55 protein-coding genes (1 of these 55 only partly in view) are annotated in these 56,037 nt (G+C 72.4%); 24 read left to right on the top strand and 31 right to left on the bottom strand.

Translation table 11 applies throughout. The features are described 5' to 3' along the window. Positions 1–1,262, bottom strand: the 5' portion of a protein-coding gene (locus IO30_RS0118400; protein WP_031144382.1) for a class II fumarate hydratase. Its footprint begins 142 nt before the window's first position; 1,262 of the gene's 1,404 nt are visible here — the first part of the coding sequence; the start codon lies at positions 1,260–1,262; its stop codon lies beyond the left edge, outside the window. A gap of 108 nt (positions 1,263–1,370) precedes the next feature. Between IO30_RS0118400 and IO30_RS0118395 the strand changes: the two genes are divergently transcribed. After that, positions 1,371–2,897, top strand: coding sequence for a ricin-type beta-trefoil lectin domain protein (locus tag IO30_RS0118395; RefSeq protein ID WP_031144380.1), 1,527 nt, complete (start codon positions 1,371–1,373; stop codon positions 2,895–2,897). A gap of 52 nt (positions 2,898–2,949) precedes the next feature. Here the strand turns inward: IO30_RS0118395 and IO30_RS0118390 are convergent, their stop codons facing one another. Beyond that, positions 2,950–3,723: a glycerophosphodiester phosphodiesterase gene (locus IO30_RS0118390; RefSeq protein WP_031144378.1), complete on the bottom strand. Its 774-nt coding sequence runs from the start codon at positions 3,721–3,723 to the stop codon at positions 2,950–2,952. A 100-nt stretch (positions 3,724–3,823) separates the two neighbouring features. Here IO30_RS0118390 and IO30_RS0118385 point away from each other — a divergent pair, with 100 nt between their 5' ends. Then, positions 3,824–4,219 carry a hypothetical protein gene (locus tag IO30_RS0118385; RefSeq protein WP_031144376.1) on the top strand — a complete coding sequence of 132 codons (396 nt, stop codon included), beginning with the start codon at positions 3,824–3,826 and terminating at the stop codon, positions 4,217–4,219. On the opposite strand, the gene IO30_RS0118380 is transcribed toward IO30_RS0118385, so the two are convergent. Both IO30_RS0118380 and IO30_RS0118375 read right to left on the bottom strand, forming a co-directional pair. After that, complete coding sequence (locus IO30_RS0118380; protein ID WP_031144375.1) at positions 4,185–4,793, bottom strand: hypothetical protein; 609 nt, start codon at positions 4,791–4,793, stop codon at positions 4,185–4,187. The genes IO30_RS0118385 and IO30_RS0118380 overlap by 35 nt on opposite strands. Before the next feature lie 161 nt (positions 4,794–4,954). After that, complete coding sequence (locus IO30_RS0118375; protein WP_031144374.1) at positions 4,955–6,619, bottom strand: fumarate hydratase; 1,665 nt, start codon at positions 6,617–6,619, stop codon at positions 4,955–4,957. A 149-nt stretch (positions 6,620–6,768) separates the two neighbouring features. On the opposite strand from IO30_RS0118375, the gene IO30_RS0118370 reads away from it, so the two are divergent. Both IO30_RS0118370 and IO30_RS0118365 read left to right on the top strand, forming a co-directional pair. Next, positions 6,769–7,422: a DUF1707 SHOCT-like domain-containing protein gene (locus tag IO30_RS0118370; RefSeq protein ID WP_031144372.1), complete on the top strand. Its 654-nt coding sequence runs from the start codon at positions 6,769–6,771 to the stop codon at positions 7,420–7,422. Between the two features lie 160 nt (positions 7,423–7,582). Beyond that, complete coding sequence (locus IO30_RS0118365) at positions 7,583–7,990, top strand: WhiB family transcriptional regulator (protein ID WP_031144370.1); 408 nt, start codon at positions 7,583–7,585, stop codon at positions 7,988–7,990. A gap of 182 nt (positions 7,991–8,172) precedes the next feature. Here the strand turns inward: IO30_RS0118365 and glpX are convergent, their stop codons facing one another. Next, positions 8,173–9,204, bottom strand: coding sequence for a class II fructose-bisphosphatase (gene glpX / locus IO30_RS0118360; RefSeq protein ID WP_031144369.1), 1,032 nt, complete (start codon positions 9,202–9,204; stop codon positions 8,173–8,175). Positions 9,205–9,415: 211 nt separating this feature from the next. Between glpX and IO30_RS0118355 the strand changes: the two genes are divergently transcribed. Further along, positions 9,416–9,934 carry a DUF4245 domain-containing protein gene (locus tag IO30_RS0118355; protein WP_234321513.1) on the top strand — a complete coding sequence of 173 codons (519 nt, stop codon included), beginning with the start codon at positions 9,416–9,418 and terminating at the stop codon, positions 9,932–9,934. A gap of 103 nt (positions 9,935–10,037) precedes the next feature. Here the strand turns inward: IO30_RS0118355 and IO30_RS0118350 are convergent, their stop codons facing one another. The 5 genes from IO30_RS0118350 to IO30_RS0118330 form a co-directional block, all read right to left on the bottom strand. After that, the gene (locus IO30_RS0118350; RefSeq protein WP_031144365.1) at positions 10,038–10,628 is read right to left on the bottom strand and encodes a malonic semialdehyde reductase; all 591 of its coding nucleotides are present in this window, start codon (positions 10,626–10,628) and stop codon (positions 10,038–10,040) included. A 99-nt stretch (positions 10,629–10,727) separates the two neighbouring features. Beyond that, complete coding sequence (locus IO30_RS0118345) at positions 10,728–10,955, bottom strand: exodeoxyribonuclease VII small subunit (RefSeq protein ID WP_031144364.1); 228 nt, start codon at positions 10,953–10,955, stop codon at positions 10,728–10,730. A gap of 55 nt (positions 10,956–11,010) precedes the next feature. After that, positions 11,011–12,231: an exodeoxyribonuclease VII large subunit gene (gene xseA, locus IO30_RS0118340; RefSeq protein WP_031144363.1), complete on the bottom strand. Its 1,221-nt coding sequence runs from the start codon at positions 12,229–12,231 to the stop codon at positions 11,011–11,013. A 33-nt stretch (positions 12,232–12,264) separates the two neighbouring features. Then, positions 12,265–12,411: a hypothetical protein gene (locus tag IO30_RS45495; protein WP_157853336.1), complete on the bottom strand. Its 147-nt coding sequence runs from the start codon at positions 12,409–12,411 to the stop codon at positions 12,265–12,267. Further along, positions 12,408–13,832 (bottom strand): APC family permease, encoded by a 1,425-nt coding sequence (locus IO30_RS0118330; protein ID WP_031144360.1) that lies wholly within the window; start codon positions 13,830–13,832, stop codon positions 12,408–12,410. The genes IO30_RS45495 and IO30_RS0118330 overlap by 4 nt, the downstream gene beginning before the upstream one ends. Before the next feature lie 96 nt (positions 13,833–13,928). Here IO30_RS0118330 and IO30_RS0118325 point away from each other — a divergent pair, with 96 nt between their 5' ends. Continuing rightward, a complete protein-coding gene (locus IO30_RS0118325; RefSeq protein WP_031144358.1) occupies positions 13,929–14,933 on the top strand; it encodes a 4-hydroxy-3-methylbut-2-enyl diphosphate reductase in 1,005 nt (334 codons plus the stop codon). 21 nt (positions 14,934–14,954) lie between these two features. After that, entirely contained in the window at positions 14,955–15,701 is a 747-nt protein-coding gene (gene ppgK, locus IO30_RS0118320; RefSeq protein WP_031144356.1) for a polyphosphate--glucose phosphotransferase, read from the top strand. A 28-nt stretch (positions 15,702–15,729) separates the two neighbouring features. On the opposite strand, the gene IO30_RS40660 is transcribed toward ppgK, so the two are convergent. Further along, a complete protein-coding gene (locus IO30_RS40660) occupies positions 15,730–16,179 on the bottom strand; it encodes a DUF6542 domain-containing protein (RefSeq protein WP_237403418.1) in 450 nt (149 codons plus the stop codon). Positions 16,180–16,392: 213 nt separating this feature from the next. Between IO30_RS40660 and ychF the strand changes: the two genes are divergently transcribed. Further along, positions 16,393–17,481 (top strand): redox-regulated ATPase YchF, encoded by a 1,089-nt coding sequence (ychF, locus tag IO30_RS0118310; protein ID WP_031144352.1) that lies wholly within the window; start codon positions 16,393–16,395, stop codon positions 17,479–17,481. 146 nt (positions 17,482–17,627) lie between these two features. On the opposite strand, the gene IO30_RS0118305 is transcribed toward ychF, so the two are convergent. Continuing rightward, the gene (locus tag IO30_RS0118305) at positions 17,628–18,047 is read right to left on the bottom strand and encodes a PIN domain nuclease (RefSeq protein WP_031144350.1); all 420 of its coding nucleotides are present in this window, start codon (positions 18,045–18,047) and stop codon (positions 17,628–17,630) included. Beyond that, entirely contained in the window at positions 18,047–18,289 is a 243-nt protein-coding gene (locus IO30_RS0118300; protein ID WP_031144348.1) for a type II toxin-antitoxin system VapB family antitoxin, read from the bottom strand. The genes IO30_RS0118305 and IO30_RS0118300 overlap by 1 nt, the downstream gene beginning before the upstream one ends. Before the next feature lie 627 nt (positions 18,290–18,916). Between IO30_RS0118300 and IO30_RS0118295 the strand changes: the two genes are divergently transcribed. Further along, positions 18,917–20,428 carry a type III PLP-dependent enzyme domain-containing protein gene (locus tag IO30_RS0118295; protein ID WP_051902394.1) on the top strand — a complete coding sequence of 504 codons (1,512 nt, stop codon included), beginning with the start codon at positions 18,917–18,919 and terminating at the stop codon, positions 20,426–20,428. Positions 20,429–20,562: 134 nt separating this feature from the next. Further along, positions 20,563–22,134 carry an AMP-binding protein gene (locus IO30_RS45490; RefSeq protein ID WP_031144344.1) on the top strand — a complete coding sequence of 524 codons (1,572 nt, stop codon included), beginning with the start codon at positions 20,563–20,565 and terminating at the stop codon, positions 22,132–22,134. A gap of 13 nt (positions 22,135–22,147) precedes the next feature. Here IO30_RS45490 and IO30_RS0118285 read toward each other — a convergent pair whose 3' ends face one another. The 4 genes from IO30_RS0118285 to IO30_RS0118270 are packed head-to-tail and all read right to left on the bottom strand — an operon-like array spanning position 22,148 to position 26,214. Continuing rightward, on the bottom strand, positions 22,148–23,344 hold the full coding sequence (locus IO30_RS0118285) for a glutamate mutase L (RefSeq protein ID WP_031144342.1): 1,197 nt from the start codon (positions 23,342–23,344) through the stop codon (positions 22,148–22,150). Further along, a complete protein-coding gene (locus IO30_RS0118280; RefSeq protein WP_051858876.1) occupies positions 23,341–24,747 on the bottom strand; it encodes a hypothetical protein in 1,407 nt (468 codons plus the stop codon). The genes IO30_RS0118285 and IO30_RS0118280 overlap by 4 nt, the downstream gene beginning before the upstream one ends. Further along, positions 24,731–25,177, bottom strand: coding sequence for a methylaspartate mutase subunit S (gene glmS / locus IO30_RS45485; protein WP_051858877.1), 447 nt, complete (start codon positions 25,175–25,177; stop codon positions 24,731–24,733). Before glmS ends, IO30_RS0118280 begins: the two co-directional genes overlap by 17 nt. A gap of 59 nt (positions 25,178–25,236) precedes the next feature. Then, entirely contained in the window at positions 25,237–26,214 is a 978-nt protein-coding gene (locus IO30_RS0118270; RefSeq protein WP_158866291.1) for a radical SAM protein, read from the bottom strand. 400 nt (positions 26,215–26,614) lie between these two features. Between IO30_RS0118270 and IO30_RS0118265 the strand changes: the two genes are divergently transcribed. Then, positions 26,615–26,896 carry a hypothetical protein gene (locus IO30_RS0118265; protein WP_031144333.1) on the top strand — a complete coding sequence of 94 codons (282 nt, stop codon included), beginning with the start codon at positions 26,615–26,617 and terminating at the stop codon, positions 26,894–26,896. On the opposite strand, the gene IO30_RS0118260 is transcribed toward IO30_RS0118265, so the two are convergent. The 9 genes from IO30_RS0118260 to IO30_RS0118220 form a co-directional block, all read right to left on the bottom strand. Beyond that, entirely contained in the window at positions 26,883–27,845 is a 963-nt protein-coding gene (locus IO30_RS0118260) for an LLM class flavin-dependent oxidoreductase (RefSeq protein ID WP_157853335.1), read from the bottom strand. The genes IO30_RS0118265 and IO30_RS0118260 overlap by 14 nt on opposite strands. 60 nt (positions 27,846–27,905) lie before the next feature. Beyond that, complete coding sequence (locus IO30_RS0118255) at positions 27,906–29,294, bottom strand: cytochrome P450 (RefSeq protein WP_051902392.1); 1,389 nt, start codon at positions 29,292–29,294, stop codon at positions 27,906–27,908. After that, on the bottom strand, positions 29,291–30,460 hold the full coding sequence (locus IO30_RS0118250) for a serine hydrolase domain-containing protein (RefSeq protein ID WP_031144328.1): 1,170 nt from the start codon (positions 30,458–30,460) through the stop codon (positions 29,291–29,293). Before IO30_RS0118250 ends, IO30_RS0118255 begins: the two co-directional genes overlap by 4 nt. Beyond that, complete coding sequence (locus IO30_RS0118245; RefSeq protein ID WP_031144327.1) at positions 30,457–30,717, bottom strand: hypothetical protein; 261 nt, start codon at positions 30,715–30,717, stop codon at positions 30,457–30,459. The genes IO30_RS0118250 and IO30_RS0118245 overlap by 4 nt, the downstream gene beginning before the upstream one ends. A 106-nt stretch (positions 30,718–30,823) precedes the next feature. Further along, complete coding sequence (locus tag IO30_RS40655; RefSeq protein WP_234321491.1) at positions 30,824–31,120, bottom strand: acyl carrier protein; 297 nt, start codon at positions 31,118–31,120, stop codon at positions 30,824–30,826. A gap of 123 nt (positions 31,121–31,243) precedes the next feature. Next, the gene (locus tag IO30_RS42030; protein WP_031144325.1) at positions 31,244–31,993 is read right to left on the bottom strand and encodes a formylglycine-generating enzyme family protein; all 750 of its coding nucleotides are present in this window, start codon (positions 31,991–31,993) and stop codon (positions 31,244–31,246) included. Beyond that, positions 31,990–32,835, bottom strand: coding sequence for a formylglycine-generating enzyme family protein (locus tag IO30_RS42025; RefSeq protein WP_157853334.1), 846 nt, complete (start codon positions 32,833–32,835; stop codon positions 31,990–31,992). Before IO30_RS42025 ends, IO30_RS42030 begins: the two co-directional genes overlap by 4 nt. 89 nt (positions 32,836–32,924) lie before the next feature. Further along, on the bottom strand, positions 32,925–34,145 hold the full coding sequence (locus tag IO30_RS0118225; protein ID WP_051902388.1) for an MFS transporter: 1,221 nt from the start codon (positions 34,143–34,145) through the stop codon (positions 32,925–32,927). Between the two features lie 203 nt (positions 34,146–34,348). Further along, positions 34,349–35,506 carry a GNAT family N-acetyltransferase gene (locus IO30_RS0118220; RefSeq protein ID WP_031144319.1) on the bottom strand — a complete coding sequence of 386 codons (1,158 nt, stop codon included), beginning with the start codon at positions 35,504–35,506 and terminating at the stop codon, positions 34,349–34,351. 86 nt (positions 35,507–35,592) lie between these two features. On the opposite strand from IO30_RS0118220, the gene IO30_RS0118215 reads away from it, so the two are divergent. Then, a complete protein-coding gene (locus tag IO30_RS0118215) occupies positions 35,593–36,870 on the top strand; it encodes an ATP-grasp domain-containing protein (protein WP_031144317.1) in 1,278 nt (425 codons plus the stop codon). Position 36,871: 1 nt separating this feature from the next. Here the strand turns inward: IO30_RS0118215 and IO30_RS0118210 are convergent, their stop codons facing one another. Further along, positions 36,872–37,921 carry an SMP-30/gluconolactonase/LRE family protein gene (locus IO30_RS0118210; RefSeq protein ID WP_237403416.1) on the bottom strand — a complete coding sequence of 350 codons (1,050 nt, stop codon included), beginning with the start codon at positions 37,919–37,921 and terminating at the stop codon, positions 36,872–36,874. 78 nt (positions 37,922–37,999) lie between these two features. Here IO30_RS0118210 and IO30_RS0118205 point away from each other — a divergent pair, with 78 nt between their 5' ends. The 4 genes from IO30_RS0118205 (at position 38,000) to IO30_RS0118190 (ending at position 41,775) form a co-directional block, all read left to right on the top strand. After that, positions 38,000–38,437, top strand: a complete 438-nt coding sequence (locus IO30_RS0118205) for a MarR family winged helix-turn-helix transcriptional regulator (protein ID WP_199920965.1) — start codon at positions 38,000–38,002, stop codon at positions 38,435–38,437. 164 nt (positions 38,438–38,601) lie between these two features. Next, positions 38,602–39,723, top strand: coding sequence for an alpha/beta hydrolase (locus tag IO30_RS0118200; RefSeq protein ID WP_031144311.1), 1,122 nt, complete (start codon positions 38,602–38,604; stop codon positions 39,721–39,723). A 181-nt stretch (positions 39,724–39,904) separates the two neighbouring features. After that, positions 39,905–40,987, top strand: coding sequence for an alpha/beta hydrolase (locus tag IO30_RS0118195; protein ID WP_031144309.1), 1,083 nt, complete (start codon positions 39,905–39,907; stop codon positions 40,985–40,987). Then, on the top strand, positions 40,984–41,775 hold the full coding sequence (locus IO30_RS0118190) for a trypsin-like serine peptidase (protein WP_031144307.1): 792 nt from the start codon (positions 40,984–40,986) through the stop codon (positions 41,773–41,775). The genes IO30_RS0118195 and IO30_RS0118190 overlap by 4 nt, the downstream gene beginning before the upstream one ends. Positions 41,776–41,795: 20 nt before the next feature. On the opposite strand, the gene IO30_RS0118185 is transcribed toward IO30_RS0118190, so the two are convergent. The 3 genes from IO30_RS0118185 to IO30_RS0118175 form a co-directional block, all read right to left on the bottom strand. Beyond that, complete coding sequence (locus IO30_RS0118185; protein ID WP_031144305.1) at positions 41,796–42,731, bottom strand: EamA family transporter; 936 nt, start codon at positions 42,729–42,731, stop codon at positions 41,796–41,798. A 53-nt stretch (positions 42,732–42,784) separates the two neighbouring features. Beyond that, positions 42,785–43,603, bottom strand: coding sequence for an isocitrate lyase/PEP mutase family protein (locus IO30_RS0118180; RefSeq protein ID WP_031144303.1), 819 nt, complete (start codon positions 43,601–43,603; stop codon positions 42,785–42,787). 356 nt (positions 43,604–43,959) lie between these two features. Beyond that, entirely contained in the window at positions 43,960–45,051 is a 1,092-nt protein-coding gene (locus IO30_RS0118175; RefSeq protein ID WP_031144301.1) for a threonine synthase, read from the bottom strand. A 218-nt stretch (positions 45,052–45,269) separates the two neighbouring features. Here IO30_RS0118175 and IO30_RS0118170 point away from each other — a divergent pair, with 218 nt between their 5' ends. From IO30_RS0118170 to IO30_RS0118135, 8 genes are all read left to right on the top strand, one after another. After that, a complete protein-coding gene (locus tag IO30_RS0118170; protein WP_031144299.1) occupies positions 45,270–46,841 on the top strand; it encodes a S8 family peptidase in 1,572 nt (523 codons plus the stop codon). Between the two features lie 191 nt (positions 46,842–47,032). Then, complete coding sequence (locus tag IO30_RS0118165) at positions 47,033–48,190, top strand: DUF4190 domain-containing protein (RefSeq protein WP_051858883.1); 1,158 nt, start codon at positions 47,033–47,035, stop codon at positions 48,188–48,190. A 137-nt stretch (positions 48,191–48,327) separates the two neighbouring features. Continuing rightward, a complete protein-coding gene (locus tag IO30_RS0118160; RefSeq protein WP_031144295.1) occupies positions 48,328–49,080 on the top strand; it encodes a GntR family transcriptional regulator in 753 nt (250 codons plus the stop codon). Positions 49,081–49,246: 166 nt separating this feature from the next. Next, the gene (locus IO30_RS0118155; protein ID WP_031144293.1) at positions 49,247–50,932 is read left to right on the top strand and encodes a purine-cytosine permease family protein; all 1,686 of its coding nucleotides are present in this window, start codon (positions 49,247–49,249) and stop codon (positions 50,930–50,932) included. A gap of 160 nt (positions 50,933–51,092) precedes the next feature. Further along, positions 51,093–51,278: an SPOR domain-containing protein gene (locus tag IO30_RS0118150; RefSeq protein WP_031144291.1), complete on the top strand. Its 186-nt coding sequence runs from the start codon at positions 51,093–51,095 to the stop codon at positions 51,276–51,278. 28 nt (positions 51,279–51,306) lie between these two features. Then, positions 51,307–51,699: a (deoxy)nucleoside triphosphate pyrophosphohydrolase gene (locus IO30_RS0118145; protein ID WP_031144289.1), complete on the top strand. Its 393-nt coding sequence runs from the start codon at positions 51,307–51,309 to the stop codon at positions 51,697–51,699. 187 nt (positions 51,700–51,886) lie between these two features. Beyond that, positions 51,887–52,315 carry an ATP-binding protein gene (locus tag IO30_RS0118140; protein WP_031144287.1) on the top strand — a complete coding sequence of 143 codons (429 nt, stop codon included), beginning with the start codon at positions 51,887–51,889 and terminating at the stop codon, positions 52,313–52,315. A 185-nt stretch (positions 52,316–52,500) separates the two neighbouring features. Next, on the top strand, positions 52,501–55,110 hold the full coding sequence (locus IO30_RS0118135; RefSeq protein ID WP_234321518.1) for a SpoIIE family protein phosphatase: 2,610 nt from the start codon (positions 52,501–52,503) through the stop codon (positions 55,108–55,110). 76 nt (positions 55,111–55,186) lie between these two features. Here the strand turns inward: IO30_RS0118135 and IO30_RS0118130 are convergent, their stop codons facing one another. Then, positions 55,187–55,906 carry a PspA/IM30 family protein gene (locus IO30_RS0118130; RefSeq protein ID WP_031144285.1) on the bottom strand — a complete coding sequence of 240 codons (720 nt, stop codon included), beginning with the start codon at positions 55,904–55,906 and terminating at the stop codon, positions 55,187–55,189. Positions 55,907–56,037 lie beyond the last annotated feature (131 nt).

Here is a 56,037-nt window from a genome sequence, read left to right as displayed (position 1 = left end):
GCCTCCTCGTAGCCGATCCAGCGGTTCAGCGGGGTCACCACGGAGGGCGAGGACTCCGCGTACTCCCTGGCCCGCGCGACATTGGCGGTGATCCCGTCGACCGTGCGGTCGGCCAGCAGGCGGCTCGCGTTGCCGAGCAGCCGGATCGATTCCAGCAGGTTCCTGGCCATCACGGGGAGCATCACGTTGAGTTCGAAGTTGCCCGACGCGCCCGCCACCGCGACCGTCGTGTCGTTCCCGGTCACCTGGGCGGCGACCATCAGGACGGCCTCCGGGACGACCGGATTGACCTTCCCGGGCATGATCGAGGAGCCCGGCTGGAGATCCGGGAGATTGATTTCGGCCAATCCGGTGCGCGGCCCGGAGGCCATCCACCGGAGGTCGTTGCAGACCTTGGTGAGCGAGACGGCGACCGTACGGAGCATCCCCGAGGTCTCCACCAGTGCGTCCCGCGCCCCCTGGGCCTCGAAGTGGTCCCGGGCCTCGGTCAGCGGCAGCCCGGTGGCGGCGGCCACCTCCGCGATCACGGCGGCGGAGAATCCGGGCGGGGTGTTGATCCCGGTGCCGACCGCGGTGCCGCCGAGCGGGAGCTCGGCGAGGCGGGGCAGGGACGCGCGCAGCCGCTCGACGCCGTAGCGGACCTGCGCCGCGTACCCGCCGAACTCCTGGCCCAGGGTGACCGGGGTGGCGTCCATCAGGTGGGTCCGGCCGGCCTTGACCACCTCGGCGAACTCGGCCGACTTGCGTTCCAGGGCCGCCGCGAGGTGCTCCAGGGCCGGGATCAGCTCGCCGCTGACGGCGGCGGTGGCCGCGATGTGGATGGAGGAGGGGAAGACGTCGTTGGAGCTCTGCGAGGCGTTGACGTGGTCGTTGGGGTGGACGTCGCGGCCCAGGCGCTCGGTGGCCAGGGTGGCGATCACCTCGTTGGCGTTCATGTTGGACGAGGTCCCGGACCCGGTCTGGAAGACGTCCACCGGGAAGTGCTCGTCCCAGCGGCCGTCCGCGACCTCGGCGGCGGCGGATGCGATCGCGTCGGCGACGTCCTGCTCCACCACGCCGAGCCGCGCGTTCACCGCGGCGGCCGCGGCCTTGATGCGGGCGAGGGCCTGGATGTGCGCGCGTTCCAGGCGCTGCCCCGAGACGGGGAAGTTCTCCACCGCGCGCTGGGTCTGGGCCCGCCATTTGGCGTGCGCGGGAACCCGTACGTCGCCCATGGAGTCGTGCTCGGTCCGGAACGCATCGGCCTGCTGATCTTCTGTCATGTTCGTGGCCTCCTCAGAAAGTTGAGCAATTGTCTTGTTCGAAGTGTTCCCATCTCCCTTACCGGCCAGTAAATACCGTGGGTAACACCAGCATTCGGGGAGGCGTTCATGGCACGTGCACAGACGAAACCCAGGCTCAGATGTACCTTCGCCGCGGTCGCGGCGTTCGCGGCCGCCCTCGGGGGCGTCACCGCCGTCACCCCCATGGCCCAGGCGGCGACCCCCGCAGCGGCCGTCACACCGCTCCCGCCCGAGCTGGAGGCGCTCCGCGCGGCCGAGGCCGTCAAGCTCTACGGAGACCCGGCCGTCCGCCCGATGGGCGAGCGCAAGACAGGCCTGATCTCGCTGGGCGACAGCGAGATTTCGGGCGAGGGCGTGGGCAACTACGACCCCGCCACCAACACGCCCGCCAACCAGTGCCACCGCTCGCCCGACGCGGCGATCCACCGCACCGGCATCCCGGCCGACCTCACCTTCAACGTCGCCTGCTCCGGCGGCTACACCGGAAACATCAGGATCGGCGGCAGCAAGCAGTACGCCGACGAGCTGGTGCAGAGCGACAGCCTGGCCGTCAAGGCCCGCAACACGAAGATCAAGATGGTGCTGCTGGTCGCCGGAGCCAACGACGACCTCCAGTTCGGCCCCGTCATGACCGACTGCGTCACCCGCTGGGTGCTCAGCCAGGGCACCTGCGAACCCAAGTACGGCCCCGGCTGGCAGGCGCGGGTCGACGGCCTGAGGCCCAAGGTGGAGTCCACCGTCGCCGACCTCAAGACGGTCATGCGGGGCGCGGGCTACGCCGACACCGACTACAAGCTGGTCGTGATGGGCTACCCCAGCCCCATCGGCCCCGACTTCGGCGACAACCCGAACTTCCCCGGCAAGCTGCCCGGCGGCTGCGCGGGCTACGACTCCGACGCCACCTGGGGCCGCAACTACGCGGTGCCCACCTTCGAGAAGGGCATGCGCGAGGCCGCCCGCAACTCCGGCGCCCTTTACCTGGACAACTCGCGGCTCTTCCACGGCCACGAGGTGTGCATGGAGGACACCTGGGCCCGCGGCCTCTACCTGGACCTCGGGGACCACTTCCCCTGGGACGAGAACACCGCCCGGCAGTCCTTCCACCCCAACTACCGCGGCCACGGCGCCTTCGCGTCCTGCCTGACCCAGCTGTACACCTCCGGCCTGCGCGAGGCCTCCTGCGCCGACCCCGCCAGCACCGGCACCCCCGTCCTCCAGCCCGGGGCCTGGGACGACCTGTACGAGCCCCTGAAGAACGAGGCCACCGGCAACTGCCTGGACACGAACGGCGGCTCCAGCGCCAACGGCACGGCCGTCCTGGGCTGGGACTGCCACGGCGGCCGCAACCAGGGCTGGTGGTACGACGCCGCCCGCAAGTCCGTGCACGTCGAACTGACCCAAGACCGCTGCCTCGACGCCCCCGGCGCGAACTACGCGGGCGGCACCGCCCTGGTCATCTGGAACTGCCACGGCGGCGCGAACCAGCAGTTCCTGCGCGACGGAGCCACTCTGCGCCCCGCGGCCTCCCCGGGCATGTGCCTGACGGTCGCCGCAGCCCACCAGCCCCTGCGCCTGCAGACCTGCAACGGCTCGGCGAACCAGCGCTTCGCATAACCCTTCCCGCCCGCACCCCCCCACACCCGGCCGGCGCATCCCGGCCGGGTGTTCACATGCCGTCGAGCAGCTCGCGCACGTACCCCGGCCGGTTGGTGATGAGCGTGTCCACCCCCAGCCGTACGCACAGCTCCACGTCCTCGGGCTCGTCCACGGTCCACACCCGCACCCGGAGCCCCTTGGCCCGCAGCCGGGCCACCAGCCCCGGGTCCCGCCGCACGAGCTCGATCCCCGGGCCCGCGTGCGTCGCGTACGGGGGCCGCAGCGGCCTGAGCGTGCGCTCGATCAGGAACACCGTCGGCAGACCCGGCGCGAGCCGGTGCATCCGGGTCAGCGCGGCCCGCGAGAAGCTCATCACCTCGACGCGCCCGGCGGAGCCGTCGGCCAGCCCGTACTCCCGGAGCATCCGCACCAGCTCGGCCTCCAGCCGGCCGCCCGCGCGCGTCGGGTGCTTGGTCTCCACGGCCAGCCCGACCGGCCGCGGCGCGGCCAGCGCCTCCCGGAGCAGGTCCTCGAAGAGCAGCACCCCGGCCCCGCGGTGCTCCTCGCCCTTCCAGCCGCCGAAGTCGAGGGCGGCGAGCTCCTCGTAGGTCATCGCGGAGACCGCGCCCCGCCCGTCCGAGGTCCGCTCCACCCGCCGGTCGTGCACGCACACCAGCTTGTGGTCGGCGGTGAGCCGTACGTCGCACTCCAGCGCGTCGGCCCCCTCGGCGATGGCCTGCCGGTAGGCGGCCAGGGTGTGCTCGGGGTGCTGGTGGGAGGCCCCGCGGTGCGCGACCACGCGCGTCGCGCGGGCGGTACGGAGGGAGGAGGTCGTCGGCGCCATACGGAAATCCTTGCAAACCGGGGTGAACACACAGGTGCGGGGTCGTGTCCCCGACGTTAACCCGGTGCAGGCACCCGCCCCGTCAGGGCAGGCTGACGACATGCCCGAGCCGATGATGGTCACCACCCACTGCGCGCCGTGTCCCCGCTGCGTCTTCCACGCCTGGCAGCTGACCGAAGGGGGACGGCTGCAGTGGATGGCCGAGTGGGAGTGCGACACCTGCGGCTTCGGGAGCCCGCAGGCGTGCAACCGCGAGGAGGGCTGGGGGCGGGCCCCCGAGCACGTCCGCGCGGCCGTGGTGGCGGCCGAGGGGACGGTCCTGCTCCGCGTGGGCGGCGCCGGCGGCGCGGGCCTGAAGGTCTTCCGCGACGCGCTCGGCCTGACCATGCCGGAGCTCCTGGCCGCCGTCCGCGACGGGTACCGGGCCACCCCCGTCGAGGCCCGGTACCTGACGGAGCTGCTCAGTGCGGGAGCGGAGGCAGCGGGGCAGGGGTGACCTTGAAACCGCCCTCGGTCACCGTCGTGAAGGGGGCCGGGGCCATGCAGGTGCCCGCCGACGGCTTGGCGACGTCGCCGTTCGGCTCCTGGTTCGGCGGGTCGATGTTGGCGACGCCCCACGAGAACCCCAGACGGTCCGGCGCCCCCCGCTCGCCGTCCTGGACGCTGATCCCGATCCGCTTGCCCACGATGCCGATGTCCGACTTGGTGACCACGGCGGTGACCGTCGCGCTCCTGCCGCCCGTGACCAGGCAGTCCACCTCGGCCTCCGAGGTGCCGGTGACACCGTGCTCGGGGGAGTGGTGGTACACCGTCACCTTGCCGCGGGCGTCGGTCGGCATGCCCTGCTTCCCCTGCGGATCCGGGAACGGCTTGCTCCACGGAACCGCCTCGGCGTCGACGGTGAAGCGGATGTCGTCGCCGGGCGAGTAGGCGTAGAACACCGAGGCTCCCCCGTGCACGGAGGCGACCTTCGGCGCGGCCGGCGCCGCCGGGGCCGGGGCGGCCCCGATCAAGGTGGCGAGCAGGGCGGCGGATCCGGCGAAGGCCAGGGCGCGCGTACGGTTCCTCATGGTGAACTCCCGCTGTCAGTGGGCCGTTTGGCTACGTGAACAGCCTCGCCGGGAGCCTGCCGCTGATCCATCTGCCGATCGGCGGAAACGGCCGAGGGGCCCTCCGCCGATCGGCAGAGGACCCCTCGTCGCAGCGCGTGCGGACCGGGCCAGGGCCAGGGCTACAGGCCCGGACCGCGGACCGGGATGTGCGTGAACGTCGGCTCCGGGGCCGGGTTCTGGAAGAAGTCGTTGCCCTTGTCGTCCACGACGATGAAGGCCGGGAAGTCCTCGACCTCGATCTTCCAGACCGCCTCCATGCCGAGCTCCTCGTACTCCAGGACCTCGACCTTCTTGATGCAGTCCTGGGCGAGGCGCGCCGCCGGGCCGCCGATCGAGCCGAGGTAGAAGCCGCCGTGCGTGCCGCAGGCGTCCGTCACCTGCTGGGAGCGGTTGCCCTTGGCCAGCATGACCTTGGAGCCGCCCGCCGCCTGGAACTGCTCCACGTAGGAGTCCATGCGGCCGGCCGTGGTCGGGCCGAAGGAGCCGGAGGCGTAGCCCTCGGGGGTCTTCGCGGGACCGGCGTAGTAGACCGGGTGGTCCTTCAGGTACTGCGGCATCGGCGCGCCCGAGTCCAGCAGCTCCTTGATCTTGGCGTGCGCGATGTCGCGCGCCACGACCAGCGGGCCGGTCAGCGAGAGCCGGGTCTTGACCGGGTGCTTGGTCAGGGTCGCCAGGATGTCGTCCATCGGCTGGTTCAGGTCGATGGAGACCACGTCCGCCGACTCGGCCAGGTGCTCGTCGGTGGTGTCCGGCAGGAAGCGCGCCGGGTCCCGCTCCAGCTGCTCCAGGAACACGCCCTCCGCGGTGATCTTCGCGGTGGCCTGGCGGTCGGCCGAGCAGGACACGGCGATCGCGACGGGCAGGGACGCGCCGTGGCGGGGCAGGCGCACCACGCGGACGTCGTGGCAGAAGTACTTGCCGCCGAACTGCGCGCCGATGCCGATCTTCTGGGTGAGCTCGAAGACCTGCTGCTCCAGGGCCTCGTCGCGGAAGCCGTGGCCCAGCGCCGAGCCCTCGCGGGGCAGCTCGTCCAGGTAGTGCGCGGAGGCGTACTTCGCGGTCTTCAGGGCGTGCTCGGCGGAGGTGCCGCCGACGACGATCGCCAGGTGGTAGGGCGGGCAGGCCGCCGTACCGAGCGAGCGGATCTTCTCCTCCAGGAACTTCATCATGGAGGCCTCGTTGAGGACCGCCTTGGTCTCCTGGTAGAGGAAGGACTTGTTGGCGCTGCCGCCGCCCTTGGCCATGAAGAGGAACTTGTACGCGCCGCCGTCGGTCGCGTACAGCTCGATCTGCGCGGGCAGGTTCGAGCCGGTGTTCTTCTCCTCCCACATGGTGAGGGGGGCCATCTGCGAGTAGCGCAGGTTCAGGCGCGTGTAGGCGTCGTAGATGCCGCGCGAGAGGGCCGCCTCGTCGCCGCCCTCCGTGAGCACGTTCTGGCCGCGCTTGCCCATCACGATCGCCGTGCCCGTGTCCTGGCACATCGGCAGGACGCCCGCCGCCGCGATGTTCGCGTTCTTCAGGAGGTCGAGCGCGACGAACTTGTCGTTCGAGGACGCTTCGGGGTCGTCGATGATGCGGCGCAGCTGCGCGAGGTGCGCGGGGCGCAGGAAGTGCTGGATGTCGTGGATCGCCTCTTCGGCGAGCTTGCGCAGCGCCTCGGGCTCGACCTTGAGGAACGTACGGCCGTCCGCCTCGAAGGTGGACACGCCCTCGGCGGTCACCAGCCGGTACGGGGTGGCGTCCTCGCCCAGGGGCAGCAGGTCGGTGTACGCAAACTCTGGCATGACGGCAGTCATTCCTCACTCGGCAGACAGCACTGACGACCAATTGGCAGCGCAGTCCACCAGCGTAGAACCTCCCGGCGTGCCCGTGTCTGTGAGGTAAGGCTCACTCGGCAGTATCGCGATCTATCGTGTCTCGCTATGCTGGTCGCGTGGACTTGGAAAAGCACCCCGCCGCCCCTGCCCCCGCCGAGCTGCGCGCCTCCGACGCCGACCGGGACCGGATCGCGCAGATCCTCGCCGACGCCCTGGCCGAGGGCCGCCTGGACCCGGAGGAGCACTCCGAGCGCCTGGACTCGCTGTACGCCCTCAAGACGGTCGGTGAGCTGGAGGTGCTGGTACGGGACCTGCCCGCGCCGGGCACGGGCCACACCCCGGCCGCGTACCCGGAGGCCGCATCCGGGCCGGCCGACTACACCGAGACCGTCGTGGCCGTGTGCAGCAGCTCCGCGCGCAAGGGCCGCTGGCGGCCGGGTGCCCACACCCGCGCCGTCTCCGTCATGGGCGACATCAGCATCGACCTGACCGAGGCGGTCTTCGCCCAGCAGGTCACCGAGATCAACGTGGTCTCCGTGCTCGGGAACGTCGAGGTCCTGGTCCCGGAGAACGTCACCCTGCGCGGCTACGGCAGCGGCGTCCTCGGCAATTTCGAGGTCCGCGGCGAGAGCCGTGCGCACACCGACCCGCAGGCGCCGGTGGTGATCGTCCGCGGCTTCTCCCTGCTGGGCAACATCGAGGCGCGGCCCAAGGCCGGCGCCCGCCTGGTCGACCTGGCGCTGAAGATGCGGGGGCGTCTCCAGGGCTGACGCGGGCCGCGAGCGGCGGGCGTCCGGTGAGGGCCTACGGCAGCATCGCGTTTCGGACGAACCTCCGGCGCGCGGTGGCACACGGTGCATAGCGGCTCGCGCAGCGGGTAGGGACAGGTGCATCGTCTCTCGCTCGCGTATCCGTCGTCAGGAGTAGACCGTGCCGCATCCGCCGCATCAGTCCCTGCAGGTCGCCGCCGTGAAGGGCGTTCAGGGTCTCGGGGGGCGTCCTTCCGCCGTGCCGAAGCCGCGGGTGCCGGCCAGGGCGGAGGACGGCCCATGGCATGCGGAGGCGGTGTGCCGCCGCGACGAGGCGGGACTCTTCTTCGCCCCCTCCAAGGAACCGACCGCGGCCCGGCTCTCCCGCGAGGAGGCCGCCAAGCGCGTCTGCGCCCGCTGCCCCGTGATGGTCGCCTGCCGGGAGCACGCGCTGCTCCAGCCGGAGCCGTACGGGGTCTGGGGCGGGCTGACGGCCGCCGAGCGCCGCGTGGTGCTGGCACGGATGCGGCGCAGGGCGGCGGAGCTGCGCCAGGCCCCGGGGACCGGGCCGATCGCCGCCGCGGGCTGAGCCGCGTCCCCTGACGGCAGCACGCCGAGCCCCTCTCGGCCGCCCGCCGAGCCGCGTCCCCTTCGGCCGCGGCTGCCGGCCCCGTAGGACCCGAGCAGTGAAGGTGCGCACGCGCGAGAGGGACGGTCCCCCGCACGGGGCCGCCCCTCTCGCGTACGTCGCCGCCTCGGCGCGAGCCGCTCCTACTGCGCGCGGTCGAAGTCGATCGCGCTGTACGCGCGCAGCTTCGACAGGCGGTGGGTCGAGTCGATCTGCCGGATCGTGCCCGACTTCGAGCGCATGACCAGCGAGGACGTGGTCGCGGTCTCGGAGCGGTAGTGGACGCCGCGCAGCAGCTCGCCGTCCGTGATGCCGGTGGCGACGAAGAAGACGTTCTCGCCGGACACCAGGTCGTTCGTGTGCAGGACGCGGTCCAGGTCGTGGCCCGCGTCGATGGCCTTCTGGCGCTCGGCCTCGTCCTTGGGCCACAGCTTGCCCTGGATGGTGCCGCCGAGGCACTTGATGGCGCAGGCCGAGATGATGCCCTCGGGGGTGCCGCCGATGCCGAGGAGCAGGTCCACGCCGGTGCCCTCGCGCACCGCCATGACCGAGCCCGCGACGTCGCCGTCCGAGATGAACTTGATCCGTGCGCCGGTCTCGCGGATCTCCTTGACGATGCCCTCGTGACGGGGGCGGTCGAGGATGACCACGGTGACGTCTTCGACGGCCATGTTCTTGGCCTTGGCGACCCGGCGGATGTTCACCGAGGCGGGGGCGTTGATGTCGACGAAGTCGGCGGCCTCGGGGCCGGTGACCAGCTTCTCCATGTAGAAGACCGCGGACGGGTCGAACATGGTGCCGCGGTCGGCGGCGGCCAGGACGGCGATGGCGTTCGGCATGCCCTTGGCGTTCAGGGTGGTGCCGTCGATCGGGTCGACGGCGATGTCGACCTCGGCGCCGGTGCCGTCACCGACCCGCTCGCCGTTGAAGAGCATGGGGGCTTCGTCCTTCTCCCCTTCGCCGATGACGACGACGCCGTTCATCGAGACGGTGGAGATCAGGGTCCGCATCGCGTTGACCGCGGCGCCGTCGGCGCCGAGCTTGTCGCCGCGCCCGACCCACCGGCCCGCGGCCATGGCGGCGGCCTCGGTCACCCGGACGAGTTCCAGGGCGAGGTTGCGGTCGGGAGCTTCGGGAGAGACTTCGAGCTGGGGCGGCAGGTTGTGCTCGGTCATCGGAGCGCACCTTTCTGTACGACGACGGCCGGGATGTGAGGGTGCTGGAACTCTATCGGTACGTCGACATATTGAGCAGAGCGGGTCACGTATGAGCGGAATATCGGTCAGTGGATTGGCCTGAGCGGACGTCTTGCCCCGGGCCCGCGCGCCGTGGGGACCCCGGCGGTGATCACTGCGGGCGATGCGGGACGATGGTGCCGTGGCGAATATGAGGGGCAAGCAGACGGTTCAGGACATGATCCGCTCGCTGGCGGTGATCGGCATCGTCGTCGCGGGGATCTATTTGTTCGTCCCGCACGACGAGAAGGCCGACCCGACGCAGACGGTCGACTACCGGGTGGAGACGACCACCGCCCGCCGCGCGGCGCCGTATCCCGTCGCCGCGCCCGTGGGTCTCGCGGCCGAATGGCGGGCGACGTCGGTCTCCTACGACCGCCGGAACGACGACGCCTGGCACCTCGGCTTCCTGGACCCGCAGACGCAGTACGCGGCGGTGGAGCAGTCCAGCGACACCTCGGCCAAGAACATCACCAAGCTCACCCGTAAGGCGGCGGCCACCGGCCAGTCGCAGCAGGTCGGCGAGCTGGCCTGGGAGCGCTGGGAGGGCGAGAAGTACGACGCCCTCGTGCGCCAGGAGCCGGGGCACGTCACGATCGTCACGGGGACGGCCTCGTTCGAGCAGCTCGCCGTGCTGGCGGGCGCGCTGGAGTTCAAGCAGGGCGTGTAGCCGGGCGGGCGGACCGCGGGCAGGTGGCCCGCGGGCGGTCCCGTCCATGCAGAAAGGCCGCGCATCCCGGATCCCGGGGTGCGCGGCCTTCGTGCGTACGGACTCAGACGGTGGTGACGACCTCGTCGAAGGCCAGGCGCGGCGAACGGTCGAACCAGGCGTTCTCGCCCGGCTTGCCGATGTTGACGACCATCAGCGGGGTGTGGTCGGCGTCCAGGAACTCCTTCTGGATGCCGGCGAAGTCGGCGCCGGTCATCGGGCCCGCGGCCAGGCCGGCGGCGCGGATGCCGATGATGAAGTAAGCGGCCTGCAGTGCGGCGTTCAGCAGCGCGGACTGCTCGCGGACCGGGCGCTCGGAGAAGAACGCGTCCTTGGCCTGCGGGAAGTGCGGCAGCAGCTGCGGGAGCTCCTCGTGGAACTCGTTGTCCGCCGAGAGGATCGCGACCAGCGGGGCGGTCGCGGTCTTGGCGTCGTTGCCCTTGGCCATGTGCTTCACGAGGCGCTCACGGGCCTCGGGGGAGCGGACCAGGGTGATGCGCAGCGGGGTCTGGTTGAAGGCGGTGGGGCCGAACTTCACCAGGTCGTAGATCGCCTGAATCTGCTCCTCGGTCACCGGCTCGTCGGAGAACGAGTTGGAGGTGCGGGCCTCGCGGAACAGCAGGTCCTGCGCGGCGGAGTCGAGAACGAGAGACATCGGAAAGCCTTCTTCCATACGTTTTGGTGAAGCGATGTCCCTGACTCTACGGCGAAAGTAGATGAAATTTCAACTAAATCGGTGTGTGCGTGACCGGGCTCACTCCCGGCCGGGCTCCCCCTCGCCGTCCCGGGCGGCCAGCGCCGAATCCAGCCGGGCCCTGGCCCCCTCCAGCCAGTGCCGGCACACCTTCGCCAGCTCCTCGCCGCGCTCCCAGAGCGCCAGCGAGTCCTCCAGGGAGGTGCCGCCCGCCTCCAGCTTGCGGACGACCTCGATGAGTTCGTCCCTGGCCTGCTCGTACCCCAGCGCCGTGTCCGGTTCAGACATTCCCGTTTCCCACCTTAATTTTGCAGTGCAGCGAACGTATTGCGTGCGTGTGTCGTCACTCGGTGTCGCTCCCGGAGACCTCCACCGAGAAGGCGCCCTCTGCCACCCGGGCGTGCAGCACCTGCCCCGCCGAGACCTCCTCCGGCGAGCGCACCACGTGCCCGTCCGCCCGCTGGAGCACCGCGTAGCCCCGCTCCAGCGTCGCCGCGGGGGACAGGGCCACTACCCGGGCCAGGGTGTGCCCGAGCTCCGAATCGGCCCGGTCCAGCAGGTGCCCCAGCGTCCGGCGGCTGCGGTGCAGCAGGGCGTCCAGCTCGTCCTCCCGGGTCTCCACCATCCGCTGGGGATGGACGAAGACGGGCCGGCCGAGGGCGTGCGCGAGGCCCCGCTCCTCCCGGTCCAGCAGCCCCCGGACGGCGCGCAGTCCCCGCTCGCGCAGCTGGCGCACCCGCTCCAGCTCCTCGCCCACGTCCGGGACGACCTTCTTCGCCGCGTCCGTGGGCGTCGAGGCCCGCAGGTCCGCGACCAGGTCCAGCAGCGGGGAGTCCGGCTCGTGGCCGATCGCCGAGACCACCGGCGTACGGGCCGCCGCGACCGCCCGTACGACCTCCTCGTCGGAGAAGGGCAGCAGGTCCTCCACGCTGCCGCCGCCGCGCGCCACGATGATCACGTCGACCTCGTCGAGGGCGTCGAGCTCCTGGACCGCCCGGATCACCTGGGGCACCGCGTGGACCCCCTGTACGGCCACGTTGCGGACCTCGAAGCGGACCGCCGGCCAGCGCCGCCGGGCGTTCTCCAGCACGTCGCGCTCGGCCGCTGAGGCCCGCCCGACCACCAGCCCGACCAGCTGCGGCAGGAAGGGCAGCGGCTTCTTGCGGTCCAGCGCGAACAGCCCCTCGGCGGCCAGGGACCGCTTGAGCCGCTCCAGCCGGGCCAGCAGCTCACCGATGCCGACGGGCCGTATCTCCGTGGCCCGCAGCGACAGCTGCCCGCGCGGGGCGTACCACTCCGGTTTGGCCAGTACGACGACCCGCGCGCCCTCCGAGACGGCGTCCGCGACCTCGTCGTAGACCTGGCGGAAGCAGGTCACGCTGACCGAGATGTCGTGCGAGGGGTCCCGCAGCGTCAGGAAGACCACCCCCGCCCCCGGCCGCCGCGACAGCTGGGTGATCTGCCCCTCCACCCACACCTGGCCGAGTCGCTCGATCCAGCCCCCGATGAGCCGGGACACCTGGCCTACCGGCAGCGGCGCCTCGGCCGACGTATTCAGACCCATGCACGCAGGCTAACGGGCCCGGCTGACAGCGTCTCAGGCACCGGCGGTGGTGTCGGGTCCCGGGAGCCCGGCCGGACGGCCCCGCGAGGGGCTCCCGGGGCCGCCCGCGGGGCCGTCGTCCGGGCCGTCGTGCGGGCCGTCGTCCGGGCCGTCCGCGGGGGCGTCACGCGGGGCCGTCATGCGGGGGCGTCATGCGGGCCGTCGTGCGGGCGTCCGTCCGCGCCTGCGCCCGCGCCGGGGCCGGGGCCCGGGCCGCGACGTCCGCGCTGGGCGAGCAGCACGCCCAGGCCCGCCGCCAGCCACACCCCGCCCACCAGCTGCGCCTCCCACGAGGCCTCGACGATCACCGCGACGGTCACCATCGCGCCCAGCACCGGCACCACCAGGTGCTTCCACCAGACCGGGGCGCCCTCGCGCCGCTTGACCACGAACCAGCCCACCACCGACGCGTGCAGCAGGGTGAAGGCCACCAGCGCCCCGACGTCCACCACAGAGACCAGGTGCCCCAGCCCGTCGTCGCGTCGCGCCGCCCACACCGCCGCGACCAGCGTGATCGAGGCCGCCACCAGCAGGGCGGGCCGAGGGGTCCCGTCCGAGGTCCGGGCCAGCAGGCGCGGCAGCCGCCGCTCCCGGGCCATCGCGAACAGCAGCCGTCCGGCCGCCGCCTGCCCGGCCAGCGCAGCGAAGGCCGCCCCGACCGCCTTGCTCACCGCGACCAGGTCGTGCAGCCAGGTGCCCACCGAGGACTCCACCGCGGTGTAGAAGGCCGGGCCCTGCTGCGCCGGATCCGCGGCCAGCTCCGCCGCCGACACCGGCATCAGCAGCGCCGCCAGGTAGCTCTGCGCCACGAACAGCAGCCCGGCCAGCGCCAGGCAGAACAGCACCGCGCGGGCCACCCGCTCCGAGCCGCCCGTCACCTCCTCCGCGAAGGAGGCGATCGCGTCGAAGCCGAGGTAGGACAGCACCGCGACGGACACCGCCCCCAGCACCGCCGCCACCGAGAAGCCGAGCGAGCCGTCCCCGGTCAGCGGCGAGAGCCAGCCGCGCCGCGGCCCGTCCTGGACCAGGACCGTGACCGCGGCCGCCAGGAACACCAGCAGGACCACGATCTCCATCGCCAGCACCGCGAAGCCCACGCGCGCGGCCGCCCGTACGCCCCACAGGTTCAGCGCCGTGGTCACCAGCACCGCCAGGGCCGTCCAGACCCACCGCGAGACCTCCGGGACCAGGGCGTTCATGGCGATCCCGGAGAACAGGTACGCCACCGCCGGGATCAGCAGGTAGTCGAGCATCGCCATCCACCCGGCGATCAGCCCGGGCCCCTCGCCGAGCCCCTTGCGGGCGTAGGTGAAGACCGAACCGGCCTGCGGGGCGACCCGCACCATCTGCGCATAGGAGAAGGCCGTGAACGCCATCGCCACCGTCGCGGCGAGGTAGACCAGGGCCACGGCCCCGTGCGAGGCGGCGTCCAGGGTGCCGAAGACCCCGACCGGGGCCATGGGGGCGATGAAGAGCAGCCCGTAGACCACCAGGTCCCGGAAGCCCAGGCTCCGCCGTAGCGCGGGGGGCGCCGCCTTGCCGGTGTCCGTAGCGGACGCCATCCGTCCTCCGGGGGATAGGTGGGACAGGCTTTCGGGCCCTTTCGGGCCAGTGTGTGCCGGACGGGGGACGACCGGCCTGCTGGAGTCCCCCGTACGATGGAGCACATGACTGCTTCCGCCCCTGCTGCCGCTTCCCGCCGTGTCCTGCTCGCCGCGCCCCGCGGCTACTGCGCGGGCGTGGACCGTGCCGTGATCGCCGTCGAGAAGGCGCTCGAGCAGTACGGTGCGCCGGTCTACGTACGCCACGAGATCGTGCACAACAAGTACGTCGTCCAGACCCTGGAGAAGAAGGGCGCCATCTTCGTCGAGCGGACGGAAGAGGTGCCCGAGGGCTCCATCGTGATGTTCTCGGCGCACGGCGTGGCGCCCGTGGTCCACGACGAGGCGGCGCGCGGCAAGCTCGCGACGATCGACGCGACCTGCCCGCTGGTCACCAAGGTGCACAAGGAAGCGATCCGCTACGCCAACGAGGACTTCGACATCCTCCTCATCGGCCACGAGGGCCACGAGGAGGTCATCGGCACCTCCGGCGAGGCCCCGGACCACATCACGATCGTCGACGGCCCGGAGGACGTCGCCAAGGTCGAGGTGCGCGACGAGTCGAAGGTCGTCTGGCTGTCGCAGACCACCCTCTCCGTCGACGAGACGATGGAGACGGTCGACGCCCTGAAGACCAAGTTCCCGCTGCTGGTCTCGCCGCCGAGCGACGACATCTGCTACGCCACCTCCAACCGCCAGGCCGCGGTCAAGGTCATGGGCGCCGACTCCGACCTGGTCATCGTCGTCGGCTCGAAGAACTCCTCGAACTCCATCCGCCTCGTCGAGGTCGCCCTCGACGCGGGCGCCCGCGCCGCGCACCTGGTCGACTTCGCCAGCGAGATCGACGAGGCCTGGCTGGACGGCGTCACCACGGTCGGCCTGACCTCGGGCGCCTCCGTGCCGGAGGTCCTGGTCGAGGAAGTGCTGGAGTGGCTGGCCGCGCGCGGCTACGCGGACGTGGAGATCGTCAAGACCGCCGAGGAGTCGATCGTCTTCTCGCTGCCGAAGGAGCTGCGCCGCGACCTGCGCGCCGAGGCTGCGGAACTGGTCGCAGACAAGTAACTCGTTTCGTACGGTATGTCCATGGAGATCTTCGGCGTGGACATCGGCGGATCCGGGATCAAGGGCGCTCCCGTGGACCTGGAGCGAGGCGACCTGGCGCAAGAGCGCCACAAAGTACTGACACCGCAGCCGGCCACCCCCGACGGGGTGGCCGGCTGCGTCGTCGAGGTGGTGGAGCACTTCGGCTGGGACGGCCCGGTCGGCGTCACGTTCCCGGGCGTGGTCACGGGCGGCGTCACGCGTACGGCGGCCAACATGGACAAGGCGTGGATCGGCGTCGACACGGCGTCCCTGCTCTCGGCCCGCCTGGGCGGGCGGCCCGTCACCGTCCTCAACGACGCGGACGCGGCGGGCGTCGCGGAGATGACGTACGGGGCCGGGCGCGGGCGTTCCGGCACGGTCATCCTCCTCACGCTGGGCACGGGCATCGGCAGCGCCCTGTTCACGGACGGGCACCTGGTCCCGAACAGCGAGCTCGGCCACCTCGAGCTGAAGGGCCACGACGCGGAGACGCGGGCCTCGGTGAAGGCCAAGGAGGACGGGGACCTCACCTGGGGCCACTGGGCGCACCGGGTGCAGAAGTACCTGGCCCACGTGGAGATGCTGTTCTCCCCGGACCTCTTCATCATCGGCGGAGGCGTCAGCCGCAAGCCGGAGAAGTTCCTCCCGCTGATCGAGGGCATCCGGGCCGAGATCGTCCCGGCGGAGCTCCAGAACAACGCGGGCATCGTCGGAGCCGCGATGGCGGCCCGCGGCGGCACGCCTTAGGCCGCCAGGGGGTCAGCGGCTCAGCGGCTCAGGGGGTCGGACTGGCCCTGCGGGGGAGCCGCCGCCTGCCGATCAGCACGGCCTTGCGCACGACGACGATCAGCGCGGCGAGCAGCGTGCCCGCGTACAGCCAGCCCGCGTGCAGGGACAGCGCGGAGACCAGGCCCATGAGGTGCCCGCCGAAGCCGCCGGAGCCGCCGGAGATCGGCCACGCTCCGGCGGCGAAGGCGATGGGGGCGCTGATCGGCGCGGTGATCAGGTCGGCGGGCCGCACCCAGAGCGCGGTCGCGGCCGCCACGGGCACGAACAGCAGCCCGTAGACGAAGAGCGAGGAATCGAAGAGCAGCCAGGCGATCCCGCAGATCACGGCCATGGCGGCGCAGGCGAAGAGCCCGCCGCCGAGCCCCGTCAGCCGGGGCCGGGGCAGCCGGCGCGCGAGCGCGGGCCGCGGGCGCGGCCCGCCCCCCTGGACGGGCACGGGCACGGCCGTCCGCCCCCGGCGCTGCGCCGGGGGTCGCTGGGGGTGAGGCGCCGGTCGCGTCCTGTATTGCTCCACCCACCCAAAGTAGGCGGGGGGAGCGCCGGATCCCGCCCCGGACACGCGTACATCCACCCCCACTCATCTGAAAGTAAACTGTCCGACGGCCCACCTCCGGGCCGCCGCCCCCTCCAGCTACGGGAAGTCGCCAACGTGTCGCTCACGATCGGAATCGTCGGCCTGCCGAATGTCGGCAAGTCGACCCTGTTCAACGCCCTGACCAAGAACGACGTGCTGGCGGCCAACTACCCGTTCGCCACCATCGAGCCGAACGTCGGCGTCGTCGGCGTCCCCGACCCGCGCCTCGCCGTCCTCGCGGGCATCTTCGGCTCGCAGAAGGTCCTCCCGGCGACGGTCGACTTCGTCGACATCGCGGGCATCGTCCGCGGCGCCTCGGAGGGCGAGGGCCTGGGCAACAAGTTCCTCGCGAACATCCGCGAGTCGGACGCGATCTGCCAGGTCATCCGTGCCTTCAAGGACGAGAACGTCGTGCACGTCGACGGCAAGGTCTCGCCGAAGGACGACATCGAGACCATCAACACCGAGCTGATCCTCGCCGACCTCCAGTCCATCGAGAAGGCGGAGCCGCGCCTGACGAAGGAGTCCCGCCTCCAGAAGGAGAAGGTCGCCGTCCTGGCGGCCGTCGTCGAGGCGAAGAAGATCCTCGAAGCCGGTGACACGCTCTTCTCGAAGGGCATCACCAAGGGCACGGAGCAGGGCGACCTCCTCCACGAGCTCCACCTGCTGACCACGAAGCCCTTCCTCTACGTCTTCAACGTGGACGAGGACGAGCTGACGGACGACGCCTTCAAGGCGGAGCAGTCGGCGCTGGTGGCCCCCGCCGAGGCGATCTTCCTGAACGCGAAGCTGGAGCAGGACCTCTCCGAGCTGGACGACGAGGAAGCCCTCGAACTCCTCCAGTCGGTCGGCCAGGAAGAGCCGGGCCTCGCCACCCTCGGCCGCGTCGGCTTCGCGACCCTGGGCCTGCAGACCTACCTGACGGCAGGCCCGAAGGAAACCCGCGCCTGGACCATCAAGCAGGGCGCGACGGCCCCCGAGGCGGCCGGCGTCATCCACACCGACTTCCAGCGCGGCTTCATCAAGGCCGAGGTCATCTCCTTCGCAGACCTGGTCGAATGCGGCTCGGTGACGGAGGCCCGCGCGAAGGGCAAGGCGCGCATGGAGGGCAAGGACTACGTCATGCAGGACGGCGACGTGGTGGAATTCCGCTTCAACGTGTAATCGCATACCCATAGGCGGCCTGACCTGCGCGAATGTGGGTCAGGCCGTTGTGCTGTCCGCAACAGTCCGCAGAACGGTTCGACCCTGAGGGGAATGCCACCCCGCGCCGGCCCCCCCTGGCCGGCAACCGTCAGGATGGAATCAGCTCAGTGGTCGGCGCTGCCCGGGGGTGCCACCCATTGGGTCGGCTGCCCGGTGATGGAGGCGATCATGTCGAAGTCGCCGTCGTAGTGGAGGACGGTCAGCCGGTGCAGTTCTGCGGTGGCGGCGATGAGCAGATCGGGGAGGGACAGAGCGCGGTGGAAGCCGGCGTTGAGGGCGTGGCGCTGGGTCTCCAGGGCACGGGCGAAGGTGTCGTCGTCACAGGTGAGGTAGTCGAATGCGTGGAGCCAGGTGCTGATGCGCAGCGCTTCTGCGGTGGTGCGGGCGGAGTGCACCATTTCGTATTCGGTGGGCTGGCACACGGCTAGCAGGTAGCGCTCGTGCAGCGGCTGGAGTGCGTCTTTTACCGGGGGTTTCGACCATCGAGCGAGGGCGGACTTGTCGATGAGGTAGCGGTCTTGCATCAGGCGGCCTGGCCGCCTGTGCGCTTGAGGGAGCCGTCGGCGTTGCGGGGGCCGGTGTTCTCGATGATCTCGCTGAAGTCGAGCTCGCCTGAGTCCATGGCGTCGAAGAACTCTTGGCGCAGGTGACGCTTGACGGCGTCCTCCATGGCCAGTCGCACGGCCTTCGCCTTGGTCTTGGTGCCGAAGATGCGCATAGCCTCGGCGACCATGTCCTCGTCGAGATCGATGACTGTCCGAGCCATGGTTTGCTTCCCTTCTCCGGGAGGTGCACTACGCAAAACGATACCATCTCGATGGCGATAGCGATGTCGTTTTGTGTTCCGGTTGCACCGGGCAGTCTCTGGGTTCGGGATCGCCCGCCACCCTCAACGGTTGCTGGATCCACGCTGGATCGGTCCTGCGCGTGAGCTGTTCCCGCAGGTCATCGCGGAGTTGTCGATATTCCGCTCCAAGGCGGCGGCTCCGCCGGCCTGCTGGTGGTCATGGCGCAACTGTGCGCGAGCGGCCTCGGCGAGGTCCTCGGGCAGGCTCAAGTCCGCAGACAGTCCGCAGGGCACCCGTAAACAGCCGTCGGGGCCCAACGCACACATACGGAGAAATGCCTGGCCAGGGCGGCATATGCGGTTCCGTCGCAGGTCAGGATCGGTCCGCAGACATTCCGCTTCAACGTCTCATCGGATGACGTGACACCACGTCGCTGACGTGGCAAATATGCAGCTGCAGTCTCGGTACAGGTACCTGCGGTGCGCCACGGGTTTACCCGCGGCACCGCCCTCGCGTGCAGGGGTCTCCCGTAACTGCCCTGTTGTTACGATCAGTTGAGGCCGTACGGTCCGGGGCGGCCGTCATCGAGGGGAACGGGCGGGCGCGTGGACGAGCAGGCACTGCACGAGGCGGCGAAGCGGTTCGGCACCCCCCTGTACGTGTACGACCTCGGGGCCGTACGGACCAGGACCGCCGAGCTGCGCGCGGCCCTGCCCGGTTCCGCGGCCCTGCTGTACTCCCTGAAGGCCAATCCGCTGCCCGCGGTCGCCGCCGAGGTCCGGGCCGGGGGCTGCCGCGCGGAGGTCTCCTCGGCCGGGGAGCTGCGCGCGGCCCTGGAGGCCGGATTCCCCGCGGACGGGATCCTCTACACCGGGCCCGGCAAGTCGGCGGCCGAGCTCGCCGAGGCGCTGGAGCGCGGCGTCGGGACGTTCTCCTGCGAGTCGGCCACGGAACTGCGCCGGCTGGGGCACGTCGCCGCCTCGGCCGGGCGGCGGGCCGCCGCGCTGCTGCGCCTCCAGCCCGTCGAGGGGCCCGCCTCCGGGCTGTCCATGGCGGACGGGAGGCAGTTCGGCTTCGACCCCGAGGGCGCGGTCAGGGCCTGTGCGGATCTGCCGGAGGCGGTCATGGTCCGGGGCTGCCACGTCTACCTGGGCTCGCAGATCAGCGGGGTGGGCGCGCTCCTGGAAGGCTTCGCGAGCGCCAAGCGGACCGTCGAGCACGTGTGCCGGGCGGCCGGCCTCGTCCCGGAGGTCGTCGACCTCGGCGGCGGTTTCCCCTGGCCGTACGCGACCCCGGGCACGGGCGGCGGCTTCGAGGGGCTCGCCGAGGGCCTCAAGGAACTGCTGGCCGACTGGGCGACCCCGGGCCCGGCGCCCGAGGTGTGGTTCGAGTCGGGCCGGCGGCCGATCGCGGAGTCGGGATCGCTGCTGACCACGGTCATGGACGTCAAGGTGCGGCCGGACGGGGCCACGACCGTCGTCGTGGACGCCGGGGTCAATGTGCTCGGCGGGATGACCGGCCTCGGCCGGGTGCTGCGGCCGGGCACGGGCTTCGAGAACCTCTCCGCCCGCGGGGACCGTGCGACGCTGACCGCCGCCGTCGTCGGGCCCCTGTGCACGCCGCTGGACCGGCTCGCCGTACGGGCGGAGATCGCCGAACCGCGGGTCGGTGACCTGCTGCGGGTGCCGAACGTCGGCGCGTACGGGCCCAGCGCGAGCCTGGCGGCCTTCCTCAGCCGGCCCCCGGCCGTCGAGGCGGTCTTCGACGGCGCCGACTGCGTCGGGGCGTGGCGGCTCGCCACCGGCCACGTCGCCGCCGACCCCTCGCGTGCCCCGCCTGCGGCTGCACCTCGCGTGCCCCGCCTGCGGCTGCACCTCGCGTGCCCCGCCTGCGGCTGCACCTCGCGTGCCCCGCCCGCGGCTGCACTCCGCGTGCCCCGCCCGTGGTGTCGCCCGAGCAACTGCCCGCGGTGCTGCTGCCTGTGGATCAGCCCGCGCAGCCCATCAGCCCGCGCAGCCCATCAGCTCGCGCAACCGTCCGCGGCGCAGCCCGCCGCGCCGCCCGCGCGGCCGCCCGTGGATCAGCCCGCGCGGCCGCCCGTGGAATACCTTGCGTGAACCGTCCGTGGAGTACCCGCGCAGCAGTCCGCCGACTCGTCCGCCGGAGCGCCCGCGCAGGCGACGGGCGTGGCCTTTCGCGGAAGACCTCGTGAAGCCTCGTGCAGGGCCAACTCGCTTTGTAGCATGCCGGGATGACGACATCGAACCTGTTCACGGCGGCCTCGCTGCTCGATACCGCGGCGGCTCGATTCGGGGCCGCGACCGCCGTGCGTGACGGCGAAGGGGAGCTCTCCTTCGAGGAGTTGCAGGACGCCGCCGCGCGCACGGCGACGGCTCTGCGCGCCGCCGGGGTGGAGCGCGGGGACCGCGTCGGCATCTGCATGGCGAAGAGCGTCGACCAGGCCGTCGCGATCCTCGGCGTGCTGCTGGCCGACGCGATCGTCGTCCCCGTCCTGCCCAAGCTGAAGGCCGAGGGCATCCGGCACATCGTCCACGACGCGGGACTGCGCCTGATGATCACCGATGCCGTACGGGCCGCGGAGATCACCGCCTCCGGCGCCGACGTGCCCCTCGTCCACGGGCGGGAGGGGGCCGACGCAGGGGCCGGGCCGGACCTGCCGACGCTGCGGCGCCTGGCGGAGCCCGCCGCCCCGGGGCGGTCCATCGGCTCCGACGTCGCGGCCGTCATCTACTCCTCCGGCTCGACCGGCCGCCCCAAGGGGATCATGGTCTCCCACCGCAACATCTGGGACGGCGCCCGCATCACCTCCCGCTACCTGGGCACCTCCCGCGGCGACCGCATCGGCAGCCTGCTCTCCCTCAACTTCGACTACGGGCTCAACCAGCTCTGGCAGACGCTCGCCACCGGCGCCTCCCTCCACCTGCACGAACTGGTCTTCCCCGCCGACGCCTTCCGCTTCCTGCACGAGGAGCGGATCACGGTGCTCCCCGTCATGCCGGTGATCATCACCCGGCTCTTCGACCCCCGCCTGCTGCGCCGGCGCCCCGAGCAGGACCTGTCCGCGGTGCGGTACGTGTCCTCCTCGGGCGGCGCGCTGTCCCGGCGCATGACCGACGACCTCGCAGCCACCTTCCCGCAGGCCCGGGTCTTCCAGATGTACGGGCTCACGGAGGCCTTCCGCTCCACCTACCTGGAGCCGGAGCAGCTGGAGAAGCGCCCCGGCTCCATCGGGCGGGCGATCCCGGACGTCGAGATCCTGGTGCTGGACGACGACCTGCGCGAGGTCGGACCGGGGGAGCGGGGCGAACTCGTCCACCGGGGCGGCTGCGTGAGCCTCGGGTACTGGAACGCGCCGGAGGCCACGGCCGCCCGGTTCCGCACCCTGCCGCAGTTCCCGGGGGAGAGGGTCGTCTTCAGCGGGGACGTGGTGACCCGGGACGAGGAGGGCTACCTCTACTTCGTCGGCCGCCGCGACGCGATGATCAAGACCTCCGGCTTCCGGGTCAGCCCGACCGAGGTCGAGGAGATCGCCGCCCGTTTCCCGGGCATCGACGCCTGCGCGGCCCTCGGCGTGCCGAACATCGGGATCGGCGCGGACATCGCGCTGGTCTACTCGGCCGTGGGGCCGGTCGACACGGCGGAGTTCCAGCGCTTCCTCAAGGAGAACCTGCCTTCCCACATGGTCCCGCGCCACCTGTGGGAGGAGCCCGCGCTGCCCTCGACCGGCAACGACGGGAAGATCGACCGGCAGGCCCTCGCCGCCTCGGTGGCGGACCGGGTGGCCGCCGCCGCGCAGGACTGAGGAGCCGGGCGGGTCAGCGTACGGCCGCCGGTGCGGCCAGGCCGCGGGCCCACAGGTCGTGGGCCTCGTCCAGGACGAGCGTCCACGGCCCGTCGCTGCGCCCGCAGGCGGCGCCGACGGTGCGCCGCACCGCCTCCGGGGCCGCGCCGCGGCAGGCCCCGCCCGTGACGGTGAACCCTGCGGCCCCGCGCAGCCCGGCCGCAGCGGGGCCGCAGGCCAGCTCCCGCAGGGCCGTGAACAGGCAGGCGAGGAAGGCGCGCCGGGCGGGCAGTGCGGCCTCGTCGCCGTCGCGCAGCCGCTGGTAGACGGCGCGGCGGTCCTCGGGGGCGACGGCGTCCACCAGCTCGTCCAGGTACGGGGCGCACGCGAGGCGGCCGAGGAGCGTACGCCGGTCGCCCGCGACGCCGAGCCCGGCGAAGACGCGGTGCGCGGCGTCCCCGGCACCCGCGGGCTCGTGCCCCGCCTGCCACAGGTGGACGTCGGTCGTCCCCCCGCCCACGTCCACGGCCGCCCAGGGCGTCCCGGGCCGTCGCCGGCGGGACCGCGCGACCGCCTCGGGGGTTGCCAGGACCGGCGGCTCCGCCAGCGCGGTGACCGGGCGCAGCGCGTCCGGGTCGGTGAGGCCGGACAGGTGCAGGCGGCCCAGGGTTTCGGCCAGCGGGCCGCACCGGGGCCGCAGCGCCCCGTCCAGGACGTTGTCCGTCCGGTGCCCCGCGGCCAGCGGACCGAGGAAGGGGGCCGCGTCCGCCGAGCCCGCCCACACCAGGCTCCGGTGCGGGTACCCGTCCAGGCGGACGCGTTCCAGGGCGGCCCGCAGATGGCGCGGGTCGCCGCCGTCCACGCCCCCGACGGCCACGAGCACGTCGACCTCGGGGCAGGACCGCTGCGGCGGCTCGTCCATGCGGTGGGCGTAGCCGACGACGGCTCCGGCGAGGGTCGCGGCGCGGGCGCCGGCGGGCAGGCTGAAGCCGCCCGTCAGCCCGAGCAGCCCGATCCGCAGCCCGCCCCGGGCCGAACTGCACAGTCGCAGCCGGTCCGTCGCGGGGTCGAAGCCGCGCTGCTCCAGCAGGGCACGCAACTGCTCGCCCGGGGAGGTGCCGGCCCGCCGGGCCAGCCGCAGCACGGCGCCGGGGCGGCCGTCGGGGCCGGTGCGGCACAGCTTGATCTCGGCGCTGCCCGCGTCCGCCAGCCAGGTGCCGCGGGCGCTCACGCCAGGATCCGGATGTCGTGCAGCAGCCGTTCCCACAGCGGCCCCTCCCGCGCGGTCCGGTTGCCGAGCAGCGCGCGCTCGCGCCGCAGCTGCCGGGCGGTCAGGGGGACGGCGCCCGCCTCGCGCACGCGGATGCGCCGGTCCTCGCCCCGGTCGGTGACCAGCAGGCCGAGGTTCTGTTCGTGGGGGGCGAAGGGGACGTCGATGACGCCGGAGACGACGGCGCGGCACACGGACTGCTGGAAGGTGGGCGCCGGATCGTCCCAGATGCGCTCCAGCACGGTGGTGACCTCGCCGTCGACGAGCTCCGCCTCCTCGTCGACGGCTCCGCTCGTGAGGGTCCGCCCGTACGGGAACATGTCGAGGACGTAGCGGACGGCCCGTACCGCGGCCGCGTTGCTCTCCACCGAGGGGATGCCCAGTGCCTCCTCGGGGGTCTTGACGACGACCTTGTCGGCCCCCACCAGGGCGGCGGCCTGCGCGCACACGGCGATCAGCTGCCAGGCGAGGGAGGGCTCGGCGGGGAACGCGCCCATCCACTGGTGGTAGACCAGGCTGACCCGGACGTCCTCGAAGCCGAAGCGGTCCAGCAGTTCACGGGACCTGGCCCGCAGCACCCGGGCGAGGGCGAGGTCCTGCTCCAGGCTTCCGGTGTGGCCGAAGCTGACGGCGAAGGACTCCACGCCCTGTTCGGCGGCCAGCAGCAGTTCGCACAGCTGCACGGCGATCGTGATCACCGGCGGTACGAGGGTGGCCGTGAGCGGGCCGAAGGACTCGCGGTGCACGGGCAGTCCGGGCGGCCCGGTGACCGCGCACAGCCGGTCGACGTACTGCCAGTGGGCCAGCGCCCGGTCCAGCGGGAAGTCCCGCGCGTACGGGAGGCTGTAGGACAGGCCGCCGCCCTCGATCTCGGTGATGCCGGCGGCCAGGGCCGTCTCCACGAGCAGCCGGGCGTCCGGGGTGCCGTGGCGCAGGCTGACCGGCCGGTCGATGCCCTCGTAGAGCTCGCGGGTGCGCAGGTGGCCGTGGCTGACGAGCGGGTAGCCGTTGAGCAGGTCCCGGTCCTCGGCGAGGCCGGTCTTCAGGAGGGCAGCGGCGTTGTCGTAGTCGTTGTGCCGGGTCTGGCTGTCGATGGTCAGCGGGATGAAGTCGGCCCCGGCCGCGTCGAAGGCCTCGGTGAGGGCGCGCTGCTTGGCGAAGCCGGGATAGCCGCCCCGCGGCTGGGTGTAGGGGCGGGTCCGGGGCGCGCGGTAGGCGTACGAGGCGAAGCGGGCGGGCGGCAGCGTGGCGAGGTGGGCGCGCGCCGTCCCGGGGCCGAGACCGGCCGCGCCGCCCGCCGCGAGGACGGCCGCGCGTTCGGCACAGAGGTCCCCCAGGGACTCGGATCTACGGGGCGTGGCCATCGGACAGGTCCTGTCGGAGCGTTCGGAAGACTTCGTGGAATCCGGCCGGCCGGTGGAACACCCGGTGGAAGCCGTAGGACCGGAAGACCCGCACGACCTCCTGCTCCGGGCGGTCCCCGACGACGAGGTTGCCGCCGATGTACAGCAGTACGTCGGCCAGGCCCCGCGCGGCGAAGAGCGGGCCCGTGTTCTCGCAGGCCTTCTCGCCCTCGCCGTTGAGGGAGGACATCAGGACGGCGCGGGCGCCGGTCTCCAGGGCGGCGTCCGCGAAGTCCGAGGCCTGCCGGTTCGTGCCGAGGTTGTAGGGGCGGAAGCCGTTCTCGGCGAGGCCGATGGCCAGGATGCGGTTCGCGACCACGTGGATGTCGTGGCCGATGACTCCGAGGACGACACCGGGGCCGGGCGGCGGGCCCGCGCCCCCTGTGTCCACGCCCCCTGCGTCCGTACCCCCTGCGTCCCCGCCCCCGCCCCCTGCGCCCGCGGCCGTGCTCACGCCTTCGGCGGGACCATCAGCTGGGGGATGGGCAGCAGCGTGACGGAGGACTTGCCCGGCTTGGCGCCCTGGGTGTCCAGGTGGCGGAAGCAGGAGAAGGTCTCGTCCTCGTGCTTGCTCTGCACGAACTCCTTCAGCTTGGGGCTCTCCTCGTACATGGTGAGCAGCGGCATCTCGAAGATGTTGCCGATCACCTCGGGCGCGCCGAGCTCGCAGATCATCACGTCGCCGTTGGAGTGCAGGTGGAGCTGCGCCTTGCCCTCGATGCAGCTGGCGTAGATGACTCCGGGGTCGCGCAGCAGCGGCTGGAGCCGCTTCCACGGTTCGCTGCCGGGCTTGAAGTACGCGGACAGGCAGCTGAAGAAGATCGTGGTCCGCGGGTCGCGGTCGGAGACGAGTCCGACGATGGCGTCGCTGATGGTCTCCGCGGCGAGGGTGTTCTCGTACCCCTGGTGGACCCCGGGGATCTCCATCTGGATCTCGTGCTTGCGCACCCCGAGGCCGGCCGCGAAGCGGTGCACGCGGGCCATGCTGTCGCGCGTCTCGTCGAAGAGGATGGTCTCGACGACGGTGTCGATCGTGGGGGAGGCGACGGACCGGGAGATCGCCTTGACGATCTTCGGGAACATCTTCTCGGTGACCTTGTAGAAGGCCGAGTGACTGGTGGCGTCGACGTGGTTGAGGGAGAAGTGGAGCACTCCCAGTCCGGCCGCTTCGAGGCGGTCGAATTTCTCGTCGGTCAGCACGGTCCCGTTGGAATTGATCTGGGTGTGGATACCCTTTTCGGTGCAGTAGGCGACGATGCTCTCGCAGAGGTCGAACTCCAGGAGCACCTCGCCGCCCGACAGCTTCACGCGCTCCAGGTCCGGGAGGGAGTCGATGGTCGACTTCACCTCGTCGAGCGACAGGATCCGGCGTTCGAGCAGGTCGTAGGCCCCGCAGTACGAACAGCGGAAGTTACACTTCGAAGTCACGCCGATTTCGATGGCGCGCAATCGACCGACACCGGTCTTGCTCATTTCCAGCGACTTGAAAGACAAGACGCACCCCCTCGTTTGATCAACCACAGGACAGGGATCTGGCACGAGTCGGTCGAGCTTATGGGCGACTGCTGAGCCCGCGCAAGGCTCCTCCCAAGGGCCGGACATGAGCTTGTGCCGACGCTCCACGCAGCGTGCACGACACATGGCAGCTCGTCAATTGCCTTTAGCTGTAGGGGTGTTGGTCAAGTAGTGACCAACACCCTTGATTTCATTGGGACTTGTTCGCGGCGGGCGGCCGGTGTTGAATCTGCGACGAGCAGGCGTCGCCCCGCCCCACCGGCGCCGCGGACACGGAACCGCCCCGCCCCCCGAGCGCCCATCGGAGCTGTCCATGACCGAAGACGCCGTGCTCCCCTTCGTGCTGGGCGTGGTCCTTGCCGCCCTCCAGCGCCTGCTGCCGCCCGGTGCGGCCGTCGGCCCCGCCACCGACCTGCTGACGCTGCCCGCCGGCCACGTCCTCGCCCTCGACGAGCTGATCGCGGCCGTCGAGGAGGCCCTCGACGTGGAACTCGCCCCCGACCTCGCCGTCCCGGCGACCTTCGCCAGCCCCACGACGCTCGCCGTCGGCCTCATCCGCAGCGTGGGGCCGGCGCGCCGCGTCAGGTCCTCGTGAACACCTGCCCGGCCCATCGGTACTCGGCCGGGTCGGGCACCAGGTCCACGATGAGGTCGCTCACCCCGAGGTCCCGGCAGGAGCGCAGCCAGGCCGCCACCTGCGCCACGGACCCGACCAGCTTCGGCGCGTCGATCCCGCGCGCGGGGGCCCCGTACCAGAGCCGCTCGTCGTGCACCTCGCCCTCCTCGGCCAGCGCGTAACTGGCGTGGTGCTCGCTGGAGACCACCTGGGACATGAACAGCCGGCCCGCGACCTCCTGGCGCCGGTCCGGCGCGTACAGCGCGGTGGCGGCCTCCCAGGCCTCCTCCTCGGTGTCCCGCACGACCAGGCCGACCAGCATCGTGATCCGCTCGACCCGCTGCTCGGCCCGCACCCGCGCGATGTCCTGCGCCAGGACCGTCCGCGGCCGGGCCATCATCAGCACCCCGTCGGCGGGCACCCGGCCAGGCGTCCCCGACGAGGGGGTGACCACCAGCGGCCTGCCCTCCTCCGGACGGATCCGCCGGTCCAGCTCCGCCCGCACCTGCGCCGCGAAGGCGGCCAGCTCACGGCGGGCCGCGGCCTTGTCGACGAGGTCGCCGGACGAACGGGCGGGACGCGTGGCCCCGGCGACGACGTTGACGTGCGTGGGCCGCCCGAAGCGGTAATGCAGGTCCGCGGCGCGCCGCGCCACCGACTCGGCGCTCTCCTGGTGCGGACGGACCGCGACGACGGGCTCCAGCACCGTGGAGTACGCCAGGACGTCGAAGGCGGCCAGCCACGGATCCATGGCCACCGGGAAGTCGTACACGAACGCGCCCGTCACCCCGGCCCGTTCGGCCGAGGCCAGGTAGGACTCCAGGCGCTCCAGGTAGGACTTCGCAGCCATCCGCCCGCCGAGGCCGAAGCTCTCGGAGTGCGGCGGGACGATGAAGCTCAACGACTGGGGCCAGTCTGCGTCTGCCACCGGCACACGTCCTCCTTGTTCCGGGTCACGGCCGGGCCGTGACGCTCGACGGGCCGGCGGTCAGCCGACGGGCGCGACGGGGGGCCGTACGGCGCGCACGGAGACCGGGACCCCGCCCTTGGGCCACATCGTGGCGATGCCGGTCGGCTGGACCGGCCCCCCGGCGAGGGCGAGGTCGGTGCGCCGCGCGAGCTCCGCGATCAGGGCGCGCAGCTCCAGCTCGGCGAAGGCGTAGCCGATGCAGCGCCGGTAGCCGCCGCCGAAGGGCACGAAGGCGTACGGGACCGGTTCCCGGTAGCCGGGGGCGGAGGCGTCCCAGCGCCCGGGGCGGAACTCCAGCGGCTCGTCCCACAGTTCGGGCATCCGGTGGGTGACGTACTGGGAGTAGAGCACCTTCGCGCCCGCCGGTACGCGGTGCCCGGCGAACTCGAAGCCCTCCATGGACGTCCGCCCGGTCAGCACGCCGGGGGTGTACAGGCGCAGGATCTCGGAGACCGTCCAGCCCACGTACTTCATGGCGCCCAGGTGCTGCGCGGTCAGCGGCTCGTCACCGGCGACCCGGGCCACCTCCTCCCGGATGCGCTCGAACACCTCCGGGTTGCTGAGCAGCGCGTACAGGGCCCAGCCGGCCGCGGAACTGCTGGAGTCGTAGCCGGAGGCGATCAGGCTGATGACCTGGTCGCGCACCTCCAGGTCGGCGAGCTGATCGCCCTCGCCCTCGTGGTCGTACGAGGCCAGCAGCGCGTCCAGGACGTCGCCCCGGTCGTCGGGCTCGGCCCGCCGCTTGTCGATCTCGGCGCGGACGTGCCGGTCCACCCGGGCGCGCGCCGCCATCGCCCGGCGGAAGGCGGTACCCGGCAGATCGTGGTCGAAGCGCAGGAAGGGCGAGCGGTTGATGTAGCGCAGGGCCGTCTCCAGCTCCCGCCCGATCTCGTCGGTGTGCGCCTCCAGCCGGTCCCCGAAGAGGGAACGGATGGCGATCCTGCGGATGCACGAGCGCATGTCGGCGAAGCCGTCGGCGGTGCCGCCCGGGGTCCAGCCGTCGATCATGCGGTGGATCTCCTCCACCATGACCGGTACGTAGCCCTCGATGCGCTTGCGGACGAAGGCGGGCCGCACCAGCGACCGGCGGCGCCGGTGGTCCTCGCCGTCGCTGACGACCATCGCGTTCGCGCCGACGACGGGGATCAGCAGGGTCAGCACGTCCCGGGAGAGGAACCGGGGCCGGGCGGGCGGGTCGGTGAGCAGCAGCTGGTTGGCCTCGGCGCCGAAGAGCAGTACGTACTGCTGGCTGCCGAAGCCGAACCGGCACACCGGCCCGTAGCGGCGCTGCATGTCGAGCAGCGCCTCGTAGGGCCTGCCCAGGAACCCCTTGAGGTAGCGGGCCTGGCCCAGGCCCGTGGGCCCGGGCAGCCGGTTCACCGCGGGGGCGGGCCGTACGCCCGTCACGCCGGGTCCTGGCCGGACTCGTGGTCGGGTCCGGGGCCGCCGGGCAGCCGGGCGGCGCGTCCGACGGGGAGCCGGGGCAGGCCCAGGTCGTCGTAGAGGGCGCGGACCAGTGCGTAGCGGCGGGCGAAGGTCTTGACGTCGTCGAGGCGGCCGTTCCAGTACACGGCGACGACCAGGTCGAAGAGCGGGTCCACGAGCAGGGTGGAGGTGTTGCCGCCCGCGTGGCCGAAGGTCCGGGCCGAGCAGCGTCGCCCGAAGACGGAGGGCAGGGTCATGACGCCGAGTCCGTAGGGGAAGTCGGTGTCGCAGATCGACCGGTAGGGCGAACCGGGCCAGTGCGTCGCCGTCAGCGCCTCGACGCTCGCCCGCCCGATGAGCGGGGTGCCCCGGTGGGTTCCGCCCGCCAGCAGCAGGTCACCGACGACCCGCAGGTCCCGTACCGGCCCCCAGACGCCCGCGCCGGGCAGCGGCAGCGCGCTGGCCAGCCGCATGGCCTCCAGGCCCGCCGCCCCGTCCTCGGAGGTGCCGGCCACGGCCAGCCGGTCGGCGGGCAGGGACGGGTCGGTGCCGAGGACGGCGCCCAGCCCGAGCAGGGAGATCAGCTCGCGGTAGCTGTCGCCGGGGCCGGCGCCGTTCACGGCGGCCAGCAGCCGGTCCAGGACGAACCAGTTGGTGATCGGGTTGTAGACCATGCCCGCGCCCGGCAGCGTCTCGGTCGGGGTCGCGCAGATGACCGCCCAGATCAGGGCGTCGATGTCCGCCCAGGAAGCGGCCTCGGCGCCCCCGGCGTCGACGGACAGCATCGGGTCGGGCATGCCCGTGGTGTGGGTGAGCAGATCGCGTACCCGCACCCCTTCCTTGCCCCCGCCGGTGAACTCCGGCAGCACCTTGCAGACGGGGGTGTCGAGGTCCAGGGCGCCGCTCTCCCAGGCGCGGGCGAAGGCGATCGCGCCGAGCGGCTTGGAGGAGCAGGTCCAGGGGACGTATGTGTCGTCCGTCATCGGAGCGCCGCTGCCGTTGTCGCCGACCGCGAGGTCCACGACCTGGCCGCGGTAGGACACCGAGAGCTGGACGCCGGTCTCCAGGCCGCGTTCGATCTCCGCGTCGAAGAGGCGTCGTACGGAGCTCAGGGCGGCAGCTGCGGGAACGGGAACGGTCACCGTCATGAGGGCTGTACTCCAGGGGTGTCGGCATCGGCGTGGAGCAGGGTGTAGACGTCGCGCAGCGATGCGGTGTCCCACTGCGCGACGAGGGCGGCCTCCACGTGCGCGGGGCAGCGCGACTGCACGTCGTCGAGCCAGGCCAGGACGGCGTAGTCGCCGGCCCGGAGCCGGTTCAGCGGGGTGGCCGCGAGGACCGGGTCGACGGTGTCCCCGAGCAGGGGCCGGACAAAGTCTTCGAAGGACGGGACGTCCGTACTCATGGCGCTGCCATCTCCGGTCGGTCGGCGGTCTGCGGTCGGCGGTGCGCGGTCTGCGGTCTGCGGTCTGCGGTGTCGGTCAGGACGGGGCGTGCGCCCGCCAGGGAGGTCACTGCGGGCGCGCCATCTCCCGTACGGCGCTCTCCAGGGAGGCGAAGGTCGCGAAGGTCTCGCGGACCAGGAGCTCGTCGCGGAACTGCACCCCGAAGGTGTCCTCGATGGTGATGACGAGTTCGATCGCGGCCATCGAGTCGAGGCCGAGGTCGGCCAGCGCGACCGTGTCCCAGTCCACGTCCGCGGGGACCCCGCGCAGATGTTCCGTCAGTACGTCCAGCAGCCTGCCGGACACGTCCGCAGCCGTCTGCTCGGCACCGTTCATCCCGTACACCCCCGTGATGTCGCGCATCGGTCCTACGTTTCGGCCACCGGCCCCCCGGGCCCGGCCAGTATCCCAGCGGAGCAGGGCGCCCCACAATGATTTCGCCTGCCCCGGAACCCACAAGTGCACTGTGTCCAGGGGCAGTTCAGGTCAATCCGACAGAACGCGGAACCCGATGTAGGGCACCGCGCTGAACTCGTCGGCGGTGAAGGCGGTGGAGTTCTCGAAGCTCTCCGGATTGCGCACCGTGTACGCCCCGCCCTTGAGCACCCGCGAGCCGAGGCCCCGGGCGGGGGAGCCGGACCGGGCCGGGGCGAGCAGTTCGTCGGCGCACCACTCGAAGACGTTCCCGGTCATGTCCCGGAGCCCGAACGCGTTGGCCGGGGTGCAGCCGACCGGACGCGGCCCGCTCGCCTCCGGGGCGTAGGTCCCGCGGTCGAAGGCGTCGCCGAGCGACCAGCGCAGCTTCTCGGGCCCCGCGGCGGCGTACTGCCACTCGGCGGCGGAGGGCAGCCGGTGGGGCGCGCCCGTCCGCTCGCCCAGCCATGCGCAGTAGGCGCGCGCGCCGTGCCAGGTCACCCCGGTCACCGGCAGCAGGGCCAGCGCCTCGTCGAGGACCACGGCGCCGGTGGCGGCCGTACGCAGCCCCGTCCCGGCCGCGGCGGGGAAGCCGTGCAGGAGCGGGGCGGGGGCCCGGTGCAGGCCGCGGTCGAGGAGGGAGGCCCAGTACTGGCCCACCGTGGTCGGCAGGACCGCGAGCCGGAACCCGTCGGTCCGTGCGGGCGCGCCGGGTGCGGACCCACCGGGTGCGGGCGGCAGCGGGCCTGCCGGGACCGGGACCAGCTCGGGCAGGCCGGGCGCGGCTGCGGCGCCGGCCGCGGACGCGGGGGAGGAGGTCATCGCGGGCGCACCACCCGGAAGCCGTAGACCTCGCACTTGGTGTCCTCGTAGGCCGCCATCCGGCTCTCGGGGCCCAGGGTGTCCGCGGGATCCGCGAAGGAGCCGCCCCGCACCACGCGGAACGAACCCCGCTGCGCGCCCCGGGGATTGCGCACCGGCCCCGGACCGGACGCGCCGTAGGGGCCGTAGAGGTCGTGGCACCACTCGCGTACGTTGCCGAGCATCTCGTGGAGGCCCGCGGCGTCGGCGGGCAGGCTCCCCACCGGGACCGGCCCGGGCTGCCCCGGCAGGAAGGCGCCCGCCAGGTCCTCCCCGGCCCGCAGCGCCCGGCAGGCGGGGCCCGCATCGGCCGAGTTGCAGACCTCCGGGCCGGGTACGGCGTCCGTGGGGTGGCCCTGCCGGCAGGCCACCTCCCACTCGGCCTCGGTGGGCAGCCGGTACCCGTCGGCGTCGAGGTCCGACCCGCGGGAGCCGAGGCGGTACACGGGGGCGAGCCCCTCGCCGAGCGAGAGCCAGTTGCAGTAGGCCGCGGCCCCCCAGAAGCTGATCTGGATCATCGGGAAGTCCGCGGCGCCCGGCCGGAGTTCGAAGCCGCCCGCCCGGCTGGTGACGAAGCACGGGTCGATGCAGTCGATCAGGGTGTGGTCCACGGCGTCCGGCGCGTCGCGCAGGAAGGCGTGGAAGTCGGCGGCGCTCACGCAGCGGTCGCCGAGCCGGAAGGCGTCGATCTCCACCTCGTGCGCGGGCTGCTCCTTGGCGGTCCGGTCCGGCGAGCCCACCGTGAACCGTCCCCCGGTGAACGCGACCATCGTGAAGTTCCGCTGCTGCACACTGCTGTTCAACCAACACCCCCGTATTGATCGGCAGTTGGTGTTCCACGGCCGGTACGCCGCCCAACCTAGCCCCGGCCGCATCCGCTCGACAAGGCCGGTCAGGCGGTGACCCGGCGCACCGCGGGCATCAGCAGGAGCAGGCTCGAACTGGTCACCTGCCAGAGCACCGCCGCCCAGAGCACCGCCTCGGTCGAGGTCGCCTGCGCCACCGCGGCCGCGGCCACGAGGCCGAGCGGGGAGAGGGAGTACGAGCACACCGCGTCGAAGGACGACACCCGGGCGATCAGCTCGCCCTGCACCTTGGTCTGGAGCAGGGTGGTCCAGATGGCGTTGAAGACGGCCAGGCTGGCCCCGCCCACGAAGGCCGCCGCCGCGGTGACCGGCAGCGGCGCCGCCACCGCCAGGCACAGCACCGGCGCCGCCCAGGCCGCCTGGGCCAGGATGATCACGATCAGCGGGCGTCCGGGCGTCCAGCGCAGGAGTACGGGGGCGAACAGGATCGAACCGGCCCCCAGGGCCGCGAGGATCAGCCCCCAGCTGCTGCCGCCGCCGAGGCGGTCCTCCGAGACGATCGGGCCCAGGACCAGGAAGGGCGCGTAGAGCAGTGCGTTGAACAGGGCGAAGGTGATGCTGGTGAGCCAGATCCAGTTCTGCTCCCGCCAGGCGGCGTAGCCGTCCTTCAGGTCGCCCAGGGGCGAGCGCGCGGTCCGCTTCACGTACGGCGGGACCTTGACGAGGGCCACCGCGACCACGCTGGCCAGGTACGTGCCCGCGTCCAGGGCGAGCACCAGGCCGGGGCTGGTCGTCACCACCAGCAGGCCCGCGAGGGCCGGGCCGAGGACGACGCCGACGTCCTTGGCGACGCCGATGAGGACGTTGGCCCGCTGGAGGTCCGCGGCCGGCACGATGTCGGGGGTCAGTCCGGCCATCGCCGGGGTGAAGAAGCCGGTGCCCGCGTTCTGGACGGCGACCAGCACCAGCATCGTCCACACCGACGGGTGGCCGAACAGCACCAGGGCGGCGAAGGTCCCCTCCGCCAGGAACCGCACGGTGTCGCTGACCAGCATCACCTTGCGACGGCCGAAGCGGTCGGCGACGACCCCGCCCGCGAGCAGGCACAGGACGTTGACGGTCACCCCGGCGGCGATCACCAGGCCCAGGTCCGAGGCGGACCCCCCGGCGGCCAGGACGGCGAAGGCCACGGCCACCCGCTCCATGCCGGTGCCGAAGAGGGAGAGGCTGTGGCCGATGTAGAAGCGGCGGAAGTTGCGGTGGGCGAGCGGCCCGAACCGGCGCTTGTCGGGCAGCACCGTCGTCACGCGGACACCGCCGTCACCGGTCCGGCTCCGGCGCCGGTGCACGGCGTCCGGTGCCCGTCGTGTGCTTCGTGCGTCGTGGCGCGGAGCGCGCACCGTTCCCGCAGGATCATAGGACCAGGCTAACCCTTCACCGGGCCGACGGGCGCCCCAATTCCCTTAGCTCTCAAGTGAGTTGAAGTGCGGAGTGGACCGCTTGCCGCCGCTCAGGAGAAGGCCTTCCACTCCTCGGTGCCCACGGCCCGGGCCACCGCGGGCGAGGTCGCGGCCAGCCCGTCGCGGAAGGCCGCGTTGTGTGCCCGTACCTCCTCGTCCCGCCCCTCCAGCGGGCTGCCGGGCGTGAGGTCGACCAGCCACAGGGGCCGCAGCTGCGCCCCGCGCATCGCCTTGCCGTCGGGCGTGGCGATCCCGGCGTGCAGCCACCGCACGCCCGGCATCCGGGCCGGGATGTAGTAGGCCAGGTTGAAGTACTCGGCGGCGCCCCGCAGCCGCTCGTAGTCGAAGCCGACCGCGCGCAGGTAGACGGTGTCCCCGTCGCGCACGTACAGGCAGCAGCCGACCGCGGGCTCGTCGCCGATCGAGCACAGCAGCACCTCGGCCCGGTCCCCGGCCAGTTCGGCGTGCTTGCGGAAGGCCTCGACATAGGCCTCGGCGCTCCCGTCGATGCCGTACCGCTGCTCGGTCCGCGCGGCGAGCCGGCCCACGTCCTGGTACGCGTCCCGCAGGATGCGGTGCTCCACCCGGTAGCCGGCCTCCTCGAACCTGCGGACCTCCCGCTTCACCCGCTGGCGCCGGTGCTGGGAGCCCAGCGACTCCAGCCACTCCTCCCAGCCGCCCGGCGGGATCTCCACCCAGGCGTCCGCGGTCAGCGCCACCGGCATCGTCGGCGCCCCGGCCTCGCGCAGTGCCAGCGCGTCGGCCGTGGTCAGGTACATCGCCACGCGGGAGGGGCCCGTCGGAGCCCCGTCGGGGCCGAGGGGGTCGGGCAGTTCGCGTACGGCGGCCAGCAGTGCGGCCGCGGCCTGCGCCCGGTCCGCGCCCGGCGTGGCCAGCAGGTGCGCCAGGTAGCCCCGGCGCTGCCCGATGAGCACCCCGCCCGGCGGCGGGCTCGGCAGGCCCCGCTCGGTGAGCTGCTCGTACCAGCGCAGGTGCGGGTTGGAGGTGCCGTCCGTCGCGGCGAGCGGGACGGCCGCGCGGCCGCCGCCGGGCAGGGGGACCTGGACGGCGCCGGAGACCATGCCCGGTTCCAGGGCCACCAGGCGCAGCCAGAACGCGGAGGAGTAGAACCGCCCGTGGGCGAGTCCGTCCCACTCGGCGTCGGCGAGTCCGCCCAGCGGGTCGGTGAAGTGACGGGTGGCCCCCATGGCGTGCCGCTCCCCTGCGATTGGTCTGCGAATTCGTCCAACTGGCCGTCTACAAAGGCGTGTCGTACTGTCCTAGGCTACGTTCCATGAGATCACCGGTTACTGAGAATGGCCAGTACCTGCTCGTCTTCGGGGCCACGATGGCCCTGCGTGAAAGGGCCGTCGTGGCCGCCCTGCGGGTGTTCGACGGCCCCCTCGTCACGATCGCCCGTTCGGTGGACGCCAGGGCGGCCAAATTCTTCGACCACGTGCTCATCGGTGACTTCAGCGATCCCGACACGGCGCTGCGGGTGGTCCTCGACTTCGAGAAGGAGACGGGGCTGAAGCCGGCCGGCATCGTCCCGTTCATCGACCCCGGTCTGATGCCCGGCCGGCTCATCGCCGACCACTACGGGCTGCCCTTCCTGTCCCGCAGCTCCATCGAGGACTCCGGGATCAACAAGAACCGGATGAAGGACCGCCTGCTCGCCGCCGGGGTGGCCACCCCGCGCTACCTCCAGGCCGACGACCTCGACGCCGCTCGCGCGGCCGTCGCCGAGATCGGGCTGCCGTGCGTGGTCAAGCCCTCGGCGTTCGGCGGCAGCCTCGGCGTACGGCTGATCCGCACCGAGGCGGAGATCGAGGAGGCCTACACCTCGGTCCGGCAGACCATCGACGCGACCGCGACGTTCACGGTGAAGAACCGCGGCATCCAGGTCGAGGAGTTCTGCACCCTCGTCGACGAGGTCTCCGTCGAGGTGCTCACCCACCGGGGAGTGACCACGGTCCTGGCGGTGACGGACAAGTCCCACGGCCCGCAGCCCTGGTTCGCGGAGGTCGGCCACCGCGTCCCCAGCATCCACTCGGACCGCTCCGACGTCCTGGACCTCGCCGTCCGCGCCTGCGAGGCCCTCGGCCTCGACCACGGCGTGGCGCACGTGGAGATCAGGCTGGAGGGGGACGCGGAGCCGCAGATCATGGAGGTCGGCGCGCGGACCGCCGGTGACGGCATCATCGACCTCGTCGAGCGGGCGCTCGGCATCTCCCCGTACGAACTCCACGTCCGTTCCTACCTGGACCGGCTGGAGGACTTCCCCCGGCCGACCCCCTCCGGCCTGGCCGCCATCGCCGTGCTCAAGGCCCCGCCCGGCAAGATCGCCGCGGTCCGCCCCGCCGGTGAGGTCGACGGGGCGGTGCGCTCGTACGAGGTCTACGCGGCCCCCGGTGCCGTGTCCCGGGCCGAGCAGGCCAACTACCTCGACCGCGAGGGCTACGTCGAGTGCTACTGGCCCGGCGCCGAGCCCGGATCCATCCCGAAGGCCGCCCACCTCGACATCGCGCAGCGCCTGTCGGCGGAGATCTTCGTGATGGAGGAGACCCCGTAGGTCACAGCCCCCGGACCGAGGCCACCGTGAAGGCGGTGGGAGTGCCGGTGCCGGGGGACATGGGTCCGCCCTTGTCGAACTGGGAGCGGACCACCAGGGTGCGGCCCGGCAGGTGGCTGAGGGTCGTCGGGATCTGCAGCGAGGCGTCCGTGACCGTACGGGTCAGCCGGGCGCGGCTCCCGTCGGCGCCGACCTGCCAGCGCGTCAGCGCGTTGGTGACGTTGTGCGCCACCCGCAGGGTGCCGTCGGCGGAGAGGTCCAGGCCGTCGGCGTGCGTCAGGTCGCCGCCGGTGAGCTCGACGCGCCGCAGCGCCCCGGTGCGCAGGTCGACGCGGAAGAGCTCGCCCGCCACCATGTCGACGGTCAGCAGGTAGCGGCCCGAGCGGTCGGCGACGACGCCGTTGAGGCTGAAGCCGCCCGCCGGCCGGGGGCGCAGCACCGGGGTGAGGTCGTGTGCCTCGGTCAGGGCCCCGCTGCCCGCGGCCAGTTGGGCCGGGGTCACGCGGTAGAGCACCCCGCGGACGCTGTCGGTCAGATAGGCGGTGCCGTCCGGGGTGAGCGCGAGGTCGTTGACGAAGCGGGCCCCGTCCCCGGCCACCTCGAAGTGGGCCAGGCGGGCCCCGGTGGCGGTGTCGTAGACGGCGACCCCGGTGGTGGAGTCCGTCACCCACAGGCGGCCCCGGGCGTCGACCCGCAGCCCGTTCGCCGTGCGGCGGCCGTCGGTCCCGGAGGGCAGGAACACCTCCGCCGTGCGCGCGCCCGGGCGGGCCCGGTAGACGGTGCCGTCGGCGTACGAGCCCACGTAGACGGTGCGGGTACGGGGGTCCGTGGCGATGCCCTCCGGGTAGACCTTCGCCCCGGGCAGGACGAAGGCCGTGGATATCCGGGGCGACACCTGCTGCGCCGGGGCCGCGGCCACCGTGAGCGCCGCGGCCAGGCCCAGCGCCGCGGTGGGCACCAGCCGGTTCCGGGCGCGCCGCCGCCCCGGCGCCGCTTCCTCCGCTTCCTTCGTGCCCTTCGTGTCCTTCGCAGCATTCGACGAACGCATCATCAGGTGCCCCCTACTGGTCGAGTGAAGGCGAATGTATGTGAGAGCTCTAATGCATGCAAGAGCCGTAGGATGCGGTGCATGACCTCCATGGCCCCCGAAGAGCGCATCGGCTCGCACCTCAAGCGCGCCGAGCAGGCGCTCCTCGCGGCGAAGAACACCGCGTGCAAGCCGGCCGCAGTAACGGTTCCCCAGTACGCCGCGCTGCTCTGGCTGGCCGAGAAGCCCGGGATCTCCGCAGCCGCGCTCGCCCGGCTGTGCGGGGTGACCCCGCCGACCATGAACACCGTGCTGAAGAACCTCCAGGAGCGCGGCCTCATCCTGCGGACCCCGCACGAGCTGCACCGCAACGTGCTGGAGACCCGGCTGACGGAGGAGGGCCGCTCCGCCATGGAGCTCGCGGACTCCGGTGCGGTGCGCGTGGAGCGCGCCCTGGCCGAGGCCTTCACCGGGGAGGAACGCGCGCTGCTGATCGAGCTGCTGGGGCGGTGCGCGGACGTGCTCGACGCCCAGCGGTGAGCGCGGCGGCCCGTCGCCGGCAGGGCCGCCGGCGACGGGCGTCTTGAGATCCCCGTCATGTTTTTGCCTGGTTTCGGAACTGCGCTGGGCGTACGTACATCACCACCAGTGGATGCCCAGCCGTTCTGCCCCCGGGGCAGTCATGACCGTTCGGAGCGAAGTTCGTGCACCAGTACCCGCAGAGCCCGGGGCCCGAGGACCGGCCGTCGTACGCGGAACCCAGGCGGTCCCGGCGCCGGATGTGGATCGGCGCGGTGGCAGCCCTCGCGGTGCTGCTCGCGGGCGGCGGGGGCTTCGCCGCCTGGAAGCTCGACTGGTTCTCCGGCAACGGCGAGGCCGTGAGCTTCGGCAAGGCCACCCCGCCCCCGGCCGCCGAGCCGCAGCCCTCGGGCGGCGGGGCCCGGGCCGCCGAGCCCTCCGGTGACCCGGACGTGCTCCTGCCGTCCGGCCCCAAGTCCGACTTCAAGCAGACCACCAAGCTGGAGGACGGCACGGTCATCGCCAAGACCCGCCTCGCGGGGGCGAAGTCGGGCTTCGAGGGCGACGTCTGGGTATGGGCGCCCAAGGAGTACGACGACCCCAAGTACGCCAAGAGCGGCTTCCCGGTGCTCATCGCGCTCCCCGGCGGCAACGGCTTCCCGGCGAACTACTGGTCCGACCGCAGCCTGGGCCTGCAGAAGGCGATAGGCGAGGGCGTCAAGGCGGGGACCAGCCTGCCCTTCATCGTGGTCATGCCGGTACTCAACCCCGACAACAAGTACTACTACGACGGCTCCGACATACCCGGCCAGGCCAAGATGGGCACCTGGATAGCCGAGGACGTCCCCGACTTCACCCGGGCCAATTTCCGTACGTACAAGTCCCGCGACGGCTGGGCCTTCATGGGCTCCTCCTCGGGCGCCTTCGTCGGGATGAAGACGGTCCTGCAGCACCCGGACAAGTTCAAGGCCGTGATCGCCAGCGGCGGCGAGATCGTCCCCGACTCCCCGCTCTGGAAGGGCCACCAGGCGGAGATGGACGCGAACGACCCCGAGAAGCTCGCCAAGAAGCTGATCGACACCAACGGCCCCGAGGTCTACATCAACTTCCAGATCGGCACCAAGGAGAGCGGAAAGGAGCGGATGGTGAAGTTCCAGCAGCAGTACGGCAAGGGCCCCGTCAAGACCACCATCCGCGACATCCAGAACGGCGAGCACAACGGCTGGCACTACGTCCGGGGCATGAAGGAAGGCTCCCTGGAGTGGATCAGCAAGGTGCTCAAGGCCCCGAAGCCCGAAGAGGGCTGACCGGACCCGTGCGCGGGGGCGTCGCGGGCTGCGTGGAGCGCGTGTGCTGCGGGCCACGCCACGCCGCGCCCGTCCCAGGCAACCCATCCGGTCGTTCACACCTCTGTAGAAGGAGTAAGGGGGACCGAACGGTCCGGCCCGCGCTCCGAGGTGAGCGCCGGAGAAGGAACGGGACACATCCGTGCAGCATGACCAGCAAGGCGACGGCAGCCCCTCGACCGAGGGCGGCCGTCGCCCCAAGCGCCTGCGCCTCATCCTGATCAGCGGTGGGCTCGCGCTCACCCTCGCCGCCGGCGGCGCGGCCGCCTACAAGACCGGGCTCTTCTCCGACGTGGGGGACCCGGTCTCCTTCGGGAAGGTCCAGCAGAAGGCCGCCACCGCCTCCGCCGTCCGGCCCGGCGTGAGCATGCCCACCGGGCCGGCGGCCGAGTTCGTCCGCACCCACCGGATGCCGGACGGCACGCAGATCGGCCGGACCACGCTCACGGGGGCGAAATCCGGCTTCACGGGGGACGTGTGGGTGTGGGTGCCCAAGGAGTACGAGGACCCGAAGTACGCCCGGAGCGCCTTCCCCGTCCTGATCTCCCTGCCCGGCGGCCGCGGCTACCCCACGAACTACTGGGGCACCGGTCCGGGGCTCGGCCTCCAGAAGGCCGTGAGCGACGGGGCGAAGGCGGGTACGAGCCTGCCCTTCATCCTCGTCATGCCGGTGACCAACGCCGACACCAAGCACCACTTCGACGGCTCGGACATCCCCGGCCAGCCCAGGATGGGCACCTGGATGGCCGAGGACGTCCCGGATTTCGCGAAGGCCAATTTCCGGACCTTCACCTCCCGCGACGGATGGGCCTTCATGGGCTCCTCCGCGGGCGGGTTCAACGGCTTCAAGCAGCTCCTGAAGCACCCCGACCGGTTCAAGGCGGTCATCGCCAGCGGCACCGACATCGTCCCCGACTCCCCGCTGTGGCAGGGGAACACGCAGGCCATGGACGCGGACAACCCCGAGAAGCTCGCCGAGAAGCTGATCAGGGCGGGCGGTCCCGACGTCTACGTCAACTTCCAGATCGGCACCGCGGAGACCGGCCGCGAGAAGGCCGAGAAGTTCATGCAGGAGTACGGGAAGGGTCCCGTGCACACCACGCTCCAGGTGATCCAGGATGGTGGACACGACGGAAAGTCGTACGTACGCGGTATGAGGGAGGGCTCCCTGGAGTGGATCAGCAAGGTGATGTCCGGACCGACCCCCGACCCCGGCGTGCGATGACCCCGGTGGTGAAGGGGGCGTCGGTCGCCGCCGTCGCGGGGGTCGTGGCGCTCTTCGCCGTCGTGTTCCTCAAGGCGCCGGGCGAGCAGCCCGTGCACCCCTTCCCCACCGTCGGCGTGCTCATGGCCAACGGCGAGCACTGGTGCACGGCCAGCGTCGTCGACAGCCCCGAGGGCAACGTCGTCGCCACCGCGGCGCACTGCGTGGCCCCCGCGGGCGAGGACGGGAAACCGGGCGAGGTCGCCCACGACGGCCTGGCCATCGGCGAGCTGGCCTTCGCGCCCGCCTTCTCGGGCGAGGGCTCCGGCAGCCACCCGCTGGGGGTGTGGAAGGTCCGCTCGATCCACGTGGACGAGCGCTGGACGAAGTGGGGCGAGGACACCGCCGACTTCGCCTTCCTCACCATCGAGCCCGACGAGGACGGCCGCAGCGTCCAGGAGGCCGTGGGCGGCGGGGACCAGGCCCCCGCACCCGACTGGACCTCCGGGTACGAACGGGACGTGACGGTCGTCGGCTACCCGGAGTCCGAGCACAACCCGCAGAACAAGCCCGTCTCCTGCACGACCCAGACCGCCCACGACGAGGACGACCCCGACATGCTGTACATCAGCTGCGCCGGGTTCTGGACGGGCACCAGCGGCAGCCCCTGGATCGCGGACCGGGGCGGCTCCGCCCCCGCGGGCCGGCTGATCGGCGTGCTGAGCGGCGGGGACACGGACGTGGACTCCACGGCCGCGCTCTTCGACGAGAACGCCAAGGCGCTCTACGAACGTGCGGCCCGGGGCTGAACCACCGCCGCACGTGCGGCCTACGGCCGCCGCTCGGTGCTGACGATCACGCCCACGCCCGCCACGACGACCGCTCCTCCGAGCACGATCGGCCAGGTCAGGGCCTCGTCGAGGATCAGTCCCCCGAGGGCGACGGCCACGACCGGATTGACGTACGCGTACGTGGACACCAGCGACAGCGGCGCCGCCCGGAGCAGCCACACGTACGCGGTGAAGCCGACGAGCGAGCCGAAGAGGACCAGGTAGCCGAGGGCCAGCCACGAGGCGGTGGAGAAGGCCGCCGGGTCCAGTCCGCGGTGCTCGCCGCGCAGCAGGCCCACGACGATGCCGCCCAGCCCGCCCGCGAGCATCTGGTACGCGCTCGCGCTGAAGGGATTGTCCGGCAGCGTCAGCTTCGACGCGGAGAAGGAGCCGAGGGACCACAGCACCGAGGCGGCCAGCACCAGCAGCACCCCGGACAGCCGCACCTCCCCGCTCAGCCCGGGCAGGGTCAGCACCGCGAGCCCGGCGAGGCCGAGCAGGACGCCGCCGAGGGTGCGCAGCGGCGGCCGGTCCCCGGTGCCTGCCCGCAGCACCACCAGCCACACGGGGACCGAGGCCACCAGCAGCGCGGCGAGGCCGGACGGGACCGAGGTCTCGGCGAGCACGACCAGGCCGTTCCCGCCGAGGATCAGCAGCAGGCCGACCAGTGCCGCCGAGCGGAGCTGGGTCCCGGTGGCCTTGAGCGCGGCGGGGCCGTAGCGCCAGGCGACGACGGCGGCGAGCAGCAGGGCGGCGGTGATGAAGCGGACTCCGGCGGAGAGGAACGGCGGCATGGTCTGCACGACGATCCGGATCCCGAGGTAGGTCGAGCCCCAGACGACGTACACGAGGGCCAGGGCGGTCCAGACGGCGCCGGTGATCGTGCGGTGGGGGCCGGCCGGGGCCGCGGTCTCCGCCGGAGTGGATGTGCGCATGGCCGGATCCTAGGTTGGTCGGCCTAGGCAGGCTTCGGGGATTTCCCTGGGTCTCAGCCCTTGAGCAGGGCGTTCAGCTCGCCGTAGGGGAGGGAGTGCTCCAGCGATCCGTAGGTGCCGTCGGCGAGGAGCTCCTCGGTGGCGCGGCGCACGACGGCGTACGCGGCCTCCGCGACCCACGAGCCGAGGCTGACGCGGGAGACGCCGAGGGCGCCCAGCTCGCCGACGCTCGGGGCGCCGGGGCCGACGAGGACGTTCAGGGGAGCGTCGATGCCCTTGGCGAGCTCGGCGACGGTGGCCGGGTCGGTGACCCCGGGCACGAAGATGCCGGTGGCCCCGGCCCGGAGGTAGGCGGCGGCGCGGGCGAGGGTCTCGTCGAGCCGGGTGGCGGGATCGCCGAGACCGCGGAGGTAGGTGTCGACGCGGGCGTTGATGTAGAGCGGGACCCCGGCGGCCCCGGCGGCGGCGCGGGCCGCGGCCAGGCGCTCCGCGTACTCGGCGGGGTCGCGGCTGCCGTCCTCGATGTTGATGCCGGCCGCACCGGCGGCAAGCACCCCGGTGACGGTCTCGGCCACGGCGTCGGGGTCCGCGCCGAAGCCGCCCTCGATGTCGGCGGTGACGGGCACGGAGACCGCGGAGGCCACCCGGGCGACGAGGTCCAGGGCCCGGTCGCGGGCCAGCGCGTCCCCGTCGGGGGAACCGAGGGACCAGGCCACGCCCGCGCTGGTGGTGGCGACGGCGGCCGCACCCGCGGCCTCGACGAGACGGGCACCGGCGACGTCCCAGGCATTGGCGAGGGCCAGGGGCCGTGCGGGGGTGTGCAGGGCCGCGAACGCGCGGGCCTGCGCGGCAAGATCGAGCTGAGGAGTCATGCCCCCAGTGGACCAGACCGCCCCGCGCGAAGCTGGCGATTTTCCGACACGGAGTCCCCACCGGGGCCGCCTGGGGCGGGGCCGCCCGGCCCGTCTGCGGGCCTGTGCCGGGGCGCGCGCCGCGGCCCGCTCTCCGGCTGGCGCTGCGTCAGCCGGGGGCGCGGGGCGCCCGGGGACTCGGCCTCAGCAGTCATCGCGGCGGCCTGCTTCGAGGCCCGCCACGTGCGGCCCGTTCGCGGGCTGCTTCGCGCCGCGTCAGCCGGGGGCGCGGGGCGCCCGGGTCCCGGAACGCGCTCGCGCCGAGCTGAGGGCGGCGACCCGCCGCTGCCCCGCCTGCGCCGCCCTGCGGCCCCGCGTTACTGCGCGCCGCAGAGGGGGAGGACCGCCGTGCGGCCCTGGAGGGGGTCGTCCGGGGCGGCCGGGCCCACCGCGGCCCAGCAGGCCGCGGCCGTCGGTTCCACGAAGAGGCCGCGGGCGGCCAGGTCCTGCCGGGCCTTGCGCAGGCGGTCCTCGGAGACCGTGAGGAAGGTGCCGCCGGACTTGCGCACCGCGGCCAGGATCTGACGGGCCCTCGGCGGCGCCGGGATCGCGATCCCCTCGGCCAGGGTCGGCCGCTGTTCCACCGGGGCGGCGTCCTCGGCCCCCGCCGCGAAGGCCTCCGCCAGCGGGGCCACCGCCTCGGCCTGCACCGCGATCAGGGCGGGCGGGCGGACCCCGCGCCGGGCCAGTTCCTCCACGGCCAGGGCGGCTCCCAGCAGCAGGGTGCCGTTGCCCACCGGGAGGACCAGGGCCTGCGGCAGCCGGCCGCCCAGCTCCTCCCACACCTCGTACACGTAGGTCTTCGTGCCGTGCAGGAAGTACGGGTTGAAGACGTGGCTCGCGTAGAAGACCCCCGGCCCGTCGGCGGCCTCCCGGGCCGCCCCCGCCGCGGCCTCGCGGCCGCCCGGGACCACGCGTACGGCCGCCCCGTGGGCCCGCATCCGGTCGGTCTTGCGCTCCGAGGTGCCCTCGGGCACGAAAACTTCACAAGTGAGGCCCGCCCGTGCGCAGTATGCCGCCACGGCCGTTCCCGCGTTGCCGCTGCTGTCCGCCACGACCCGCTGCGGGGCCAGCCGCCTGGCCAGCTCGGCGAGCATCACCGCGCCCCGGTCCTTGAAGGACAGCGTCGGCATCATGAAGTCGAGTTTGGCGTGAACCCGTTCCGCCAGCGGCACCAGTGGAGTGTGCCCCTCCGCCAGGGAGACGGCGAACGCCCCCGGCAGCGGCAGTGCGGGCGCGTACCGCCACAGGGAATTGGGTCCGCAGGCGGGTTCGAGGGGGCTGGCCGGATCCGGTGTGAAGTCGAGGTCCCAGGGGCCGCCGCAGACCGGGCAGCACCAGGGGGTCGTCCGGACGTCGGCGCACGTCCCGTCCTCGGGGCAGACGTAACCGGGGAGTGCGTGCGTCATGTGCGGAGCGCCTTTGCTCAATCATGGCCGTCGTATGGCACGGATGTTACGGCTGCACGGTCCTCTTGTGGGAGGCGGCGGGGCTGGGTCAACCTTTCGGAGGCGACAGCCTGTTGGGCCATCTGCCTTGTCATGACCATGCCTAAGTCATGTCCGGGCGGGGCCTGCGGCTGCGCGCAACCCCCCGCAACGCACCACCTATCTGGAGGACACCTCACATGTCCGTGATGCGTCACACCCGCCGGAAGATCGCCGGCGTCAGCGCGATCGCCGTCGTGGCCCTCGCGCTCGGCGCGGCCGCCGCGTTACCCGCCTCCGCGGCCGACCAGGGCGCGCAGGGCGTCATCGAGAACGCCGGCGCGCCGGGCGCCGTCTCCGGCAGCTACATCGTGACCCTGAACGACTCCGCGCGTTCCACCGCGGACAGCGGCAAGGCCGTCGCCAAGCGGTACGGCGCGAAGATCGACCGGACCTACAGTGCGGCCCTCAACGGCTACTCCGTCGAGGTCTCCGAGGCGCAGGCCAGAAAACTCGCCGCCGACCCCGCGGTCAAGTCGGTCGTGCAGAACCGGACCTTCACCGTCGACGCCACCCAGCCCAACCCGCCGTCCTGGGGCCTGGACCGCATCGACCAGCGCGCGCTGCCGCTGAACCAGAGCTACACCTACCCGGACAAGGCCGGTGAGGGCGTCACCGCCTACATCATCGACACCGGCGTCCGCAAGACGCACCAGGACTTCGGCGGCCGTGCCTCCGACGGCTTCGACGCGATCGACAACGACAACACCGCCCAGGACGGCCACGGCCACGGCACCCACGTCGCTGGCACCGTCGGCGGCGGCGCGTACGGCGTGGCCAAGAAGGTCAAGATCGTCGGTGTCCGCGTGCTCAACAACCAGGGCTCGGGCACCACGGCCCAGGTCGTGGCGGGCATCGACTGGGTGACGCGCAACGCCGTCAAGCCGGCCGTCGCCAACATGTCGCTCGGCGGCGGCGCGGACTCCGCGCTCGACACCGCCGTCCGCAACTCCATCGCCTCCGGCATCACCTACGCCGTGGCCGCGGGCAACGAGTCGACGGACGCCTCCACCAAGTCCCCGGCGCGCGTCGCCGAGGCCATCACGGTCGGCGCCACCACCAACACGGACGCCAAGGCGAGCTACTCCAACTACGGCTCGATCCTGGACATCTTCGCGCCGGGCTCCTCCATCACCTCCACGTGGGGCACGGGCGACACCGCCACGAACACGATCTCCGGCACCTCGATGGCCTCGCCGCACGTCGCGGGCGCGGCCGCCGTCTACCTCTCGCAGAACCCGGGCAGCACCCCGGCCCAGATATCCGCGGGCCTGGTCGCCGCCTCGACCCCGAACGTGGTCACCAGCCCCGGCACCGGTTCTCCGAACCGCCTGCTCAACATCGGCGCCGGCACCACCCCGCCCGACCCGGGCACCCGCTTCGAGAACCTGAACGACTACGCGATCGCCGACAACTCCACCGTCGAGTCGCCGATCACCGTCAGCGGGATCTCCGGCAACGCCCCGGCCGCGCTGAGCGTCCCGGTCGACATCAAGCACACCTACGTCGGTGACCTGCGGGTCGACCTGGTCGCCCCCGACGGCACCGTCTACAACCTGCGCAACCGCACCGGCGGCAGCGCTGACAACATCATCCAGAACTTCACCGTGAACGCCTCCTCCGAGGTCGCCAACGGCGTCTGGAAGCTCCGCGTCGCGGACCTCGCGGGTGCCGACATCGGCAAGATCGACTCGTGGGCCCTGCAGTTCTGACGGATGACCCCGGGGCGCTGACCCCGGGGCGCCCCACCGGGGCACCGCGTACGGCCGGGCGCGCGGGACCGCGCACGGCAGCACCACGTACGCCGCGATGAACAGGCGGGGGCGACCGGCAGGGCGGTCGCCCCCGCTGCGTACTATTTCGCGCATTCGTTCGCGCCACCCGTGAGGGAGTCCCCCGTCCCGTGAGCACCCCGCCCAGCCCGCCCTCCGGACCGGGGTACCAGTGGCCCCCGCCCTCCCCGCCGCCGGCGTGGGGACCGCCGCCCGGGTACGGCCGGCCGGCCGCGCTGAACGGCTTCGCCCTGGCCTCCCTGCTCGTCGGGCTGCTGTGCCTGCCGCCGCTCGGCATCGTCTTCGCGGTCGTGGCCCTGGTGCAGATCGCCAGGAAGAGGGAGCGGGGCAAGGCGCTCGCGATCGTCGGACTCGTGGTCTCCGTGCTGATGACGGGCGTGCTCGGGCTGGCCGCCGACCGGGTCGGCACGGCGGTCCGCGACCGGTTCGACGGCGCGGGCGGCTACGGAGCGGCCGACGGGGAGCTCACGCCCATCGAGGACCTGCGGACGGGCGACTGCTTCAACGTGCCGGGCGGGCACCTGATGACCGACCGGCCCCGGACGTACGCGGTGGACTGCGCGCAGGACCACCACGCCGAGGTCACCTCGGCCGGCTCCTTCGATCCGGGCGGGCTCCCGGGGTCGGACGAGGCGCAGCGCGAGGCGGACGAGCAGTGCTGGCGGGCGCAGGACGCCTACGCGATGGACACCTGGGCCCTGCCCGAGGGCGCCGAGACGTTCTCCTACGCGCCCACCCGCGAGACCTGGAGCACCGGGGACCGGCACCTGCTGTGCGTGATCGGCACGACCCAGCACGAGCAGCGCGGCAGCCTGCGCCGCGACGGAGGGGTGCTCACGCAAGCGCAGATGTCCTTCCTGAAGGCGGCGAACGAGGTCGAGTTCGCCTTGAGCCGCGCCCCGGAGGAGGATCCGGGCGACGCGCTCGCGGAGCACCAGGCCTGGGCGCGCCACGTGTACGGGGCCCTGAGCGAGGAGGTCCGGCTGCTGGAGCGGGACCGGGGCCTTCCGGGGCTGGAGAAGGCCGCCGACGCCCAGCTCAAGGAGCTCGGCGCGGCGCGGACGGCGTGGATGCGGGCCTCGCAGGCGAGGACGGGCGCCGACTTCGACCGGTACTGGACCATGGCCGAGGACGCGACGAGGGCGACGACGGAGCAGGCCCTGAGGGGCGCGTACGGGCTGTCGACGAAGATTCCCTGGTGGCTGGAGGAGGAGCCGGAGGACTCGTACGGGGGTTCCGGACGCGGACCCTCGTCCGAACAGGCCTGACGTCGACCGCGTGACGCGCGGTAACGGGTTTGAGTGACCAGGCTTCATCACTTCGGGTGAAACTCTGGCCCTTGCTTGCGGTATTCAACCGTCGGTTGCCAGGGTGTAGCTGTCTGTCAACCTGATGGGAGTGGCCCGTGACTTTCGGTGAGCAGCCGGCCTATCTACGCGTGGCCGGGGACCTGCGGCGGAAGATCGTCGACGGTTCTCTGCCCCCGCACGCCCGGCTCCCCTCGCAGGCCCGGATCCGCGAGGAGTACGGGGTCTCGGACACCGTGGCGCTGGAGGCGCGCAAGGTCCTCATGGCGGAGGGGCTGGTCGAGGGCCGGTCCGGGTCGGGGACGTACGTGCGGGAGCAGCCCGAGCCCCGGCGCGTGGCGCGCGCCGGATTCCGCACGGGAGGGGTGTCCACGCCCTTCCGGCAGGAACAGGCGGACGCGGGCGCGCGCGGCACCTGGGAGTCCAGCAGCGAGCAGCGGCCGGCTCCGACGGAGATCGCCCAGCGGCTCGGCATCGAGCCGGGCGAGCGCGTCATGCGCACGCGGTACGTCTTCCGCGACGCCGGGGAGGCGATGATGCTGTCGACCTCCTGGGAGCCGCTGGCCGTGACCGGCCGCACGCCCGTGATGCTGCCCGAGGAGGGCCCGCTGGGCGGCTCCGGGGTCGTCGACCGGATGGCCGCGATCGACGTCGTCGTCGACAACGTGGTGGAGGAGGTCGGCGCGCGGCCGGGGCTGGCGGAGGAGAACCTGCTCCTCGGCGGGGTGCCGGGCCATGTGGTGCTGGTGATCGGCCGTACCTACTTCGCGTCCGGCCGCGCCGTGGAGACGGCCGACGTGGTGGTCCCCGCGGACCGCTACCGCCTCGCATACCACCTCCCGGTGAGGTGAGCGGCCCGGCGGGGTGCACCGCCGGGCCGGGCTGGAGGGGTGCACCGCCCAGCGGACAGGGGGTCCGGGGGCGTTAACCCCGCGGTGACGCGGGGCGCCGGGGCGTAACCGCCGGGCAACGCTCCGGGGTGAGGGCCGTCACGCGACGGCCCTACCTTCCGGCGTTATGACGGATACCGCCACCACCCCCGCGCCCCCGGCCGGGCCCCGGCGCAGCTACGCCAAGCTCGCCTCCGACGAGAGCCGCGAGGACTACTCGCTCCGGTACGCACCCCAGTCCTTCCGGCGCTGGGGCCCCGGCACCGTCGCCGGCACGGCCCTCGGCGGGATCGCCTACCTCGCCGACTTCGCCATCGGCGCCTCGATCGTCTTCGCCTACGGGTTCACCAGCGGGGCCGCCGCGATCCTGGCCGCCGCCGTGGTCATCTTCCTGACCGGCATCCCGATCGCGCGGGCGTGCGCCACGTACGGCCTGGACATGGACCTGGTGACCCGCGGGGCCGGCTTCGGCTACTTCGGGTCGACCCTGACCTCGCTGATCTACGCCTCCTTCACCTTCATCTTCTTCGCGCTCGAAGGCTCGATCATGGCCCAGGCCATGCACCAGGCCTTCGGTCTGCCGGTGGAGATCGGGTACCTCGTCACCACGCTGATCGTGATCCCCATCGTCTTCCGCGGCATGGGCGCGCTCGCCAAGGTGCAGGCCTGGACCCAGCCGGTCTGGCTGATCGGGCTCGTGCTGCCGTTCCTGGTCCTCGCCTTCGAGGCACCCGACGCCTGGGGCGCCTTCACCGGCTTCGGCGGGACCGAGGGAGCAGGTTCCGGCTTCTCCTGGATCGGCTTCGGATTCGGCACCGGCATCGCGCTCTCGCTGATCGCGCAGATCGGGGAGCAGGCCGACTACCTGCGGTTCATGCCCGCCAAGACCCCGGCCAACAGCCGGAAGTGGAACCTGGCGGTGCTCGCCGCGGGCCCCGGCTGGGTGGTCATCGGCGCCGCCAAGCAGCTCGGCGGCGCCTTCCTGGCCTTCGTCGCACTGGAGGCCGTCGGCAAGACCCACGCCCTGGAGCCGATCGCGCCGCAGGTCGAGGCCCTGCGCCCGTGGCTCGGCGGGCTCGCGCTGCCCGCCGCCGCCCTCTTCGTGATCGTCTCGCAGATCAAGATCAACGTCACCAACGCCTACAGCGGATCGCTGTCCTGGTCGAACTTCTTCTCCCGCATCACCCACCGTCACCCGGGCCGGGTCTGGTACATCTTCCTCAACCTCGCCATCGCGCTGACGCTGATGGAGCTCGACATGTTCGCGATGCTCGGCAAGCTGCTGGGCTTCTACTCCAACGTGGGCATCGCCTGGATCGCCGCGGTCGCCGCCGACCTCGTGATCAACAAGCGGCTCGGACTCAGCCCGCCCTACATCGAGTTCAAGCGCGCCTACCTCCACGCCGTCAACCCGGCGGGTTTCGGCGCGATGGTGATCGCCTCCACCGTTTCGATCCTGGCCTTCTCCGGGCTCTTCGGTACCTACGCCGAGGCCTTCTCCACCTTCATCGCGGCCGGACTCGCCCTGCTGCTCTGCCCGTTCATCGCCTGGCTGACCGGCGGGAAGTACTACCTGGCGAGGCCCAACGGGGTCAACGGACCGCAGGTGCGGGTCGAGGACGTCACCGCCACGCACCTGTGCTCGGTCTGCGCGACGGAGTACGAACTCCCCGACATCGCCGACTGCCCGGTGCAGTCCGGGCCGATCTGCTCCCTGTGCTGCTCCCTCGACGCGACCTGCGGGGACGCCTGCCGCAAGGAACAGGGGGGCGGCGCGGTGATCCTGCCGATGCCTTCCGTGCGCCCGGTCTGAACCGGCGCGCACGGCCCGCTCGTACGCGTGGCCGGATGCGTACGCCCGGGAGGTACCTCTTCGTGAAAAACCGTATCCGCTGAGTAAAGGTCGGGCGTAGGCTCGGGCATATGCGCAATGCGGTTTCCCGGTCAGGTACGTCGGCGGAGGGTGAAACGCGATGAACGACAGCGGTGCCCTGCTCCCGTGGCTGGTCATACGTCAGGACGACAACGGCAACCGCTACCGGGTGGGCCGGTACCCCACCCGGGCCGAGGCCCAGAAGGTCGTCGACAGCCTCGACGACCGAGGACACAAGCAGCTCTACTGGGTCGAGCGGATCGGTCAGACCGCCACGATGAACTGAGCATCCAGTGTTGGCATAGGCTCCGCCCATGACGGTACGAGTGGTCGTGGGCGGAGCCCTTTGTCATGAGGGGCGCCTGCTGGCCGCCCGCCGCAGCGCGCCCCCGGAGCTGGCCGGCCGCTGGGAGCTGCCGGGCGGCAAGACCGAACCGGGTGAATCCGTCCCCGATGCGCTGGTGCGCGAACTGCGCGAGGAGCTCGGTGTCGAGACCGAGCCGCTGGAGCGGATCCCGGGGGAGTGGCCGCTGAAGCCCGGACTGGTCCTGCACGTGTGGACCGCCCGGCTGGTCTCAGGGGAGCCCGCTCCCCTGGAGGACCACGACGAGCTGCGCTGGCTCGGCCCCGAGGAGCTCGAATCGGTTAACTGGCTCGACCAGGACCGGCCCGCGGTCGCCGAAGCCGGACGACGACTGCGCGGCTAGCCCGTCGCACGGCGGGGTCACGGGGGCGCGCACCGCTCGCGCTGTAGGCCGTATGCGCCACAGTGCGCCGGTGGGTGGCGGATCGAGTGGTACGACGCCCCGAATATCGGGTATGTCGCTATTAATCCCTATCTCGTCCCCCTTTCGTCCCCGACGAACCGGACTGGGGTCACTGCTGGCCCGGGAAGTGATCGGCGTGATCGACACAGACGGTGAATGCGCCGAGTGGGCCTTTCCCGCCGAGCCCGGTGCCGTCCGTACCGCCCGCCACGCCGTCCGCGGCACCCTGCGCGACTGGGGCCTGGAGTCCGTCGGCGATGTGACCGTCCTGCTGGTCAGCGAGCTCGTCACCAATTCCCTGCGGTACGCGTCCGGCCCCATCGGCGTCCGCCTGGAGTGGCGAAATCCAGCCGCCCGGGGCGCCGAAGGTAACGCCGCGCTACTCGTGGAAGTTTCCGATCCGCTTCCGGATCCGCCCCGCGAGAAGGTCGCCGCAGCGGACGACGAGGGCGGCCGCGGACTGCACCTCGTCGCCGTCTCGGCACAGCGCTGGGGAACCCGGCACAAGAAGTCGGGCAAGACTGTGTGGTTCGAGTTGGCACTTCCTGGTGAGTAACAAGGTGAAGGGTGGCCTGGGGGCATCCCCGGACGAAGTCCGGGGGACGTCACACGACGTGGCTCGAAACTAACGAGACCTTGCTGTGATCGTGAACGCCGTGCCGTCCGGGGCCGTGGTGCTGAATACTTCGGTCATGGCCGGTCCGGTTGCGGTGAGCTGGAGGGGACGGTCGCGTGAGCGAGATACCTGCGCAGGCACATCAGGCCCGTGTGCCCGGGGAGACATGGAACGACTCCCTGTGGCACAGCAGCCCGCCTGGCTCGATATATGACTACATAAAGGTTGCTTCCTTCTCGATCGGGCCCGACGGACTCGTCGACCAATGGAGCCTGCGCGCCGAGGAGCTGTTCGGTCTGACCGCCGCGCAGGCCGTCGGGCGCGACCCGGTCGACGCCTTCATGCCCCCAGAGCTGCGGGCCGACGGTCACCGCAAGGTCGCGGAGATCCTCGACGGCAAGGAATGGACGGGCCTGATCCCCTTCCGCATCCCGGGCGGGGACGGTGCGCACGGCGTGGCCGAGATCTATGTGATGCCCACCCAGACCGAGACCGCCGAGCGGGCCGCACTGTGCGTGGTCGTCGACGTGCGCGCACTGCGCCGGATCGAATCCGATCTGGCGGCTTCACAAGCCATATTCGGCCAATCCCCCTTCGGCTTCCTGCTCTTCGGCACGGACCTCACCGTGCAGCGGGCCAACCGCCGCTTCGCCACCGTCTTCGGCGGCGCCGCGGAGGAGCACCGGGGCCGGACCGTGCACGACTACCTGCCCGCGCACGAGGCCGACCGGATGGCCGAGGCCCTGCGCCAGGTCCTGGACACCGGGGAGTCGGTCACCGACCTGCGGATCACCGGGGCCACCCCCGGCAGCCGGGACGACCGCCACTGGTCGATCAACCTCTACCGGGTGCACGGCGGGACCGGCCGCCCCGTCGGAGTCGCCGGCATCGGCACCGACGTCACCCGCCGACACCTCGCCGCCCGCGAGGCCGCCGGGGTGCGCCGCAACCTCGCCCTGCTCAACGAGGCCGGGCACCGGATCGGGAACTCCCTCGACCTGGAGACCACCGCCCGGGAACTCCTCGACGTGACCGTCCCGGGCTTCTGCGACCTGGCCGCCGTCGACCTCTACCAGGGGCTGCTCCTCGGCGACGACGACCGGCCCGCCCGGCCGCAGGGCCCCGGCGTGCCCAGCCTGCCCGGCCAGGGCCCGGCCCGGACGCCCTCCGCGGCGCTGCGCCGGGTCGCCTTCGCCTCCGCCGTCTCCGACGCCCCGCTGTCCGGCCCGGGCGCGCTGGTGTCCGTAGGGGACATCCACCGCTACCCGGCGGCGTCACCCGGCGCACTCGCGCTGCGCACGGCCCGGCCGCGGCTGATCGAGGGCGGGGGACCCGAGGACCTCGTGCAGTCCACCCTCGTCGTCCCGATGGTCGCCCACGACACGGTGGTCGGCCTCGCGCAGTTCTCCCGTACGAAGGGCAGCGAGCCCTTCGGGGAACGGGACCGGGCGGTCGCCGTGGAACTCGCCGCACGGGCCGCCGTCTGCATCGACAACGCGCGGCTCTACCGCCGGGAGCACGAGCGGGCCCTGATACTGCAGCGCAGCCTGCTGCCGCCCGGGGACCCGGAGGCGGCCGGCCTGGACATCGCCTGCCGGTACCTGCCCGGCAACGCGGCCACCGAGGTCGGCGGGGACTGGTTCGACGTCATCGAACTCCCCGGCCACCGCACCGCCCTGGTCGTCGGCGACGTGATGGGACGCGGCCTGCGGGCCGCCGTCGCCATGGGGGAGCTGCGCACCGCCGTGCGGACCCTCGCCCTGCTGGACCTCGAACCGGCGGAGGTGCTCACGGCCCTGGACGAGATCGCCCGGGGCCTCGGGGCGCCCGGCGGCTCCCAGCAGGCCTCCCGGGCCGCCCTGCACTCGCGGGACGCGGACCGCTCGGAGGTCTACCTCGCCACCTGCGTCTACGCGGTGTACGACCCGGTGACCCGGCGCTGCACCATCGCCAACGCCGGCCACATGCCGCCCGTGCTGGTCGAACCCCCGGACGAGCGCGGGGCGCCCCGCCCCGCGCTGCTGCTGGAGGTACCGCCCGGGATGCCGCTCGGGGTGGGCGGCGAGCCCTTCGAGGAGGTCGAGGTCGATCTGCCGGAGGGGGCCCTGCTGGCCCTCTACACCGACGGGCTCGTGGAGTCCCGGGACCACCCCCTGGAGGAGGGGCTGCGGGGGCTGCGCGAGGCCCTGGCCGATCCGGTCCGGCCGTTGGAGGACGTCTGCGACCACGTGCTGAACACCCTGGACACCCGGCACGGGGAGGACGACATCGCCCTCCTCATGGCGCGGGTCCAGGGCCTGCCCGTGGACGCGGTCGGCGACTGGCAGCTGCCCCGCGAGGCCCGCTCGGTGGGCCGGGCCCGGGAACTGGCCCGGGCCAAGCTCCCGGCCTGGGGCCTGGAGGGGCTGCTGGACACCACCGAGCTGCTCGTCAGCGAGCTCGTCACCAACGCCCTGCGCTACGGGGAGGGCGAGATCCGGCTGCGGCTGCTGCTGGACCGCACGCTGGTGTGCGAGGTCTGGGACGCGAACCTCGTGCAGCCCCGGCGCCGCCGGGCCCGGGACACGGACGAGGGCGGCCGGGGCCTCCAGCTGGTGGGCCTGCTCTCGGCGGGCTGGGGCACCCGGCGCACCCACCGGGGCAAGACGGTGTGGTTCGAGCTCCCGCTGCCGGGAGCGGCGGCGGAGGCGGTCGCCGAACTGTCGGCGGAGCAGCTGCTGAGCATGTACGGCTGAGGAAGCGGCGGGGCCCCGGGACCCACGGCACCGGGCGCCCCCGAGGAGGGGCTGCGCGGCCTCCCCCGAGGAGGGGCTACGCGGCCCTGCCCGCTTTCAGGGCGGTCAGCCGGTCCTCGACCTCCGAGGTCCGGTCCAGGTCGTCCAGGGCCTCGAACTGGGCGTCCAGCGTCGAGGCCGCCAGCTCCTGCTTGCCCATGGCCATGGCCTCCTCCCGGCGCACCTTGTCCTCGAAGCGGTTCAGGTCGCTGGTCGGGTCCAGGACGTCGATGTTCTTCACCGCGTCCATCATCGTGTTCTGCGCCTGCGCGGTCTTCGCCCGCGCCACCAGCTCGTCGCGCTTGGCCTGGAGCTCCGTCAGCTTGTTCTTCATCGAGTCCAGGCCCGTCTTGAGCTTGTCCACGACGTCCGTCTGGGCGGCGATCGTCGGCTCCGCCGTCCTCGCCTCCTTCTCCGACCGGATCTGCCGCCCCAGCGCCACCTTCGCGAGGTTGTCGAACTTGTCGGCGTCCGCGGTCGCCCCCGACGTCCGCAGCTCGTCGGCCTTCCTGCTCGCCGCGAGGGCCTTGCCGCCCCACTCGGAGGCCGCTTCCACGTCCTCCTTGTGATCGGCCTCCAGCATCCGCAGGTTGCCGATGGTCGTCGCCACGGCCTGCTCCGCCTCCGAGATGTTGTTCGTGTAGTCGCGGATCAGCTGGTCCAGCATCTTCTGCGGATCCTCCGCCTGGTCCAGCAGCGCGTTGATGTTCGCCTTGGCGAGCTGGGTGACGCGGCCGAGGACGGTCTGCTTGCTCATGGTGGGCCTCTCCTGGTCAGGGCTGGTCAGAGATGGGTGTGCAGTTCAGAAGCGGCCGCCGCCGCCCATCCGGCCGCGGGTGCCGCCGCCGCCGAAGGATCCCGGGCCGCTGCCCCCGCCCCCGCCGAAGC

The organism is Streptomyces xanthophaeus, assembly GCF_000725805.1.
GTDB lineage: Bacteria > Actinomycetota > Actinomycetes > Streptomycetales > Streptomycetaceae > Streptomyces > Streptomyces xanthophaeus.
Note: the sequence above shows the minus strand (reverse complement) of the source record. Positions and strands in the feature narration are given on the sequence as shown.

Coding starts and splice junctions, on each gene's coding strand:
- IO30_RS0118395 (WP_031144380.1), top strand. CDS start 1,371: ATGGCACGTGCACAGACGAAACCCAGGCTCAGATGTACCTTCGCCGCG.
- IO30_RS0118390 (WP_031144378.1), bottom strand. CDS start 3,723: ATGGCGCCGACGACCTCCTCCCTCCGTACCGCCCGCGCGACGCGCGTG.
- IO30_RS0118385 (WP_031144376.1), top strand. CDS start 3,824: ATGCCCGAGCCGATGATGGTCACCACCCACTGCGCGCCGTGTCCCCGC.
- IO30_RS0118380 (WP_031144375.1), bottom strand. CDS start 4,793: ATGAGGAACCGTACGCGCGCCCTGGCCTTCGCCGGATCCGCCGCCCTG.
- IO30_RS0118375 (WP_031144374.1), bottom strand. CDS start 6,619: ATGCCAGAGTTTGCGTACACCGACCTGCTGCCCCTGGGCGAGGACGCC.
- glpX (WP_031144369.1), bottom strand. CDS start 9,204: ATGACCGAGCACAACCTGCCGCCCCAGCTCGAAGTCTCTCCCGAAGCT.
- IO30_RS0118355 (WP_234321513.1), top strand. CDS start 9,416: ATGAGGGGCAAGCAGACGGTTCAGGACATGATCCGCTCGCTGGCGGTG.
- IO30_RS0118350 (WP_031144365.1), bottom strand. CDS start 10,628: ATGTCTCTCGTTCTCGACTCCGCCGCGCAGGACCTGCTGTTCCGCGAG.
- IO30_RS0118345 (WP_031144364.1), bottom strand. CDS start 10,955: ATGTCTGAACCGGACACGGCGCTGGGGTACGAGCAGGCCAGGGACGAA.
- xseA (WP_031144363.1), bottom strand. CDS start 12,231: ATGGGTCTGAATACGTCGGCCGAGGCGCCGCTGCCGGTAGGCCAGGTG.
- IO30_RS45495 (WP_157853336.1), bottom strand. CDS start 12,411: ATGACGGCCCCGCGTGACGCCCCCGCGGACGGCCCGGACGACGGCCCG.
- IO30_RS0118330 (WP_031144360.1), bottom strand. CDS start 13,832: ATGGCGTCCGCTACGGACACCGGCAAGGCGGCGCCCCCCGCGCTACGG.
- IO30_RS0118325 (WP_031144358.1), top strand. CDS start 13,929: ATGGAGCACATGACTGCTTCCGCCCCTGCTGCCGCTTCCCGCCGTGTC.
- ppgK (WP_031144356.1), top strand. CDS start 14,955: ATGGAGATCTTCGGCGTGGACATCGGCGGATCCGGGATCAAGGGCGCT.
- IO30_RS0118305 (WP_031144350.1), bottom strand. CDS start 18,047: ATGCAAGACCGCTACCTCATCGACAAGTCCGCCCTCGCTCGATGGTCG.
- IO30_RS0118300 (WP_031144348.1), bottom strand. CDS start 18,289: ATGGCTCGGACAGTCATCGATCTCGACGAGGACATGGTCGCCGAGGCT.
- IO30_RS45490 (WP_031144344.1), top strand. CDS start 20,563: ATGACGACATCGAACCTGTTCACGGCGGCCTCGCTGCTCGATACCGCG.
- IO30_RS0118280 (WP_051858876.1), bottom strand. CDS start 24,747: ATGGCCACGCCCCGTAGATCCGAGTCCCTGGGGGACCTCTGTGCCGAA.
- IO30_RS0118265 (WP_031144333.1), top strand. CDS start 26,615: ATGACCGAAGACGCCGTGCTCCCCTTCGTGCTGGGCGTGGTCCTTGCC.
- IO30_RS0118250 (WP_031144328.1), bottom strand. CDS start 30,460: ATGACGGTGACCGTTCCCGTTCCCGCAGCTGCCGCCCTGAGCTCCGTA.
- IO30_RS0118245 (WP_031144327.1), bottom strand. CDS start 30,717: ATGAGTACGGACGTCCCGTCCTTCGAAGACTTTGTCCGGCCCCTGCTC.
- IO30_RS40655 (WP_234321491.1), bottom strand. CDS start 31,120: ATGCGCGACATCACGGGGGTGTACGGGATGAACGGTGCCGAGCAGACG.
- IO30_RS42030 (WP_031144325.1), bottom strand. CDS start 31,993: ATGACCTCCTCCCCCGCGTCCGCGGCCGGCGCCGCAGCCGCGCCCGGC.
- IO30_RS0118220 (WP_031144319.1), bottom strand. CDS start 35,506: ATGGGGGCCACCCGTCACTTCACCGACCCGCTGGGCGGACTCGCCGAC.
- IO30_RS0118215 (WP_031144317.1), top strand. CDS start 35,593: ATGAGATCACCGGTTACTGAGAATGGCCAGTACCTGCTCGTCTTCGGG.
- IO30_RS0118210 (WP_237403416.1), bottom strand. CDS start 37,921: ATGATGCGTTCGTCGAATGCTGCGAAGGACACGAAGGGCACGAAGGAA.
- IO30_RS0118205 (WP_199920965.1), top strand. CDS start 38,000: ATGACCTCCATGGCCCCCGAAGAGCGCATCGGCTCGCACCTCAAGCGC.
- IO30_RS0118190 (WP_031144307.1), top strand. CDS start 40,984: ATGACCCCGGTGGTGAAGGGGGCGTCGGTCGCCGCCGTCGCGGGGGTC.
- IO30_RS0118185 (WP_031144305.1), bottom strand. CDS start 42,731: ATGCGCACATCCACTCCGGCGGAGACCGCGGCCCCGGCCGGCCCCCAC.
- IO30_RS0118180 (WP_031144303.1), bottom strand. CDS start 43,603: ATGACTCCTCAGCTCGATCTTGCCGCGCAGGCCCGCGCGTTCGCGGCC.
- IO30_RS0118175 (WP_031144301.1), bottom strand. CDS start 45,051: ATGACGCACGCACTCCCCGGTTACGTCTGCCCCGAGGACGGGACGTGC.
- IO30_RS0118170 (WP_031144299.1), top strand. CDS start 45,270: ATGTCCGTGATGCGTCACACCCGCCGGAAGATCGCCGGCGTCAGCGCG.
- IO30_RS0118155 (WP_031144293.1), top strand. CDS start 49,247: ATGACGGATACCGCCACCACCCCCGCGCCCCCGGCCGGGCCCCGGCGC.
- IO30_RS0118150 (WP_031144291.1), top strand. CDS start 51,093: ATGAACGACAGCGGTGCCCTGCTCCCGTGGCTGGTCATACGTCAGGAC.
- IO30_RS0118145 (WP_031144289.1), top strand. CDS start 51,307: ATGACGGTACGAGTGGTCGTGGGCGGAGCCCTTTGTCATGAGGGGCGC.
- IO30_RS0118130 (WP_031144285.1), bottom strand. CDS start 55,906: ATGAGCAAGCAGACCGTCCTCGGCCGCGTCACCCAGCTCGCCAAGGCG.